This is a genomic window from Vibrio algarum (genome assembly GCF_028204155.1).
Taxonomy (GTDB): domain Bacteria; phylum Pseudomonadota; class Gammaproteobacteria; order Enterobacterales; family Vibrionaceae; genus Vibrio; species Vibrio algarum.
The window spans coordinates 921,767-979,437 of record NZ_JAQLOI010000001.1 but is presented as its reverse complement, the minus strand read 5'-3'; the positions used below and the strand labels follow the sequence as shown (position 1 = coordinate 979,437).

At 41.0% G+C, this 57,671-nt stretch carries 42 protein-coding genes, 8 tRNA genes and 6 pseudogenes (2 of these 56 running past the window's edge); 12 read left to right on the top strand and 44 right to left on the bottom strand.

Annotated elements, in window-relative coordinates; translation table 11 throughout:
- From aceE to ampD, 3 genes and pseudogenes are all read right to left on the bottom strand, one after another.
- Window positions 1-1,703 carry the 5' portion of a pyruvate dehydrogenase (acetyl-transferring), homodimeric type gene (gene aceE, locus PGX00_RS04835; RefSeq protein ID WP_272133372.1) on the bottom strand. It extends 961 nt beyond the left edge of the window, so only the first 1,703 of its 2,664 coding nucleotides appear in the window; the start codon lies at window positions 1,701-1,703; the stop codon falls past the left edge of the window.
- Window positions 1,704-1,758: 55 nt separating this feature from the next.
- Window positions 1,759-2,526, bottom strand: coding sequence for a pyruvate dehydrogenase complex transcriptional repressor PdhR (gene pdhR, locus PGX00_RS04830; protein WP_272137927.1), 768 nt, complete (start codon window positions 2,524-2,526; stop codon window positions 1,759-1,761).
- Window positions 2,527-2,810: 284 nt separating this feature from the next.
- Window positions 2,811-3,361, bottom strand: a pseudogene (ampD, locus tag PGX00_RS04825) (1,6-anhydro-N-acetylmuramyl-L-alanine amidase AmpD).
- Window positions 3,362-3,548: 187 nt separating this feature from the next.
- On the opposite strand from ampD, the gene nadC reads away from it, so the two are divergent.
- The 8 genes and pseudogenes from nadC to yacG all read left to right on the top strand — a co-directional run bounded on the left by nadC (window position 3,549) and on the right by yacG (window position 10,215).
- Window positions 3,549-4,436: a carboxylating nicotinate-nucleotide diphosphorylase gene (gene nadC / locus PGX00_RS04820; protein ID WP_272133370.1), complete on the top strand. Its 888-nt coding sequence runs from the start codon at window positions 3,549-3,551 to the stop codon at window positions 4,434-4,436.
- 231 nt (window positions 4,437-4,667) lie between these two features.
- Window positions 4,668-5,153, top strand: coding sequence for a pilin (locus tag PGX00_RS04815; protein ID WP_272133368.1), 486 nt, complete (start codon window positions 4,668-4,670; stop codon window positions 5,151-5,153).
- Window positions 5,154-5,211: 58 nt separating this feature from the next.
- A pseudogene (locus tag PGX00_RS04805) lies at window positions 5,212-6,446 on the top strand (GspE/PulE family protein).
- Window positions 6,447-6,481: 35 nt separating this feature from the next.
- Window positions 6,482-7,705, top strand: coding sequence for a type II secretion system F family protein (locus tag PGX00_RS04800; RefSeq protein WP_272133361.1), 1,224 nt, complete (start codon window positions 6,482-6,484; stop codon window positions 7,703-7,705).
- Window positions 7,706-7,740: 35 nt separating this feature from the next.
- Entirely contained in the window at window positions 7,741-8,610 is an 870-nt protein-coding gene (locus PGX00_RS04795; protein ID WP_272133359.1) for a prepilin peptidase, read from the top strand.
- Window position 8,611: 1 nt separating this feature from the next.
- Window positions 8,612-9,256, top strand: a complete 645-nt coding sequence (gene coaE, locus PGX00_RS04790; RefSeq protein ID WP_272133357.1) for a dephospho-CoA kinase — start codon at window positions 8,612-8,614, stop codon at window positions 9,254-9,256.
- On the top strand, window positions 9,253-9,993 hold the full coding sequence (zapD, locus tag PGX00_RS04785) for a cell division protein ZapD (RefSeq protein ID WP_272133356.1): 741 nt from the start codon (window positions 9,253-9,255) through the stop codon (window positions 9,991-9,993). The genes coaE and zapD overlap by 4 nt, the downstream gene beginning before the upstream one ends.
- A gap of 24 nt (window positions 9,994-10,017) precedes the next feature.
- Window positions 10,018-10,215 carry a DNA gyrase inhibitor YacG gene (yacG, locus tag PGX00_RS04780; RefSeq protein WP_272137925.1) on the top strand — a complete coding sequence of 66 codons (198 nt, stop codon included), beginning with the start codon at window positions 10,018-10,020 and terminating at the stop codon, window positions 10,213-10,215.
- Between the two features lie 98 nt (window positions 10,216-10,313).
- On the opposite strand, the gene rplS is transcribed toward yacG, so the two are convergent.
- The 5 genes from rplS to ffh form a co-directional block, all read right to left on the bottom strand.
- A complete protein-coding gene (rplS, locus tag PGX00_RS04775) occupies window positions 10,314-10,667 on the bottom strand; it encodes a 50S ribosomal protein L19 (protein ID WP_272133354.1) in 354 nt (117 codons plus the stop codon).
- A gap of 41 nt (window positions 10,668-10,708) precedes the next feature.
- Window positions 10,709-11,464, bottom strand: coding sequence for a tRNA (guanosine(37)-N1)-methyltransferase TrmD (gene trmD, locus PGX00_RS04770; protein ID WP_272133353.1), 756 nt, complete (start codon window positions 11,462-11,464; stop codon window positions 10,709-10,711).
- 24 nt (window positions 11,465-11,488) lie between these two features.
- Entirely contained in the window at window positions 11,489-12,043 is a 555-nt protein-coding gene (gene rimM / locus PGX00_RS04765; RefSeq protein WP_272137924.1) for a ribosome maturation factor RimM, read from the bottom strand.
- 18 nt (window positions 12,044-12,061) lie between these two features.
- Window positions 12,062-12,310, bottom strand: a complete 249-nt coding sequence (gene rpsP, locus PGX00_RS04760) for a 30S ribosomal protein S16 (protein ID WP_272133352.1) — start codon at window positions 12,308-12,310, stop codon at window positions 12,062-12,064.
- A 262-nt stretch (window positions 12,311-12,572) separates the two neighbouring features.
- Window positions 12,573-13,964 (bottom strand): signal recognition particle protein, encoded by a 1,392-nt coding sequence (ffh, locus tag PGX00_RS04755; protein WP_272133349.1) that lies wholly within the window; start codon window positions 13,962-13,964, stop codon window positions 12,573-12,575.
- Window positions 13,965-14,161: 197 nt separating this feature from the next.
- Here ffh and PGX00_RS04750 point away from each other — a divergent pair, with 197 nt between their 5' ends.
- Window positions 14,162-14,959 (top strand): cytochrome C assembly family protein, encoded by a 798-nt coding sequence (locus tag PGX00_RS04750; RefSeq protein ID WP_272133347.1) that lies wholly within the window; start codon window positions 14,162-14,164, stop codon window positions 14,957-14,959.
- Window positions 14,960-15,065: 106 nt separating this feature from the next.
- Window positions 15,066-16,331, top strand: a complete 1,266-nt coding sequence (locus PGX00_RS04745; RefSeq protein WP_272133345.1) for an HlyC/CorC family transporter — start codon at window positions 15,066-15,068, stop codon at window positions 16,329-16,331.
- Between the two features lie 142 nt (window positions 16,332-16,473).
- Here PGX00_RS04745 and luxS read toward each other — a convergent pair whose 3' ends face one another.
- The 19 genes and pseudogenes from luxS to alaS all read right to left on the bottom strand — a co-directional run bounded on the left by luxS (window position 16,474) and on the right by alaS (window position 32,299).
- Window positions 16,474-16,989: an S-ribosylhomocysteine lyase gene (gene luxS / locus PGX00_RS04740; protein ID WP_272133343.1), complete on the bottom strand. Its 516-nt coding sequence runs from the start codon at window positions 16,987-16,989 to the stop codon at window positions 16,474-16,476.
- A 43-nt stretch (window positions 16,990-17,032) separates the two neighbouring features.
- Window positions 17,033-18,597: pseudogene (gshA, locus tag PGX00_RS04735) on the bottom strand (glutamate--cysteine ligase).
- A 128-nt stretch (window positions 18,598-18,725) separates the two neighbouring features.
- Window positions 18,726-21,578, bottom strand: coding sequence for a M16 family metallopeptidase (locus PGX00_RS04730; protein ID WP_272133341.1), 2,853 nt, complete (start codon window positions 21,576-21,578; stop codon window positions 18,726-18,728).
- 10 nt (window positions 21,579-21,588) lie between these two features.
- Complete coding sequence (locus PGX00_RS04725; RefSeq protein ID WP_272133339.1) at window positions 21,589-22,029, bottom strand: YqaA family protein; 441 nt, start codon at window positions 22,027-22,029, stop codon at window positions 21,589-21,591.
- The gene (locus PGX00_RS04720; RefSeq protein WP_272133337.1) at window positions 22,023-22,976 is read right to left on the bottom strand and encodes an NADP-dependent oxidoreductase; all 954 of its coding nucleotides are present in this window, start codon (window positions 22,974-22,976) and stop codon (window positions 22,023-22,025) included. The genes PGX00_RS04725 and PGX00_RS04720 overlap by 7 nt, the downstream gene beginning before the upstream one ends.
- Before the next feature lie 104 nt (window positions 22,977-23,080).
- Window positions 23,081-24,211 carry a sodium ion-translocating decarboxylase subunit beta gene (locus PGX00_RS04715; RefSeq protein ID WP_272133335.1) on the bottom strand — a complete coding sequence of 377 codons (1,131 nt, stop codon included), beginning with the start codon at window positions 24,209-24,211 and terminating at the stop codon, window positions 23,081-23,083.
- A gap of 9 nt (window positions 24,212-24,220) precedes the next feature.
- Window positions 24,221-26,002, bottom strand: coding sequence for a sodium-extruding oxaloacetate decarboxylase subunit alpha (oadA, locus tag PGX00_RS04710; RefSeq protein WP_272133332.1), 1,782 nt, complete (start codon window positions 26,000-26,002; stop codon window positions 24,221-24,223).
- Window positions 26,003-26,035: 33 nt separating this feature from the next.
- Complete coding sequence (locus PGX00_RS04705; RefSeq protein WP_272133330.1) at window positions 26,036-26,293, bottom strand: oxaloacetate decarboxylase subunit gamma; 258 nt, start codon at window positions 26,291-26,293, stop codon at window positions 26,036-26,038.
- Window positions 26,294-26,685: 392 nt separating this feature from the next.
- Window positions 26,686-26,762, bottom strand: a tRNA-Arg gene (locus tag PGX00_RS04700).
- 87 nt (window positions 26,763-26,849) lie between these two features.
- Window positions 26,850-26,926: transfer RNA gene (locus tag PGX00_RS04695), tRNA-Arg, on the bottom strand.
- A gap of 87 nt (window positions 26,927-27,013) precedes the next feature.
- A tRNA-Arg gene (locus tag PGX00_RS04690) sits at window positions 27,014-27,090 on the bottom strand.
- Between the two features lie 87 nt (window positions 27,091-27,177).
- Window positions 27,178-27,254 (bottom strand) — tRNA-Arg (locus tag PGX00_RS04685).
- A gap of 87 nt (window positions 27,255-27,341) precedes the next feature.
- A tRNA-Arg gene (locus tag PGX00_RS04680) sits at window positions 27,342-27,418 on the bottom strand.
- 87 nt (window positions 27,419-27,505) lie between these two features.
- Window positions 27,506-27,598: transfer RNA gene (locus tag PGX00_RS04675), tRNA-Ser, on the bottom strand.
- A gap of 13 nt (window positions 27,599-27,611) precedes the next feature.
- Window positions 27,612-27,688: transfer RNA gene (locus tag PGX00_RS04670), tRNA-Arg, on the bottom strand.
- 23 nt (window positions 27,689-27,711) lie between these two features.
- Window positions 27,712-27,804, bottom strand: a tRNA-Ser gene (locus PGX00_RS04665).
- Window positions 27,805-28,007: 203 nt separating this feature from the next.
- Complete coding sequence (gene csrA, locus PGX00_RS04660) at window positions 28,008-28,205, bottom strand: carbon storage regulator CsrA (RefSeq protein ID WP_272133329.1); 198 nt, start codon at window positions 28,203-28,205, stop codon at window positions 28,008-28,010.
- Between the two features lie 86 nt (window positions 28,206-28,291).
- Entirely contained in the window at window positions 28,292-29,476 is a 1,185-nt protein-coding gene (locus PGX00_RS04655; protein ID WP_272133327.1) for an aspartate kinase, read from the bottom strand.
- Window positions 29,477-29,713: 237 nt separating this feature from the next.
- On the bottom strand, window positions 29,714-32,299 hold the full coding sequence (gene alaS / locus PGX00_RS04650; protein WP_272133326.1) for an alanine--tRNA ligase: 2,586 nt from the start codon (window positions 32,297-32,299) through the stop codon (window positions 29,714-29,716).
- Between the two features lie 192 nt (window positions 32,300-32,491).
- On the opposite strand from alaS, the gene PGX00_RS04645 reads away from it, so the two are divergent.
- Window positions 32,492-33,139, top strand: a complete 648-nt coding sequence (locus PGX00_RS04645; protein ID WP_272133325.1) for a cell wall hydrolase — start codon at window positions 32,492-32,494, stop codon at window positions 33,137-33,139.
- Window positions 33,140-33,175: 36 nt separating this feature from the next.
- Here PGX00_RS04645 and recX read toward each other — a convergent pair.
- Both recX and recA read right to left on the bottom strand, forming a co-directional pair.
- Window positions 33,176-33,607, bottom strand: a pseudogene (recX, locus tag PGX00_RS04640) (recombination regulator RecX); the annotation flags it as partial.
- A 105-nt stretch (window positions 33,608-33,712) separates the two neighbouring features.
- A complete protein-coding gene (recA, locus tag PGX00_RS04635) occupies window positions 33,713-34,747 on the bottom strand; it encodes a recombinase RecA (protein WP_272133323.1) in 1,035 nt (344 codons plus the stop codon).
- Between the two features lie 162 nt (window positions 34,748-34,909).
- On the opposite strand from recA, the gene PGX00_RS04630 reads away from it, so the two are divergent.
- The gene (locus tag PGX00_RS04630) at window positions 34,910-36,364 is read left to right on the top strand and encodes an ATP-binding cassette domain-containing protein (protein ID WP_272133322.1); all 1,455 of its coding nucleotides are present in this window, start codon (window positions 34,910-34,912) and stop codon (window positions 36,362-36,364) included.
- 79 nt (window positions 36,365-36,443) lie between these two features.
- Here the strand turns inward: PGX00_RS04630 and carB are convergent, their stop codons facing one another.
- From carB to PGX00_RS04555, 15 genes and pseudogenes are all read right to left on the bottom strand, one after another.
- Entirely contained in the window at window positions 36,444-39,674 is a 3,231-nt protein-coding gene (carB, locus tag PGX00_RS04625; RefSeq protein WP_272133321.1) for a carbamoyl-phosphate synthase large subunit, read from the bottom strand.
- Between the two features lie 15 nt (window positions 39,675-39,689).
- A complete protein-coding gene (gene carA / locus PGX00_RS04620; protein ID WP_272133320.1) occupies window positions 39,690-40,829 on the bottom strand; it encodes a glutamine-hydrolyzing carbamoyl-phosphate synthase small subunit in 1,140 nt (379 codons plus the stop codon).
- A 481-nt stretch (window positions 40,830-41,310) separates the two neighbouring features.
- Window positions 41,311-42,120 (bottom strand): 4-hydroxy-tetrahydrodipicolinate reductase, encoded by an 810-nt coding sequence (gene dapB / locus PGX00_RS04615; protein ID WP_272133319.1) that lies wholly within the window; start codon window positions 42,118-42,120, stop codon window positions 41,311-41,313.
- A 106-nt stretch (window positions 42,121-42,226) separates the two neighbouring features.
- Window positions 42,227-42,625: an 8-oxo-dGTP diphosphatase MutT gene (gene mutT, locus PGX00_RS04610; RefSeq protein WP_272133318.1), complete on the bottom strand. Its 399-nt coding sequence runs from the start codon at window positions 42,623-42,625 to the stop codon at window positions 42,227-42,229.
- 78 nt (window positions 42,626-42,703) lie between these two features.
- Window positions 42,704-45,430, bottom strand: coding sequence for a preprotein translocase subunit SecA (secA, locus tag PGX00_RS04605; protein ID WP_272133317.1), 2,727 nt, complete (start codon window positions 45,428-45,430; stop codon window positions 42,704-42,706).
- Between the two features lie 616 nt (window positions 45,431-46,046).
- Window positions 46,047-46,964, bottom strand: coding sequence for a UDP-3-O-acyl-N-acetylglucosamine deacetylase (gene lpxC, locus PGX00_RS04600; RefSeq protein ID WP_272133316.1), 918 nt, complete (start codon window positions 46,962-46,964; stop codon window positions 46,047-46,049).
- Between the two features lie 100 nt (window positions 46,965-47,064).
- Window positions 47,065-48,291 (bottom strand): cell division protein FtsZ, encoded by a 1,227-nt coding sequence (gene ftsZ / locus PGX00_RS04595; protein ID WP_272133315.1) that lies wholly within the window; start codon window positions 48,289-48,291, stop codon window positions 47,065-47,067.
- Between the two features lie 29 nt (window positions 48,292-48,320).
- Window positions 48,321-49,586, bottom strand: coding sequence for a cell division protein FtsA (ftsA, locus tag PGX00_RS04590; protein WP_272133313.1), 1,266 nt, complete (start codon window positions 49,584-49,586; stop codon window positions 48,321-48,323).
- Between the two features lie 10 nt (window positions 49,587-49,596).
- Window positions 49,597-50,376 carry a cell division protein FtsQ/DivIB gene (locus PGX00_RS04585; protein WP_272133312.1) on the bottom strand — a complete coding sequence of 260 codons (780 nt, stop codon included), beginning with the start codon at window positions 50,374-50,376 and terminating at the stop codon, window positions 49,597-49,599.
- Between the two features lie 171 nt (window positions 50,377-50,547).
- Window positions 50,548-52,010: pseudogene (gene murC / locus PGX00_RS04580) on the bottom strand (UDP-N-acetylmuramate--L-alanine ligase).
- A gap of 10 nt (window positions 52,011-52,020) precedes the next feature.
- A pseudogene (gene murG, locus PGX00_RS04575) lies at window positions 52,021-53,084 on the bottom strand (undecaprenyldiphospho-muramoylpentapeptide beta-N-acetylglucosaminyltransferase).
- The gene (gene ftsW / locus PGX00_RS04570) at window positions 53,071-54,273 is read right to left on the bottom strand and encodes a cell division protein FtsW (protein ID WP_272133311.1); all 1,203 of its coding nucleotides are present in this window, start codon (window positions 54,271-54,273) and stop codon (window positions 53,071-53,073) included. The pseudogene murG and the gene ftsW overlap by 14 nt, the downstream one beginning before the upstream one ends.
- Window positions 54,274-54,285: 12 nt before the next feature.
- Complete coding sequence (gene murD / locus PGX00_RS04565) at window positions 54,286-55,608, bottom strand: UDP-N-acetylmuramoyl-L-alanine--D-glutamate ligase (RefSeq protein WP_272133310.1); 1,323 nt, start codon at window positions 55,606-55,608, stop codon at window positions 54,286-54,288.
- Between the two features lie 3 nt (window positions 55,609-55,611).
- On the bottom strand, window positions 55,612-56,694 hold the full coding sequence (gene mraY / locus PGX00_RS04560) for a phospho-N-acetylmuramoyl-pentapeptide-transferase (RefSeq protein WP_272133308.1): 1,083 nt from the start codon (window positions 56,692-56,694) through the stop codon (window positions 55,612-55,614).
- Window positions 56,691-57,671: the 3' portion of a UDP-N-acetylmuramoyl-tripeptide--D-alanyl-D-alanine ligase gene (locus PGX00_RS04555; protein ID WP_272133306.1), read on the bottom strand. Its footprint extends 381 nt past the window's final position; only the last 981 of its 1,362 coding nucleotides appear in the window; the start codon falls outside the window, past its right edge; the stop codon is at window positions 56,691-56,693. The genes mraY and PGX00_RS04555 overlap by 4 nt, the downstream gene beginning before the upstream one ends.

Sequence of the window (57,671 nt, the reverse complement as noted above, 5' to 3'; positions counted from 1 at the left end):
TGTAGCACCTGACCCGACGTCGCTTCTTTATAATAAGAAACGATATCACGATCTTGAGGAGTATAGTTTTGGCCATTTGGATTGTAGATACCGATTTGTCGGAACAGTCCTTCCATACCAAACGTACGCGCTTCATCAGCGATGATAGGAACGATGTTCTTACCAATGCCTTTGTTTTTAAGTAAAACGTTTAGTGTACGTACAAATGCCATTGTTGACGAAATGTCACGCTTTTGCTCTTCAAGTAGCGGTTTAAACTCATCCAATTTAGGAATATCTAACGCTTGAGTAAAATTAGGCAAACGAACCGGAGTATAACCATGTAAGGCTTTACGACGAGCATGTAAATATTCGTATTCTGCACTACCTTCTTCTAGCTGTAGATAAGGTAGAGATTTCATTTCTTCATCTGAAACGAGATCTTTTAAACCTAAACGGTCACGAAGATGTTGAACATGTGTCATGTCCATTTTCTTAACTTGGTGAGCGATGTTCATACCTTCTGCCGCTGCACCCATGCCATAACCTTTTACAGTCTTAGCCAAGATAACCGTTGGACGATCTTTTGTTTCTGCCGCATTTTTATAAGCCGCATACAGTTTAGATGAATCATGACCACCACGTTTTAGTGCGAAGATTTCATCATCTGTCATGTCAGAAACGAGTGCTGCTGTTTCAGGGTAACGACCAAAGAAGTTCTCACGGACGAAAGCACCATCTTTAGATTTAAATGTTTGGTAATCGCCATCAACAACTTCGTTCATTAACTGCAGTAACTTGCCAGAAGTATCTTTAGCAAGCAATGCATCCCAACCACTGCCCCAAACAACCTTAACGACGTTCCAACCAGCGCCTCTAAATAAGCCTTCTAGTTCTTGGATTATCTTGCCGTTACCCATTACTGGGCCGTCGAGACGTTGTAAGTTACAGTTTATCAGGAAGCAAAGGTTGTCTAGTTTCTCACGAGCGGCAAATGAAATTGCACCACGAGATTCCGGCTCATCCATTTCACCATCACCTAAGAATGCGTACACGCGCTGTTCTTTAGTGTCTTTCATGCCGCGACCGTCTAAATACTTAAGGAATCGAGCTTGATAGATAGAAGAAATTGGACCAAGGCCCATTGAAACCGTTGGGAACTGCCAAAACTCAGGCATTAATTTCGGGTGAGGGTACGAAGGTATACCTTTGCCATCCACTTCCTGACGGAAGTTATCGAGTTGATCTGCTGTCAATCGGCCTTCAACGAATGCTCGAGAGTAGATTCCTGGAGAGATGTGACCTTGATAATAAACTAGGTCTCCGCCATCTTTAGCATTAGGAGCACGGAAGAAATGGTTAAAGCATGTTTCATAAAATGCAGCTGAAGATTGAAAAGACGCCATATGACCGCCCAACTCTAAGTCTTTCTTAGAGGCGCGCAGTACAATCATAATTGCATTCCAACGAATTATAGAGCGGATACGACGCTCTAACGTTGTATCACCGGGGTAAGCGGGTTCTTGTTCGGGAGAAATAGTATTGATGTAGTTGGTAGTTACGCCAGTAGGCATATCTACACCATCAAGGCGTGCTTTATCTAAAACTGTTTCTAGTAAGAACTGTGCACGCTCTACACCTTCTTCACGTACTACTGACTCTAGTGCGGCAAGCCACTCTTGAGTTTCCAGTGCATCAACGTCATTATTAATGACTTCAGACATGGCGGTCTATCCTTTTGTTAGTTGGATCTTGTTAACATGCAATGAATCTAATTAGTTATGATTCATCACTCTGTTGGATTCGACGCAAAGAGCGTTTTCTTCTACTCTCTTCACGATTAATATCCAACAATGTTTCCTCGATATAAGCTAAATGTGAATGAGAAAGTTCACGAGCCTGCTCAGGCTGTCCAGAAACTATCGCATCTACTATATTAGCTCTGTGTCTACTTACTTTTTCCGCCACATCACTACGGCGGTTCAATAGTTTTAAATTCTGTAATACGTTCTGCTCAAGAAGAGGAGCGAGACTGCGAACGATATGTAGCAGCACAACATTATGGGCAGCATCGGTGATCGCAATGAGTGATTTCATTACTTCTGCTGCTTCTTGTTCTACATTTTTCTCTTCTTCTGCTTTTTGAATTCGCTCTTGAATAGTGCGAATCCTTGTATAATCTTCTTCGGTCCCACGCAAAGCAGCAAAATATGCAGATATGCCTTCTAACGCGTGGCGAGACTCCAGCAAGTCTAATTGAGTTTCATGATGAGTCGACAAAAGCTCTAGTAAAGGATCTGAAAAACCCTTCCACAAACTTTCGCTTACGAAGGTTCCACCGCCTTGACGGCGTGTTAACAAGCGCTTAGCTTCTAATCGCTGGATCGCTTCACGGATAGAAGGGCGTGAGACATCAAATTGTGTCGCCAGTTCTCTTTCCGGCGGCAGTTGTTGCCCTGGTGAGAATGTCCCTTCCACAATCAACCTTTCAAGCTCTTTCTCTATTACATCAGAGAGCTTAGGCTGACGTATCCTTTGATATGCCATATCGTTATTTTTACTCAATTCATCAAGCTTGCGAGTCGTGTAAATTGGTATTACCAATTTTAAAGTTCACGAAAGTTAACATAAAAATAACGTTAATGTCTAGGTCAAAATTGATTTAAATCATAAAATCCTGAGCATTTAACAGGAAGACAACAATTATTTGTCATGGATATACATTAATCTTTTGATGCAGTTACATAAAACACCAAAAAATTTCTAGTTGTTAATAGATGGTTTCTTTAGTGGTTTTGTTTAAAACGATGTATTTATAGCCACTAAAAAAATTAATCGGCATTGATTACACTACGAAAATAGCGCCAATTGAAGACCAAACCTGGGTCAGTTTTTCGTAGGGGCGCGATATACTGATGTCCTGTAATTCTATCTGGTGAAATACTAGGATAATGAACCATCAATAGTGATGTCACTGTTGCTAATGACTGATATTGCTTTTCGGTATACGAATCAAAATCGGTACCTTCTAATTCAATGCCAATAGAATAATCATTGCACTTATCTACACCTGCAAAACTTGACTTACCAGCATGCCAAGCTCTCATATTGAATGGCACAAACTGTACAACTTCACCATCCCTTCGAATTAAGCAGTGTGCAGAGACCTTCATTTGGTGAATAACATAAAAAAAGGATGCTCTTTTGGATCGAGATTACCTGTAAAAAAACGCTCTATCTCATCTCCACCATATTGACCTGGTGGCAAACTGATATTATGAAAAACGAGTAGGCTCACCTCCACTTCCTTCGGCCTTACGTCACAATAAGGAGAAGGGACATGTCTTGCACCTTCTAACCAATCATCGGCAGTAATTTTCATTCATATCCCTCTAAGCCACTGTTCATATTACTCTAGCGTAACAATCGGAACGACAACAAGGCTCCGGTGAGTATATCTAAATTATTTTTTAACGTTATAGACACAAATAACTCGTTTTCCTACTGAAATAATTTACAAGCCGGAGTATCATTCTTACCTTCTTAACCACTAGCGCTAGATTTCCATAATGAAAAACACACACGACAGCGATGCACGCCTTAATTACTTAAAAAAACAACTGCCTTTAGAAATATCACGCGCGGTTACAGAAACATTGCGTGAAGACCTAGGTGGAACGTTGGATGTAACGACAGACATTACGGCAACGCTTATCCCATCAGATCGACAGAGCATCGCAACCATTATTACTCGTGAACAAGGTGTTTTTTGTGGTCAAGCATGGGCCGATGAAGTTTTTAAGCAGCTCGGTGGCGAAGTGACTATCGATTGGCACGTGCAAGATGGTGACAAAGTAGAACCTAATCAAACGTTGTGCACTCTCTCTGGCCCCGCTAGGATTTTGCTCACCGGTGAGCGAAACGCCATGAACTTTATTCAAACGTTATCTGGCTGTGCTACTGTTACTGCAAAATATGCCGAACAATTAGTTGGTACAAATTGCAAACTGTTAGACACTCGAAAAACGATTCCAGGTTTACGCAGCGCACTTAAATATGCGGTGGTATGTGGTGGTGGCTTCAACCACCGTATTGGCGTATTCGATGCCTATCTAATCAAAGAAAATCACATCATTGCTTGTGGTGGTATCTCTAAGGCAATTTCAGCAGCAAAAGAATTGAACCCTGGAAAACCCGTCGAAATTGAAACGGAATCGCTAGAAGAACTTAATGAAGCGATTACAGCTGGCGCAGATATTATCATGTTAGACAATTTCACTACTGAAATGATGAAAGAAGCGGTCAAAATTAACGCAGGTAGAGCTGACTTAGAAAACTCTGGGAATGTCACGTTAGAAACGATTCGAGAGTTTGCAGAAACTGGTGTGGATTACATATCAGTTGGAGCACTCACCAAACACCTTAAAGCGATGGATCTCTCTATGCGTTTTAAGTAACGCTATTAGTAATATCGAAACAAAAAAGAGGCACAGCCTCTTTTTTTGTTTTTGGATGTAAGTATGCCATTAAGCATGTTTTTTTATTCTTTCCGCTGAATCCTTTCTAGCAAGACTTGAAACAAGTCATTATTTTTATTAACTCACACGTGTTCTATGATTAAGAGCATTTCAGTTTATCCGCCCTCTTTTTACGCTTGCTTTTCAACTTCATTTAAAGTGGAAAGCATTATGGTTTTAAGTACAAACCACCATCTCATCACAACACATACTCTCAATCTACGCTCAAACGGCTTTACACTAATAGAATTAATGATCGTAGTCGCTGTTATAGGTGTATTGTCCTCTATCGCGATTCCTCAGTATCAAAATTACGTAAAGAAATCTCAGTTGGGTGCCGCTATGGCAACGCTTTCCGCGCTAAAAATAAATGTCGAAGATTACATCGTGACAGAAGGTAAGTTCCCAACTCTCTCCACCAGCGAGGTAAAACCAATTCTTGGCGCTACGACTTCACCGCTCGGTACCATTGAAACAAAAGCTATAACCAGCAACCCTCTATCTGGACAGCTAATACTAACAATGGACACTAATACTCTTTTTAATATGAAAAAAATCGCACTTAACCGAGATAGCGCTGGCGCTTGGACCTGCTTAACAGATATTGCTACTAATACAATCATCCCAAAATATTGCTCAACAAAAACAATATTGTAATCACACGCTATTGAATTGGAAATTTTATCATTTCTCGTTTTGCAAATAGAGGTTGCTTATGGATATAGAACACAAGATCAGTAATAACCAATTATCAGAATTGGTCCCTATCTCAAATGACGAATTAAACTCCGCTAGTATTGGTTCTCAGAATAACGATCCAATCAGTCGATATATTAACCAAGTTCTGTTTGAAGCCATTCAGAAAAGAGCATCAGATATTCATTTCGAACCCTATGAACATGAATATCGAATACGCTTACGGTGTGATGGAGTCCTAGTAGAAATTGACTCACCGGAAATACAATTAGCACAGCGGCTCTCTTCTAGAATCAAGGTATTAGCCAACTTAGATATTTCTGAAAAACGACTTCCTCAAGACGGACGCATAAAACACACTCTAACTTCCTCACAAAGTGTTGATATTCGTGTTTCCACTCTCCCCACTTTATGGGGGAAAAAGTTGTCCTTCGATTACTAAAAACACAATCCGTACCTCTAGATATCATGGCGTTAGGTTTATCACCTACACAACTCGACCACTATTTAACTACGATTAAAAAGCCTCAAGGATTGGTTTTGGTTACGGGACCGACGGGAAGCGGAAAAACCGTTTCGCTATATGCAGCGTTGAATTATCTAAACACGCCCGAAAAGAACATATCAACAGCGGAAGACCCGATTGAAATTAACTTGTTCGGTATCAATCAAGTTCAAGTAAATAACAAAACCAACCTAAACTTCATCGCAACTCTAAAGGCACTATTAAGGCAAGATCCAGATGTGATCATGATTGGAGAAATTCGAGACATTGAAAGCGCTGAAATCGTTATAAAAGCGGCACAAACAGGCCACCTTGTCCTTTCAACACTGCATACTAATTCTGCTAGCGAAGCCATTACAAGGTTGATCAATATGGGAGTGGATAAATATAGCCTAGCTTCATGTTTATCGTTAGTCATTGCACAACGCTTAGCTAGGGCGTTATGTCCGTTCTGCAAGAAAATAGATTTAGATAATTCCTCACAGTCTGAACCTAATCAAAAGATTTACAAAGCAAACTCTGAGGGCTGCTCAGAATGTATTAACGGTTATTTTGGAAGGGTTGGCATTTTTGAAGTACTTAAAATAAACAAAACGTTAGTGAAAAAAATTGAGCATAAAAGCAGCGCTTCGGTAATCAATGAAACAGCACAACAAACTGGGTTTACTTCTCTGTATGAGTCAGGAAAAAATACGTTATTTTTAGGTTTAACAAGCATTGAAGAATTAAAGAGAACCTTAGTTTTTTAAAACTAACTAATTGCAAAGCCAAGTAGAGATACGTAATGAACCAAACTCCGCATCCTTATCGCTGCTACCGTTGGCATGGGAAAAACCTGTCAGGTCAAAGTATCACAGACACCATATTTGCGAAAAATAGATATGAAGTAATCTCAATACTAGCCCAGAAGCAGATTAAAATTCGCTGTATAAAACAAGTCAAAACGCCATTTCTGTCATTGAGAAACCAACGCATGACTGGCGCGGATATCAATCTATTTACTCGACAGTTAACCACAATGCTTAATGCTGGGCTTTCTTTAGTATCATCTTTAGAATTAATCGAAAGAAATCACCCAAAATTAAGCGGACAACTGACCATTACGACCATTAAACATGCAATTGAAGAGGGGGACTCACTCTCCGAAGCCCTAAAAAAGGCGACACCCTTATTTGATGATACTTACATCAATCTGATCTCTAACGCTGAACTCTCTGGACAACTGGCTGAAACGTTCGAGAGAATCTCTAAATATAGAGAGAACGCTGAACAACAGAGATCCAAAATAGCAAAAGCGATGATCTATCCAATATTTGTTTTAATACTGGCACTTTCTATCACTTACTTAATGTTAGTAAGTGTTATTCCCGAGTTCGAAAACATGTTCCATAACTTTGATGCTCAATTACCCTGGTTTACTCAAAAAATTATTTTTTTGTCCCACTGGTTAAGCAACAATTCCGTCAAATTATTACTCAGTATTGTAGCTATTCTTGGGCTATATAGAGCACTGACTTTCCATTCTCATCGTTTCCACCTGTTTATTGACAAAAAAGTACTCCAACTTCCAGTGATTGGTCCTCTACTTGCAAAATCTGTCACTGCTAAATTTAATCGCTCTTTAGCTGTGACTGTACGTTCTGGTATTCCTATCATTAGTGCAATTCGCAACAGCATCAATTTAACCAGCAACCTTTATTATAAAGCGGCAATACAGCACTTATTCCATGAAGTATCAACTGGAGTACCCATTTATATTGCAATGAAAACTAGCGACTGTTTTCCAAACCTCATGGTACAAATGATTATGGTGGGTGAACAATCTGGCACACTAGAACATATGCTGGATAAAGTAGCTGACACCTTAGACTCAGAGCTTGATGCCAGCATAGAAAAACTGAACACCTTGATAGAACCATTACTGATTCTATTTTTAGGTCTCGTTGTGGGAAGTTTAGTTGTGGCTATCTACCTACCTATCTTTAACATGATGAACATATTAGGATAGAATGCGTATCGCACCTACGCTATTTGGGCCTATAAATGGAATTATTTGAGTATTACCCTTGGCTTTATCCCTTTCTTGCTGGGATATTTGGACTCATTGTCGGCAGTTTTCTAAATGTTGTGATATACCGTTTACCTATCATGATGGAACGAGAATGGAAGCAAGATTGTGCTGAAACGTTTCCTGAATTAAATATCCCATTAAATAACGATAAATTTAACTTAAGCGTTCCTCGTTCGACATGCCCTAAGTGCAAGTCACCTTTGCGCCTTATCGACAATATCCCCGTGCTTAGCTGGGTGTTGCTTCGAGGAAAATGCCATCAGTGCCAAAACCCTATTAGTGTTCGTTACCCATTGATTGAGCTATTAACTGCCAGCATGAGTGCTATTATTGCCTATTACTTCGAACCTAGTTATTACTCGATTGCACTTATCTTTTTCTCTTTTGCATTAATCGCAGCGACATTTATAGATCTCGACACTATGCTTTTACCCGACCAAATTACTCTTCCTTTAACTTGGATTGGTCTGTTTTTAGCTTTAATAGGGTTGAGCCCTGTGTCCCTTCAAGATGCAGTAATAGGAACCATTGCAGGATATCTTTGTCTATGGAGTGTCTATTGGATTTTTAAAATAGTCACAGGTAAAGAAGGGATGGGATATGGCGATTTTAAACTTCTTGCGGCACTCGGCGCTTGGTTAGGTTGGCAACACCTACCAATGATAATTTTGCTGTCCTCATTTGTTGGTTTAATATTCGGACTGATTCAACTTCGCATGCAAAAACAAGGTTTAGAGAAACAGTTTCCCTTTGGACCCTATCTTGCGATTGCTGGATGGGTAAGTTTGATATGGGGAGACCAGATAATGGTTTGGTACTACTCCTCGGTATTGGGGATTTAGTATGCCTTACACCATTGGATTAACTGGTGGTATCGCTAGCGGTAAAACGACCGTCGCAAACCTATTTCAACAGCACTACAATATTGATATTGTGGATGCTGATGTTGTAGCGCGCGAAGTTGTTCAACCTGGCACCATAGGCTTAGAGAAAATTGTTAAACACTTTGGTAAAAGTGTGCTGAAAGCAAATGGCGAACTTAATAGAGAGGCGCTAAGGTCGCTTATATTTACAGACAAAAATGAGAAAGCATGGCTAAATAATCTGCTTCACCCTATAATTCGCCACAAGATGAAGCAAGATCTCGACAAGATAACAACGCCTTATGCACTATTAGTAGTTCCCTTATTGGTTGAAAATCAACTACAATCAATGACTGATCGAATCTTGGTTGTTGATGTTAGTACAGAAGTACAAATAGAAAGGACGATGAAACGAGATAACGTTTCGAAGGGTCAAGTTGAATCGATACTTTCAGCTCAAGCAGACAGAGTTGAGAGATTACAATTTGCCGATGATATCATTCAAAATGATAACGGCAGCATTGAACTTCTTGCTCAAATTTCGAAGCTGCATCAACACTATATGACTCTTTGTCAAGACAGAAAAAAGAATCCATCCAAAGGAGACGATAAGGTCGCGGAATGACAAAACACAAATTTGAACACCCATTGAATGAAAAAACCCGCATTTATCTTAGAGTCGAAGCACTCATGAGACAAATGCATCACTCCGCAAACTTCTCCGATAATCAACAGTATCATCAATTTTTCCGCTCTATTTTTGATTTGCTTGAGATATTTGAGCAGATCCAATTAAAAGCAGAATTGGCTAAAGACCTTGAAAAACAGCGATTAAATTACAAACATTGGCTAAACGTCGATGGGGTTGACCAAGAGAAGTTACTCACTGTCCTTGAAGAAATAGATACCACTCATAAATATCTCATGGCAGCAGAACGCTTTGGTCGGTCATTAAAAGAAGATCGGTTTTTAAGCTCAATTCGTCAACGATTTAACCTGCCTGGTGGCACCTGTTGTTTTGACCTACCGGCTTTGCATTATTGGAATCACCTTCCTATAGAGCAAAGACAAAGAAACGCTGAAGGTTGGATGAATACTCTCGCACCATTATCTAAATCACTTAACCTTTGGCTAAAGCTTTGTCGTGAAACAGGATATTTTAATCCACAAATTGCTCGAAATGGCTTTTATCAAAGTGACGCGGAAGAAGCCAACATTTTACGGCTGAACATTCCTTTAGCTGATGGTGTTTTCCCTGTGATTTCTGGGCACAAAAAACGATTTTCGATTAAGTTTATGTCTTTTGAAAACGGTCAAGCATACAGCCAAGATGTCGAGTTTGATCTCGCTATTTGTAATTAAGGAAACTAACTCGTGTCGACACCTATTGAACCGAAATTAACGGTTGTCCCTTGCCCACAATGTAAGAAAGACGTTGTTTGGAGCCCTGAAAGTCAATATCGTCCATTCTGCAGTAAGCAGTGCCAAATGATAGATTTTGGTGAATGGGCCGATGAAGAAAACACCATACCAGGCGCACCAGATATGTCAGACTCAGACGGCTGGTCTGAAGATCCTTATTAATAACTGATCAAACACTTTTGTTGTAAACGATCATTTTTCAAGCATAAAAAAACGGGTTCCATATGGAACCCGTTTCTATTTGAGAATGCTGGTTAGCATTACTTCTTAGCAAGCTTCTCTTTAATACGAGCTGACTTACCAGAACGCTCACGTAGGTAGTACAACTTGGCACGACGTACTGCACCACGGCGTTTAACTTCAATGCTATCAACCATTGGAGAGTGAGTTTGGAACGTACGCTCAACACCTTCACCGTTCGAAATTTTACGAACAGTAAATGCTGAATGTAGACCACGATTACGAATACCGATTACAACGCCTTCAAAAGCCTGTAAACGCTCGCGATCGCCTTCTTTTACCTTAACTTGAACAACAACAGTGTCACCTGGGCTGAACTTTGGAAGGTCTTGTTTCATTTGCTCTTCTTCAAGAGCCTTGATGATGTTACTCATTTTTAAAATTCCTAGAATAAACTGATACTAAATAAAATAGGTTACTTAACTGCATTTTTAGACCGATGGTCTTTTACAAACTCAGCTAGTAATTGTTCCTGTTCGTCAGTCAGAGCTAGGTTTTCCAGGAGCTCTGGTCTTCTTAGCCAAGTACGGCCTAACGATTGCTTTAATCGCCAGCGACGAATGTCCTTATGATTTCCAGATTTAAGCACCAAAGGTACTTCTAATCCATCCAAAACATCAGGACGAGTATAGTGAGGACAATCTAACAGACCATTTGCGAAAGAATCTTCCTCCGCTGACGAAAAATCACCCAACACCCCAGGAATAAACCTAGAAACTGAATCAATTAACGTCATAGCTGGTAGTTCACCACCCGTCATCACAAAATCTCCAATTGACCATTCTTCATCAACTTCAGATTGTATGATGCGTTCATCTATCCCTTCGTAACGGCCACAAATAAGAATCATATTCTTGTTAGTAGCTAACTCTTCTACTCCTTTTTGGTCGAGCTTCCGACCTTGAGGAGAGAGATAGATCACCTTCGTCTTTCCCGGTGCTGCTTTCTTGGCAGTTTGTATGGCTTCGCGCAAAGGCTGCACCATCATTAACATGCCAGGACCACCACCGTAAGGTCTATCATCGACTGTTCGATGTTTGTCATGAGTGAAATCTCTAGGATTCCATAACTCTACCGACAAAAGACCTTTTTTAACCGCTTGACCTGTAACTCCAAATTCAGTAATTGAACGGAACATATCAGGAAATAGGCTAATTATGCCAACCCACATCTGTTCTCTCGCTCTACTGTGGAATTAAAACCCAGGATCCCAGTCAACTTCGATCCGTTGAGCATCGCGATCAATATTCTTAATCACTTGCTCTTCAAGAAACGGAATTAATCGTTCCTTTTGGCCAAAAGCATCTTTCAAATTTGCTTTCACTACTAAAACATCATTTGAACCAGTTTCTAACATATCGGAGACAGTACCTAAGTCATATCCCTTCGTTGTTAAAACCTGCATTCCAAACAATTCGCGCCAGTAGAATTCATCTTCTGACAGTTCAGGTAGTGACTCTGGATTAATTACAATTTCAAAGTTAGTTAGAAGATGAGCATCCTCTCGGACCTCTAAACCTTCAATTTTAGCAACCATACCTTTGTTATGACGCTTCCAACTTTCAACCTTATATTCAACCCATTTGCCCTTTTGGTTTATATACCAAGGACTATAGTCAAAAATGCTTTCAGCATCGTCCGTATAGGAAATAACTTTAAGCCAACCTTTGATACCGTAAGTAGCACCAAATTTGCCAACTACGATTCTTTCAGCTTGCTCTTTCATTAGTTCGTTTCCTTTAACCGACATTGCTTTGTTGCCTACCAATTAAGCCGCTTTTTGAACGTCTTTAACTAGTTTTGCAACACGGTCAGATAGAGAAGCACCTTCGCTAACCCAATGGTTAACGCGGTCTAGGTCTATACGTAGACCTTCTTCTTGACCTTGAGCTGTTGGGTTAAAGAAACCAACGTTCTCAATGTAGCGGCCAGTAGCTGCATTGCGGCTATCTGCTACTACGATTTGGTAAAATGGACGCTTCTTAGCGCCGTGACGTGCCAAACGAATGGTAACCATATCGTCCTCTTTGCTTTCTCAAAAAAATTAACCCCAAAAACCGTTCATTATTTAAACAGTTTGGGGTCTCGTGCCAATTTAAAGCCTCGGAATTTTACTCTTATTTGGGTCTTTTGCAAGGATTTTTGTGATGTCTAAAAGGTTTAGATTCGAAGGATAAAAGTGAAAGGTATAACTCATTGAATTAAAGGGGCTCGAGCACTCACTCAGTTCCTATCTAAAATATAGAGAGGAAGACCATGAGTACTCGAAAATTTTATTGCTATCTACCGAATGGGCCACCCATACCGCCCATTCCACCGCCGCCCATGCCGCCCATCATACCTTGCATATTTCTCATCATGCCTTTCATGCCACCTTTTTGCATTTTTTTCATCATTTTCTGCATTTGAGTGAACTGTTTCAGCATACGGTTTACATCTTGCACTTGTGTACCAGATCCTGCGGCAATACGCTTTTTACGTGAACCTTTAATGAGTTCTGGACGTAAACGCTCTTTCATTGTCATGGAGTTAATCATCGCCTCCATTTGGTTAAACATTTTATCGTCTACTTTATCTTTAACGTTAGCAGGTAGGTTGCTCATTCCAGGAAGTTTATCCATCATCCCCATCATTCCGCCCATGTTCTGCATCTGCCCTAACTGTTCACGGAAGTCTTCAAGATCAAAACCTTTTTTCTCTTTGAACTTCTTCGCCATCTTAGCGGCTTTATTTTTATCGACATTGCGCTCTAAGTCTTCAATCAAAGAGAGAACATCACCCATTCCCAAAATACGTGAAGCAACACGATCTGGATGGAAAGGTTCAAGTGCGTCGGTCTTTTCCCCCACACCTAAAAACTTAATTGGTTTTCCTGTGATATGGCGAACGGAAAGAGCCGCACCACCACGAGCATCACCATCCACTTTTGTCAGGATAACCCCTGTCAAAGGCAATGCATCACCAAACGCTTTCGCTGTATTAGCCGCATCTTGACCAGTCATCGCATCAACGACAAATAAGGTTTCTACTGGCGCTATCGCAGTATGAAGGTCTTTAATTTCCCCCATCATCTGCTCATCGATGGCTAGACGACCCGCGGTATCAACTAAAAGAACGTCATAGAATTTCTTCTTAGCATGATCAACGGCTGCATTCGCAATATCTATTGGCTTTTGGTCGGCTGATGAAGGGAAAAAGTCCACACCTACGTCAGTAGCAAGTGTCTCCAACTGTTTAATCGCCGCAGGGCGATAAACATCAGCAGAAACAACCAGTACTTTTTTCTTATCAACTTCTTTTAAGTGCTTAGAGAGTTTACCAACACTGGTTGTTTTACCCGCACCTTGCAAACCAGCCATCAAAACGACAGCTGGAGGTTGAGCCGCAAGATTTAACGCCTCATTTGATTCACCCATTACTCCTTCTAGCTCTTTTTGAACTATTTTTATGAATTCTTGGCCAGGAGATAATGATTTCGAAACTTCTACACCAACCGCACTCTCTTTTACGCGTTTGATAAACTCGCGTATTACGGGAAGTGCCACGTCAGCTTCCAAAAGAGCCATACGAACTTCACGTAACGTCTCTTTTATGTTGTCTTCTGTTAAACGGCCTTTGCCGCTAATATTTTTAAGTGTTCTGGATAGTCTATCCGTTAAATTTTCAAACATGTCTGTCTCTTTAGCTGGATTCTTCGCAAAACCTTTTCGCAAAACCTTTTCGCAAAGCAAAGGCGATTAATCTCGGCAGTATACCTTAGGTATTAGATCTTCCAAAATCTAAACGAGGATTTATTCAACCCTTAGATAGCTCATCGAGTTTAATCGCGTTATAATCTGTTCATTAAACAAGAATTTATTAGGAAACTATGGACAGCTTAATCGCGATTGCCTCTGCTATTTTATATGCGCTTGCTACAGCGACTATAGTACCTGGGCTATCCCAGCAGACCAAAATAAAAGCGAAAACGGTGTTCATTAGCGCTGCTTTAGCTATTGTTTTCCACGCATGGTTGCTACACGGCCAAATACACAGCAATGCGGGCGGGCAAAATTTAAGTATTCTTAATGTTGCCTCTGTCGTCAGTTTTATAACCTCATTAGTAATGAGTTTTGCGATGTTCAAAGCGCGTTTGTGGTTTTTGCTACCCGTGGTCTACGGTTTCTCTATTATAAGTATCCTTGCTTCTAGCTTTTTACCGGGCACTTTTATTACCCACTTTGAAGGTAAGATGGGGTTGTTAATCCACATTACAATCGCACTGTTTGCCTATGTAACATTAACTATCGCGGCTCTGTATGCTATTCAACTAGCATGGTTAGACTATAAACTGAAAAACAAGAAAGCGATGGCAATTAATCCTAACTTACCTCCACTAATGAAGGTTGAAAGACAACTTTTCAATATTATTCTTCTTGGTAATGGGTTATTGACCTTAACCCTCTTATCTGGATTTGTATTTTTAGACGATATGTTTGCTCGAGGTTCGGCTCACAAGTCCATTTTATCATTTGTCGCTTGGGTAATTTATTCGATATTACTCTGGGGACATTATCAAAAAGGCTGGCGTGGTAAAAAAGTAACTTGGTTTGCTATCGCGGGAGCTACTTTGTTAACACTTGCCTATTTTGGCAGCCGCTTCGTCCGAGAAATCATATTAAACTAATCCAATTATCCGTCACTAAAACCATAGTTTTACCGATATTATAATTGACAGCCCAAATGATTTAGGTCATTAATTGAGCGATAATTGAAAAAAGGAACTCTACACATTGAATGACATATCAACGGGTATACTGTTTGCCATTCTCGCATGTCTAATCGTCATTTCTGGTTATTTTTCAGGTTCAGAAACCGGAATGATGTCATTAAATCGATATCGACTAAAGCACCTTGCAGGAGAAGGACATAAGGGAGCTAAGCGTGTCGAAAAGCTATTAAGCCGCCCTGACCGCCTTATAGGGCTTATCCTTATTGGAAACAACTTAGTTAATATCCTTGCTTCTGCTATCGCGACAATTCTTGGTATGCGCCTTTTTGGCGATGTAGGGGTTGCCATCTCAACCGGATTGCTAACACTTGTTGTGCTTGTCTTCGCTGAAGTCACACCTAAAACTTTGGCTTCACTCTATCCAGAAAAAGTTGCTTATACCAGTAGTCTCATTCTAAATGTGCTAATGAAGATACTTGCTCCATTAGTTCTCTTAGTAAACTTAATTACCAACGGTGTTTTGAGACTATTAGGCATTAGAGCAACTCACGCAACAGAAGACCCTTTAAGTTCAGATGAGCTCCGTACGGTTGTAAACGAGGCTGGAGGCTTAATTCCTCGTCGCCACCAAGACATGTTGGTGTCTATTCTTGATTTAGAAAATGTAGCCGTCAACGATATTATGGTACCAAGAAATGAGATCACCGGTATCGATATTAATGATGATTGGAAATCTATTGTACGGCAACTTACCCATTCACCTCATGGGCGAATCGTACTTTATCGAGATCAGATAGATGAAGTTGTTGGAATGCTGCGTCTCCGTGAAGCCTACCGTCTGATGCTAGAAAAAAATGAGTTCACAAAAGAAACGCTTTTACGCGCTGCAGATGAGGTCTATTTCATACCAGAAGCAACACCGTTAAACGTTCAACTGCTCAAATTCCAACGAAACAAAGAAAGGATTGGACTCATCGTTGATGAATATGGCGATATTATCGGCCTCGTTACTTTAGAAGATATTTTGGAGGAGATTGTGGGGGAATTTACTACCTCTATTGCCCCTAGCCTATCCGAAGAAATAACACCACAAGGTGACGGTAGCTTTCTTATTGAAGGTAGTGCCAATATTCGAGATATTAATAAAGGTTTAAAATGGAAGCTTCCAACCGATGGGCCTAGGACACTAAATGGTCTTATTTTAGAGCATTTAGAAGACATTCCTGAGAGCCAAGTCAGTATTGAGGTTGAAAGGCACCCAATGGAAATTATGAAATTTACTGAGAATAAGATAAGTCTTGTTAAGGTTTTTCCCGCTAGGAAGTAGCTGCATCTGATAAATATTTAATAAAAAAGGAGTATAACCATACCGTTATACTCCTTTTTTGATCATTTCAGAAAATTTTGAGTGATTTACAGAGTTATCTCCACATTACTCACCAACTCTCCTAGTTCCGTATAAATATCATCTACTTATTTAGCTCTTCCAACATAGAAGCAGGCAAAGCTAATTCATCATTTTTATTCACTAGAACACCAGCTTCAATTACATTCTTAGCAATACTTTTTGCGTCGGAAAGTGAATGCATACCATACGTACCACACTGATATTCATTAAGCTCGGGAATATTATTTTGGTTCTCTACTTTTAAAACGTCTTCCATAGCTGCCAACCAAGCCTCAGCAACGCGCTCTTCTGAAGGAGTACCAATCAAGCTCATATAGAAACCTGTACGGCAACCCATTGGAGAGATATCGATAATTTCAATATCACCTCCATTCAAATGTGCACGCATAAAGCCCGCATAAAGATGTTCTAAAGTATGAATTCCTTGTTCAGAGAGTATCTCTTTATTCGGCACACAAAAACGTAAATCGAATACAGTTATCGTATCCCCTTTCGGTGTTTGCATTGTCTTTGCTACGCGTACAGCAGGCGCATTCATTCTTGTATGATCAACGGTAAAGCTATCTAGTAACGGCATTCTTCTGTCTCCATTAGCTCGACTCTGTATTCGAGCCAGTTCATTATTTTAAGTAAGAGAAGTAATCTTCGAGAAATTCATCAAAATTCATTTCATCTGATTGTTCAATAAGTTTTTGGCTTTGAACAGAAGCATTAACTTCGTTTAACATCGCTTGCTGGTTATAAACCTTATAGCTATTAGCTAAATGAAAATCTCTATATTCTGAGCCATAAGTGGTTCCTACTTGCCCAATACCACCTAACTCTTTTGTTTTTTCTAACAGTCGTCCTGAAATCGTCAACTCAGGGTTTTCGATCCACGTCATCAGCTCTTGGCATGTCTGTTGATATTCATTTCCACCGTTTGCGGCGTCCATCTCTACAGCTATCAACTGTAGATCAGCAAATATCTGTTTTGTGTAATCATGCAATGTTCTTTCTTTACCATTGCAACCTTCTGCTAGCATTAAATCAGGTTTTCGACCTTCTTGAATAACTCGATTCCAGTTATCTTTCCAACAACAAAGCTCTTTGTTATCAATTGGTCCAGTATCCTTAATTAAACACCATGTTAAAAATAGATCTAAAAATCGAATCTGTTCCTTAGTGACACCAATAGGACTAAACGGATTTACATCAAGCGATCGAACTTCTATATATTCTACACCACCACGTTTCAAAGCCTCTGACGGCTTTTCGCCAGGTTCACTGACACGTTTTGCTCGAATCGGCGCGTACAATTCGTTTTCAATCTGAAGTACGTTGCTATTGAGTTGTTGGTATTCACCGTTAACCTTAATACCTATTTGAGCAAAATCATCGGAAGGCGTATGAATGGCTTTCTCTAACCCTTCTAGATACTCTTCCAGATTGTTGTAGCTAATTTTCAGTTCACTTTGAGCACTATTAGTATAACCTAAGTCACTCAACCTTAACGAAGTACCGTAAGGAAGATAAAGCGTATGACCGACATTTTCAAAAGGTAGTTGTGTCTCTCTGCCTTGCAAAAACGAAGAACAGATTGCAGGAGATGCACCAAAAAATAAGGGATAAGCCAACCAAAATGGTAATAATTCCGAATAACATTGAAGTATTCATCAGACTTTGTATTGGCTCTTTCATCCTCAGATTGATCCCCGTAAAGAGAATCCCATAAGCTATCTGGAAACGAAAAATTAAAATGAACGCCAGAAATAATTTGCATCAAACTACCATAACGATTTTTCAATCCTTTACGGTATAACGTCTTCATTTTGCCTACATTCGACGAGCCATATTGAGCAAAGGCAATATCATCTTCATTTTCTACATAACAAGGCATAGAAAGCGGCCACAGTTTCTCGTCTCCCATCTCTTTCATTGTAAAGTGGTGGATATCAGATAACTGCCCGACTAACTCTTCTACGTTAGAAGAAACAGGAGTTATAAATTCTAGTAGGGACTCGGAAAAATCGGTAGTCACCCACTTATTTGTTAAAGCTGACCCCAGGCCGGCAGGATGTGGAGTTAAAGCTAAATGCCCATCTAAAGTATATCTCAGAGTTTCACGCTCAACACCACGACCAATATTTTTAAAATTGTCAGGGTTTTTCGCTACTTTTTTAAGCCTAGAGGAAAAATTTGTCAAAACAGTGGTCACTTTTTCATGTTTTTGCGTAGATTACGCTTTTTTATATAAATTACTAGCTCTGCATTTTGTTATACAAAGAGAAAAAAGAGAGGCATTCAATCACCTCTCTCTCCTATATGCGTTCTCTATTTTGATATTTCAAGCTCTATAAGCGGTATATCTAATTTTTCTAATTGAGGCTTAAGCGTATTCGCATCCCCAACAACGATAATTTGATAATCTTTTGGGTTAAACCATTTGCTTGCTACATCATTCAACTTGGAGCGACTCACGTTACTTAATACCGTATTACGCTGCTCAACATAATCTTCATCCAACGAATAATTAATTATGTTAGATAACAGCCTAGCCTTCTGGCTTGGTGTTTCGTATTTCAACGCGTCTTGTTGACCAACCGCTAAGCGCATAAATGAAAGCTCTTTTGATGTCATTCCACCTTCACTATATTGCTTCATCTCTTTGATTAACTCTTGAATCGACGGGATAGTAGAGTCCGCTCGAACTTGAGCATCAAAGACAATGATACCGATTTCCCGATTACTCGCATGATAGCCACTGGCACCATAGGTATAGCCTTTATCTTCACGCAAGTTCTGGTTAATACGGCTATTGAAATTACCTGCAAGATTAAAATTCGCCAACTGGCTTAGATACTGCTCACCCACCGTGTCATACGGTAATCCTTGTCTCACCAATCTAACCACACTTTGAGGAGCTTTTGGCTTATCGATAAGATAGATATGCTGTGTATCTTTTGCTTTTACTATTTGTGGGCGAAGAATTGGCGCATCAGATCCTTGCCAATCACTCATGAAGCTAAGATTTTGAATCAATGTTTCTTTCGATACATCTCCTACAACGACGACCTGTGCACCTAATGGTGTATAGTTGCTGTCATAAAATGCTTTCACATCGTCAAGTTGAATGCTCTCTATAGACTGTAAAGTGCCATCGTTCGAACGCCCAAATGTTGATCGGCCAAACAATATTTGTCGTGTTGCTTGAGAGGCTAACCAAGCTGGTTTCTGATGTTCATAGATAAGCCCCTCAACAGATTGTTTCTTTATCCGGTCGAAGTCCTCTTGCTTAAACGCAGGTTTAAACAGCATTTCTTCCACAATGTCTAACGTCTGGGAAAGATTTTTCTCCAATGAGGATACACTAATCGTTGTTGTATAGTTTCCCGAACCAAAACTGATAGAACTGCCTAATTTATCGAGTTCAGCTTGTATCGTTTCAATGCTTCTCTCTGTCGTTCCTTCTTGCATCATTTCAGAAGTAAAGTTTGCCAGTCCCTCTTTGCCTTTAGAAACATATCTATGACCTGCAGGTAACATAATTTGTAGTTCCACAGTAGGCGTTTCTCTTGATTCGCTGCCTAATATTTCAATGCCATTGTCTAAATATACATTGTAAAGCTCAGGCATAATGCCTTTGACTGCACCGCCTACAGGTGGCATTTGTGTACGGTCAAAGCTGTCTTTCGCTTTGGTGTATTCCAAATCGCTGTTTTTTACTTTTTTATATGTCGGCAATGTTCTTTCTGGCGTTACAAAATTTGCTGGTTTGACAACAAGGTCGAGCTGCCCTTTTGGTACAACGCTGAGAGTGACTTTGTTTTTTCCATCGACAAATGAGTTATAAGCACTCATTACTGCTTCAGGAGTCACGCTTTTGAGTTGTTCAAGCTGTATTTCTATCCTGTCTGGCTGACCATAAAAGGTTTCATTGGATGCTAACTGTGTCACTTTTCCTCTAACGCTTTGCAAAGCAAATACAGCGCTAGACTCTGCCTGACCGATAATTTGCTCTAGCTTATCTTCCTCTACTCCTGTGTCTTTGAAATCGACCAGAGCTGACATTAAATCCCCATAGATTTTGCTTAAATCACCTTGTTCACCTGAGTCTCCCATTGCATAAACATAGAAACTACAAGAGAGTTCTGCACATTGGTGGAATGCGCCAGCATCGATAACCTTTTCACTTTTCACAAGCTCTTGATAGAGAACACTATTTTTACCACTACCTAAGACTGAAGCAAGCGTATCTAATGCGGCTTGGCTCTCTTCTCCACGATAAGTGGTTGGCCATCCAATCATCACCATCGGCTGCTTAATGCGGTCTTCAAGCGTAATGTATCTATCTTTCGTTAATTCAACTGGCTGTTTATCTGCTTTTTCAACTTCAGGGCCTGTAGGTATCGAGCCAAAATATTTATTAACCCAATTTAATGTTTGTTCTACATCGATATCGCCACCGATAGTTAATGTCGCATTATTCGGACCGTACCAACGAAGGAAGAATGCTTTCAAATCATTAACATCGACCCTATCTAAATCTTCTACATACCCAATGGTCTGCCAAGAATAAGGATGCCCTTCGGGATAAAGTGCCTCTCCTAACCGCTCCCACATCAGTCCATAAGGACGATTATCATAATTTTGCGCTCGTTCATTCTTAACAGTATCTCGCTGAATTTCGAATTTTTTCTGTGAAACGGCATCAATTAGAAAGCCCATACGATCGGACTCTAACCAAAGGACTTTCTCTAACTGGTTCGATGGAACCGTTTCAAAATAGTTCGTTCTATCTCGGTTTGTTGTTCCGTTAAGCGTCCCACCAGCTTCTGTGATTATTTTGAAATGCTCTTGATCTCCAACATGCTCCGACCCTTGGAACATCATGTGCTCAAAAAAGTGGGCAAAGCCAGATTTTCCAACTTGCTCTCTCGCTGAACCAACATGATAGGTCACATCAACGTGCACTAAAGGGTCTGAATCATCAGGTGACAAAATCAACGTTAATCCGTTATCCAACACAAACTTCGAATAAGGAATCGAAACCTTGTTAGGTTGAGCTATAGATTGCTCAACAAAAGTGATATTTTCTGGTATTTGAACGTCACTATCGAAAGATGCAGTTTGAGAACAGCCATATAAGGCAACTAAAGACACTGCACCGAACCATATTTTACTCATTAATATTTCCTTAAATAAATCCATAAAACAACGCTGCTAAAGCGCTATACCTCAATGCCTTTCCGAGGGCTATCAAAACAACAGTTGGCAGAAACTTCATCCTTAACCAACCCGCTGCAAGACAAAGAGGATCACCGATAACGGGTAGCCAGCTAAATAAAAGGGCAAAATAGCCATACTGTTTAAGCCATGCTATCGCTTTATGACCATGTTTTTCTTTTTGAGTTCGATTGGGTATCCACAAACCTATCCAGTAATTGGTAAGCCCACCTAACGTATTCCCCGCAGTCGCGACTAATATGACAGAAAATGCCGTATGTTGCTGTGTATTTAAGGTAGCGATCAATGTAGCTTCAGATGCACCTGGCAATAACGTAGCACTTAAGAAGCCTGATATACCTAACACCCAAAGTGCTGACTCGTTAAAGTAGAGATAAATCTGTTCTAACACCGCATATCCAGTACGAGTTTGCCTCTTGTGTGTCCAGTTTCCAATCTACGGTGCGCTTCTATCACGTCCTTATAAGAGATGGCAGGTTGAACATCTACTTTCAACAAGCCAACACCGACCATGTACAGCATAGCTTCCAATTGTTCTGGGCTAGGTTCTACAAGGATGCCTGATGCATTGAAACCAAGCATCTCTGCCTTTTCACAAATAAGATCTCTTGTGATTGTAGGAATGGTAATTACTCGCGCCTCGTCTTTTAGACATTTAAGGGCATCAAGTGCCACATCCCCACCAATAAGATCGATGAGAACATCTACATCCGAAAGTCGCTCAGACACTGCTGCAAACTGGTAATTAATAGCATGGGCACCAAGATTCGCAAGGTAATCTAAATTTGCTTCACTACACGTGGTATATACTTCCGCTTGCGCTGCAATGGCTATTTGAACGGCAATATGTCCAACGCCTCCAGCTCCAGCAAGGATTAAAACTCTGTCGCCCGCTTTGACTTCGGCTTTACTTAAGGCTTGTGCGGCTGTTTGTGCTGCGACAGGCAGGGCGGCTGCAGCTTCTAGTGTTACAGCATCAGGTACTAAGCTCAGGTCGTCCTCTGCCACACAAATATATTGACTGTATCCACCAGCGGTTAATGGAAAGCCTATAAGGCCAGCTACCGTATCTCCCTCAACAAAACGCTGTGCGTCTTCACCGGTTGATACTATTTTACCTGAAATATCGTAACCAGGAGTCCAAGGTAAATTATTTTTATTTTGAGCGGCTGCCCATCCTAGTCCGGCTCTAGTTTTTACGTCTATCGGGTTTAAACCGGCAAAATAAACCTTTACCAACACTTCACCCTTTTGGGGTTCAGGTATTTTCTCACTCACAAAATCCAACACTTCCGGCTTTCCGAATTCAGGTATTACTATTTTGATGTTCTCACTCATGTAGGCTCCCTAAAACAAACAAAAAAGGGATGCGTTAGCATCCCTTTGACTATAAACCATTTTGTTCTATTTGGTTAACCCAATTGTAGAGATTATGACCAGAACTATCCAACAAGCGCTAGCAAGATACCCGCAGCTACTGCAGAACCAAGAACACCCGCTACATTAGGACCCATAGCATGCATTAGAAGGAAATTGTGCGGGTTAGCCTCAAGACCAACCTTATTCACAACACGAGCTGCCATAGGAACAGCAGAAACACCTGCAGCACCAATAAGTGGATTGATGTCTTCTTTTGACAGCTTATTCAGAAGCTTCGCCATGAGAACACCAGCAGCCGTACCAATACTAAATGCAACGGCACCCAGTGCCAAAATACCTAGAGTTTCAAGATTTAAGAACTTGTCAGCTTGCAACTTCGAACCGACACCAAGGCCTAAGAAAATGGTCACTATATTGATGAGCTCATTTTGGGCCGTTTTAGATAAACGTTCAACGACTCCAGCTTCACGCATCAGGTTACCTAGACAGAACATACCTACCAAAGGTGTAGCTGATGGCAAGAACAGTATGGTCATCAAGAGTACAGCAAGAGGGAAAAGTATTTTCTCGATCTTACCAACGTGACGTAACTGAGCCATTTTGATCTTGCGCTCTTCCGGCGTAGTAAGAGCTTTCATTATTGGCGGTTGGATGATTGGCACTAAAGCCATATAGCTATATGCTGCAACCGCGATAGCCCCTAACAAATCCGGTGATAATCGACTGGATAAGAATATGGCTGTCGGTCCATCTGCACCACCTATGATAGCGATTGATGACGCGTCTGCTAGAGTAAACTCCATACCAGGTATGTAATTTAACAGAATAGCCCCAAACAGCGTCACAAAGATCCCGAATTGAGCCGCAGCACCTAACCATAATGTTTTAGGGTTAGCTATCAAGGCACCAAAATCGGTCATAGCCCCTACACCCATAAAAATGAGTAGTGGGAACACACCCGTTTCAATACCTACGTGATATACGTAATACAGCATACCGCCAGGTTCAGTAAAACCAGCATTAGGTATATTTGCTAGTACTGCACCGAAACCAATTGGCAATAGTAGTAAGGGCTCAAAGCCCTTACGAATAGCCAAAAATAGTAACAGGCATCCGACTGCGATCATACAGATCTGGCCAAATTCAAAATTGGCTACCCCTGTATCATTCCAAAGACGCATTAAACCTTCCATGACTCTCCCTTACGCCAAGCTTAGCAGTGGAGAACCAACTGCTACGGCATCGCCATCTTTAACGTTGATTTCTGCAACAGTTCCAGATTTTGCTGCGCGAACTTCCGTTTCCATTTTCATTGCTTCTAAAATAAGAAGGACTTCACCTTCAGCAACCTGTGCACCTGGCGCTACCATTACTTTAAAAATAGTGCCCGCTAATGGGGCAGTAACAACTTCAGCATTACTAGCTGAAGGTGCAGGTGCTGCGGCAGGTGTTGGAGCTGCAGTAGGGGTAACTGAAGTTAATTGACCTTGTGGGCCAACTTCAACATCATATACCTGTCCATCAACCTTAACGCTATATGATTCAACACCGCTAGCAACTGGAGCTACGACTGGAGCAACAGGAGCAGGTTTTTCTTTGCCCGGAGCTGGTTCAAACGCATCTGGATTATGACGATTTTTAAGGAACTTAAGTCCAACTTGAGGGAAAAGTGCATAAGTTAACACATCATCTACAGTATCTTCTGCAAGAGAAATGCCTTCAGCTTTCGCTTTTTCTAATAGTTCAGTTGTTAATGCTTCCAACTCATCTTCTATTAGATCCGCAGGGCGACAAGTAATTGGCTCTGCTCCATCTAATACTCGAGCTTGAAGTTCTTTATTCAATTCAGCAGGAGCAGTACCATATTCACCTTTAAGTATTCCCGCTGTTTCTTTCGTTATACTCTTGTAACGTTCGCCGGTTAATACATTAATTACTGCTTGAGAACCCACAATTTGAGATGTCGGTGTAACTAATGGAATATAACCGAGATCTTTACGAACACGAGGTATCTCTTCCAAAACTTCATCAATACGGTCTGCTGCACCTTGCTCTTTAAGCTGGCCTTCCATATTGGTTAACATACCACCAGGTACTTGAGCAATAAGAATACGGGAGTCCACACCCTTCATTGCACCTTCCCACTTCGCGTATTTCTTACGAACTTCACGGAAGTAAGCAGCAATAGGTTCTATTTGTTCTAATTTAAGGCCAGTATCGCGCTCTGTATCTTGGAGCATAGCAACAACTGTTTCAGTCGGAGTATGACCATAGGTTTGACTCATTGAAGAGATAGAGGTATCGAGGATATCAAGGCCAGCTTCAACCGCCTTTACAGCCGTTGCTGTAGACAAGCCTGTAGTTGCATGACAGTGAAGGGCCAACGGGACGTCACACGATGCCTTGATGCGAGTGATTAACTCTTCAGCTTCATAAGGTTTAAGTAACCCAGACATATCTTTAATACAGATAGAGTGACAACCTAAATCTTCAAGACGTTTAGCCAGATCAACCCATGTATCTGAATTATGTACAGGGCTAGTGGTGTAAGAAAGTGTACCCTGAGCGTGGGCACCAACATCAACCACGGATTTCACTGCTTTTTGGAAGTTACGAACATCATTCATCGCATCAAAAATACGGAATACATCCATACCATTTTTATGCGCACGTTCAACAAATTTTTCAACAACATCATCACCGTAGTGACGATAACCTAGCAAGTTCTGTCCACGTAATAACATTTGCATAGGTGTTTTAGGCATCGCCTTTTTAAGTTCACGCAGACGTTCCCACGGATCTTCACCTAAGAAACGGATGCATGAATCAAAAGTCGCACCGCCCCATGTTTCTAGCGACCAGTAACCGATATTATCGAGTTCTTCGGCAATAGGTAACATATCTTCGATACGCATCCGCGTAGCAAACAACGATTGATGGGCATCGCGTAGCACAACATCAGTAATAGCAAGTGGTTTAGACATGCTCAGTAACTCCTTTTAATCTTATTAAAACTACTATTTAGTGTTAGAAGTTCGGTACTGATGTACCGCAGCAGAAACTGCTGCTACAACTTGCGGACTAACAGTAGATGATGATTGTTGAACTTTAGAATTTTGGATAGGGGCAGCTATCGGTTGTGGTAACTCTTCCGGTACAAGAGAAGACATCAACCGAACTAGGTATACAAGAATGGTAAGAAACACGAACACAACAGCCATCCCAGTTAACATGAGTGTCGCGGCTTGTTCCAATAAACTTCCAATATCTGTCATTATGCTTCCTTTCGCTGTCTTAACGACAATTAATGCCAAGTTTGAGATCCATTCACAAACTTGCGACTAAGGATTATCTCGATTGGTGACTAATTGTCAATTTCGAATCGTGTTCAAATAAGCTAACAGAGTTTTCTATGGTTTAAACCATTAAAACTTTACGAATTGCTAAAAATTAGCCTCTTTGTAAGTAATTTAGCGGAGCGCTTATAATAAATTAAGCGAATAGAACCAGAAATACTGAGAGATAGGTATTAAAACTAAAATTTCTTTTTACAAAACAGAAGGATGTAAAAATTCGGTGTAGCATATGATAAGAGAATGTTAACGCTAGGTTTTTGATTTGTATGAAATATAGTAAGAAGTAAGCTTGAAAGGATATATATGAAATATGGCGCGCTCGGAAGGATTCGAACCTTCGACCGCCTGGTTCGTAGCCAGGTACTCTATCCAGCTGAGCTACGAGCGCGCAATTTGGTGCTAAAACACGGTACTTATATTCATCATTGGAAAACCAACTGGATGAACACTTGAAAACCACGTTTCTTTTGATGTATGGCGCGCTCGGAAGGATTCGAACCTTCGACCGCCTGGTTCGTAGCCAGGTACTCTATCCAGCTGAGCTACGAGCGCGCAATTTGGTGTTAAAACACGGTACTTATATTCATCATTGGAAAACCAACTGGATGAACACTTGAAAACCACGTTTCTTTTGATGTATGGCGCGCTCGGAAGGATTCGAACCTTCGACCGCCTGGTTCGTAGCCAGGTACTCTATCCAGCTGAGCTACGAGCGCGCAATTTGGTGTTAAAACACGGTGCTAATATTCATCATTGAAAATCCATCTTGATGAACGCTTAAAAACCACGTTTCCTTTAATGTATGGCGCGCTCGGAAGGATTCGAACCTTCGACCGCCTGGTTCGTAGCCAGGTACTCTATCCAGCTGAGCTACGAGCGCGCAATTTGGTGCTAAAACACGGTGCTAATATTCTCCATTGGGAACCCAATTAGGTGAACACTTAGAAACCACATTTCCTTTAATGTATGGCGCGCTTGGAAGGATTCGAACCTTCGACCGCCTGGTTCGTAGCCAGGTACTCTATCCAGCTGAGCTACAAGCGCGCAGGTTGTGAAATATATCACACTTCTGTTTCTGAGAAACAAAAAAATGGTCATTTGAGACCATCGTATTACCAACTAAGTTAGTAATGGCGGTGAGGGAGGGATTCGAACCCTCGATACGGTATTAAGCCGTATACTCCCTTAGCAGGGGAGCGCCTTCAGCCTCTCGGCCACCTCACCACATATTCAGAAATGGCGCGCTCGGAAGGATTCGAACCTTCGACCGCCTGGTTCGTAGCCAGGTACTCTATCCAGCTGAGCTACGAGCGCGTATTTCTACTAATACTCAAGAATGGCGGTGAGGGAGGGATTCGAACCCTCGATACGGTATTAAGCCGTATACTCCCTTAGCAGGGGAGCGCCTTCAGCCTCTCGGCCACCTCACCATCTTGAGGACGCACATATTACGATTTACCAAAAATATGTCAAATACTTTCTTAGGTAAATCGGGTAAAAAAATGTGTGATAGAACACTAATCAACCAACCAGCTAGAAAAACACAGTTTTAACTGATATTTATTCCAACTTTTTCATTATTTCATCACTAAAAAAGCTAGCAAGTTGCTAGCTTTTTTAGTGATTTATACACTTAGTAATTTCCTGTCGTAGGAGTACCTGTGCCTTTTTCCGCTTGAATGCGCATATAAATTTCTTCACGATGCACGGATACTTCTTTTGGAGCATTAACACCAATTCGAACTTGGTTACCTTTAACACCAAGTACCGTTACTGTTACTTCATCACCTATCATTAAGGTTTCGCCAACTCGGCGAGTCAAAATCAGCATTTTTCTACTCCTTGAGTAATCTCTAAACTTTCTCTGCAATAAGGCTTATTATCCAACAAAAAGGTTCTTTTCGTAAACTATACTAGTCAAGAAATAGCGACTTTTCGTTGTTCTTCAAGCTCTTCCTTTAAATTTATCTGTTTTTCGTGAATAAGATTAGCTGTTTTCTCTAATAACTCAGGCCTAAGAACAAACATTAAGTAGTTTCTCTCTGCCACACGGCTCAGAATTTCGATATCATGTTGTGCGAATAGTTCACAAGACTGCTGCAACATCCCTTTCGCTTTGCTACCGACAATAGTTAATGCACTCACCGCTTCACTATTACGGATTTTTTCGACAAAAACCAGACTTAACTTGGCATAACCCTCTTGATGGATGACTACACCGCTCTGATCTGTTTCCTGGATCACGTTCCAGACAGAAATCCCAAGTAACTGACACTGTTTTTTAACCGCATTAAGGTCGCTGTCAGCGACTTGAACAAGTATGAGTGATCGTTGTAGCGCGATTCCACAGACACCATATTCACAGTGCTCTCCTTTCACTAAGGTACCTTGATCATCAGAAAAAGAAGATCGTACTCTTAACGGCACGTTTTGAGCCCATGCAAATTGAACGCTTGGTAAGTGAAGAATTTTCGCTCCCTTTCTCGCCATTTCTTCCATATTTGGAAAATCGATTCTATCTAATTTTCGGGCCCCTTTTATTACTCTAGGATCACAGGTGAACACGCCATCGACATCAGTAAATATTTGACATTCATCAGCTTGGAGAGCACCAGCCAACGCCACAGCAGTGGTATCTGAGCCTCCACGCCCTAGTGTTGTTATGTCACCCTGCTCACAACGGCCTTGGAACCCAGCAACGATGACAATTTTTTCTTCTTTTAAAAGTTGTTTTATCGGTTCAGGGTTTATATGTTTAATCGCTGCATCATTGTGACGGCCATCGGTCAGTATCTGAGCCTGACTACCGGTTAGCGATACGCTATCAAAACCAAGCTTATTGATGGCAATCGAAAGTAAAGACATCGACACCTGCTCACCAGCAGATAACAGAACGTCAAGCTCTCTTGCATTTGGTACGTCATCAATTTCTTGAGCCAAATTCATCAACCTATTCGTCTCACCAGACATGGCTGAAACAACAGCGATGACATTCGCGCCTGACTCTTTTTCGGCAATAATTCGTTTAGCAACCGATTGAATTCTTTCAACTGTTCCAACCGAAGTGCCACCAAACTTTAATACATATAACGGTTTATTCACCGGCTATTACCCTTCCCATAAATCTAATCTTACATGCTGTTTTTCTTGTCCAGTCTTACTAAACAGCTAATCATATGAGATCTATTCGAACATAAACGTTAATCTCAAATGTCTAAATCGTGTGCATTCTTTACCAGAATTCGTTCTATTTCATTGCGGTCAATCAGAAAAATCGGCTTAAAAACAAAAAAACCAACTAATCATAATTAGTTGGTTTTTCTTAATTGATTTTTCTAATTATTTCAGGCGTTCTTCTAGCCATCCGTGTACGGTACCAAGCGCTTCAGGTAATGCCGCTAGATCTGTACCTCCAGCTTGAGCCATATCGGGTCGCCCCCCACCTTTACCACCGATTTGCTGCGCTACCATATTAACCAGTTCTCCGGCTTTTACTTTTCCGATAAGGTCTTTGGTCACACCTGCTATTAGGCTAATTTTTCCGTCTTTGGTATTTGCAAGAAAGACAATACAGCTACCAAGTTGGTTTTTAATATCATCGACCATCACTCGTAAGTTTTTATTGTCGGCTCCATCTAATGCAGCAACTAAAACTCGATGGCCTGCTATATCTTCCACCTTCCCCATGACGTTAGAACTCTCTACAGCAGCCAACTTATCACTTAGCTGTTGCATCTCTTTTTCTAGCGATTTTGACTTAACAGCCGCCTCTCGAAGCTTCGCTTCATATTGAGCTTGTTGAGACTCAATCGCATCAAGAGCCGCTTCACCCGTTACGGCCTCAATACGTCGAATACCAGCCGCGATACCACCTTCAGATAGAATCTTGAATAGACCAATATCACCCGTATTCTTAGCATGAATACCACCGCAAAGCTCAGTAGAAAAATCGCCCATACTCAAAACACGTACTTCATCATCATATTTCTCACCAAACAAGGCCATTGCGCCCTTTTGTTTCGCTGATTCAATATCAGTAACATTGGTTTCAATCACATGATTAACACGAACTTGGCTGTTAACCAAGCGCTCGACTTCACGTAGCTCTTGTGGCTTAACCGCTTCAAGATGCGAAAAATCAAAGCGTAGATTTTCCGCCTTAACTAATGATCCTTTCTGCGTTACATGGTCGCCCAAAACTTGACGTAATGCGGCATGCAATAGGTGTGTGGCTGAATGGTTAAGCGAAATTGCAGCACGTCGTTCATCATTAACTAACGCCGACACGGTGTCGTCTTTAGCAAACACGCCTTCAACAAGCTCTCCATGGTGTGCAATTGCACTACCTAACTTCTGGGTATCTTCTACTCTGAATAGCCCTGAGGTGACTTTTAAAGTACCCGCATCACCGCATTGACCGCCAGATTCAGCATAAAATGGTGTTTGGTCTAAAACTATTATTGCCTTATCACCGGCAGAAAGAGAGTCAACCTCTACACCTCCTACAAATATCGCAACCACGTTTGACTGCGCATTAGTACCTTCATAACCAAGAAACTCAGTTGTCGCATCGACTTTAATCGCTTCGTTGTAATCGGTTTTAAATTGACCCGCTTCACGCGCACGTTTACGTTGCGCTTCCATCGCTTTTTCAAAACCTTTTTCGTCAATTGAAAAATTACGTTCTCGAGCTACATCATTGGTCAAATCCGCTGGAAATCCATAGGTATCATAGAGTTTGAATACCGTTTCTCCGTCGAGTTCTTTTCCTTCTAACGCGTTTAAGGCATCGTTCAATATCGCCATACCACGCTCTAGAGTCCGACTGAAGTTTTCCTCTTCGATTCGAAGTACTTTTTCTACCAACGCTTGCTGCTTGCTAAGTTCGGTTCCTGCCGTTCCCATCACATCAGCCAATACACCCACAAGCTTATAGAAAAACACGCCTTTTGCGCCAAGTTTATTACCGTGGCGAACCGCACGACGAATAATACGGCGAAGTACGTATCCACGTCCTTCGTTAGATGGCATAACACCATCTACGATAAGAAATGCACAAGAACGAATATGGTCGGCAACTACACGTAAGGATTGATTAGACAAGTCTTCATGACCTATTACTTCCGCTGAAGCTTTAATTAGAGTCTGGAATATGTCAATTTCATAATTTGAATGTACGCCCTGCATAATGGCAGCAATACGCTCAATCCCCATACCTGTGTCAACAGAAGGTTTTGGCAAAGGTTCCATTGTACCGTCAGCGTGACGGTTAAACTGCATGAATACGTTGTTCCAAATTTCGATAAAACGATCACCATCTTCTTCTGGCGTGCCTGGACGACCGCCCCAGATATGCTCACCATGATCATAAAAAATTTCTGTACACGGACCACAAGGTCCCGTATCACCCATCTGCCAGAAATTATCAGATTCGTAAGGTTTACCACCTTCTTTATCGCCAATTCTAACAATACGATCAGCTGGAATGCCTACATCTTTATTCCAAATTTCGAATGCTTCATCATCCGTTTCATAAACAGTGACAAGTAATTTATCTTGAGGAAGCTTAAGTACTACGGTTAAGAATTCCCACGCGTAGCCAATGGCATCGTTTTTAAAATAATCACCGAAACTGAAATTTCCAAGCATCTCAAAAAAGGTATGGTGACGAGCGGTAAAACCAACGTTTTCGAGGTCATTATGTTTCCCCCCAGCACGAACACATCGTTGTGCGCTGGTCGCTCGCGTATAGGCTCGTTTATCGATACCCAAAAAACAATCTTTAAATTGATTCATCCCTGCATTGTTAAACAGCAACGTTGGATCATTTGCTGGTACCAATGATGAACTTTCTACAATCTGGTGTCCTTTGCTTTCAAAGAACTCTAGAAACGCACGGCGTATCTCGTCGGTGCTCATAAACATGCGACTCTTCCTGAAACTTTCTGTATGAATTTAGGGCAACTATCGCCCACTGGCAGATATTTGGCGAGTATTGTAAATCAAGGTTAAGGTTTCGCCTAGTTTTCTTCAAGAAAAGAATAGTACCAAACTCAACAAGTTTATGATTAATATAGGCATGAATTTAAAAACTCGAATATTTATGGGCATACTATTATGAACTGGTTTTCAATGCTGGCTCTTTGCGCATCAGCAAATTCACCTGCGTCAATTGATTGCGATACTGTTAACAATACCTATAAAAAAGAAATTGCGAGTATCCAGTTGACAGCTATAGATGTAGACGCAATAGCAAGGACAGCGTATGCAGAGGCATCTAACCAAGGTTTAATTGGCGTTAGCGCCGTGGTTTTTGTCATTCTTAATCGTAAGATAAGTGGTCGATTTTCTGATTCTATTGAAGCCATTGTTAACGCAAAAAATCAATTTGAACCGGTAACTAAAGTAGGAAAATGGCAACATCTACCTGAAATGACACCTCGTCAGCTCATCCAAGTAGAAACTATTTTAGAGCTAGCCCAAAGTGGTCATTTACCGGATCCAACTAACGGAGCACTCTATTTTCAAAACGCTAAAATCGTAGCAGAAAGAGCTCAAAAAGGATTGGTCTCAGAAGAGTTAATCCATTTCGGTGACTCTCCAATTTCTGCCACTATAGATGATCACACGTTTTATTCGTTGATGTGTCAAACAACAAAAGCGCCTGCTAATTCAGATGCAAAAGCGACAAAAGTCAACAAATGGGAAAATCCAGTTCCAGATACAGTAAAACAACTGCGTGGAGGAGCCAAAGGCACGGACTAAGCAAATAATGACGTTAACGATTAATCAAAGCAATGGCTATTCATCATGGGTTAATGCATAGTTTATTTGTTCAAAATCGAAACCTCGATATTGTAGAAACCTCATCTGTTTTGCTTGTTCTTTTCTATCTTCAGCTATCTTTCCTTTGTATTTTTTTTCGTAAGCTTGTTTCGCTAATTCGAACCAATCTACTTTTTCTATCTCGAGAGCAGACTCAATTATCTCTTCCGCAACTCTATTTTTTGCGAGCTCTTGTCTAATCCTAATTTTCCCGTGTTTCTTAGTAATATGCTGCCTTACTTGGCTTTTAGCATACCGAAGATCATCCAGATAATTATTTTCAACACAATAGAGAACCGCCTGTTCGACATCTTCTTGTTCATAACCTTTAAGTAATAATTTTCTCGTTAACTCAAATTCGCCATGATCTCTCCTGCTTAAGAGATAAATCGCACTTTCTTTGGCTGAGTAGCTAAGTGGTTTTTTTTATACATAACGTTGACTTGCTAATCTCACTTATAAAAAAACCCCGCATTGGCGAGGCTTTTGTAATGATGATCATGTTCGTTGAATTTACAACTCTTCTTGAGGGATTTCTTTTTCTTCTGCTTCTTCAGTTACTGGAGCCAAAAGAAGTTCGCGAAGCTTAGTATCAATCTCTAATGCTGTTTCAGGATTTTCGCGCATGTACTTAGCTGCATTTGCCTTACCTTGGCCAATTTTATCACCCTTGTAGCTGTACCAAGCACCAGCTTTTTCAACAAGCTTGTTTTTAACACCTAGGTCAATCAGCTCGCCTTCACGATTAAAGCCTTTACCGTAAAGAATCTGTGTTTCTGCTTGTTTGAATGGAGCGGCAATCTTATTTTTAACAACCTTGATACGTGTTTCATTACCAACAACTTCGTCGCCATCTTTAATCGCGCCAGTACGACGAATATCTAAGCGGACAGAAGCATAGAATTTAAGTGCATTACCACCCGTTGTCGTTTCAGGTGAGCCAAACATGACACCAATTTTCATACGAATTTGGTTAATAAAAATACACATGCAGTTAGATTGCTTAAGGTTACCTGTCAGCTTACGCATGGCTTGAGAAAGCATACGAGCTTGCAAGCCCATATGGCTATCACCCATCTCGCCTTCAATTTCAGCTTTAGGCGTCAAAGCAGCAACGGAGTCGACAACAAGAACATCAACGGCACCTGAGCGAGCTAATGCATCACATATTTCAAGTGCTTGCTCACCGGTATCCGGTTGAGAAACAAGCAGTTCATCAATGTTAACGCCTAGCTTTTTAGCATAAATTGGGTCCAGAGCATGTTCTGCATCAACGAATGCACATGTCTTCCCTACACGTTGAGCAGCAGCAATTAGCTCTAAAGTCAGTGTGGTTTTACCTGAACTCTCTGGTCCATAAACCTCAACAATGCGGCCCATAGGAAGACCACCAGCACCTAGAGCGATATCTAACGCTAGAGAACCTGTTGAAATAGTTTCGACATCCATAGTGCGGTTGTCACCAAGACGCATAATCGAGCCTTTACCGAATTGCTTTTCAATTTGACCTAAAGCCGCTGCAAGCGCCTTTTGCTTATTCTCGTCCATTACTTTCTCCGCACTATTTTTTATTTGCGTGTTGCTTAATTGAAATTAATTATACTGTAGATTCATACAGTGTCTATAGCTGTATGTAAATTTTTTACTAATTCTGCTGAAACTCATGTTTTAATAAAGAGGCTCAATAAAATATTAGGAAAATCGAACAATATGGATATTACCTTTGACCACATTACACTTCAAACTACTAGCTCCTATTTGGAAATCGAAGATTGGCATATTTCGTTAAATCAATCTTGGGGAATATTCAGTACTGAAGGTGATATAGGTTCAATACTTGGCGACTTACTCTGCCAAGAGTGCAAAGTTGATAGTGGAAAGATCGAAGGGCTGTCCGGCAAGATTGCCCAAGTATCTCTTGCTGAGCAACAGCGTTTACTTGAATCAGAGCTTGCCAATGACGATACCGATTTTATAGATAAAATAGATACGGGCACCTCGGTTTATACTCTTATCTACCAGCAATGCCAAGACGAAGAACAAACCCTTAACCTAATTGATGACCTAGATTTGACTCATTTAAAGGACAGCGGCTTTCGAGTTTTATCTACTGGAGAAACCCGGAGACTAATGCTCGCTCGTGTTCTCGCTTCAAAACCTAGCCTTTTGTTACTCGATGAGCCTTATGCCGGTTTAGATGCACAACATAGAAGTCAGCTTACCCTGTACTTAGAAACACTTCGCACAACAACTCAATTAATAATTGTTGTGTCACGTGAAGATGAAATGCCTTCATGGGTAGACAACATCGCCTTATTTTCGAAAGGTAAACTTACCGAAACCATGAGTAAATCACGCTGGGATACACACCCTATCATTGCTCAAATAACGGCTCAATCTAAAAAACAGAGCGATGAAGTTTTGGCTCTGATACATAAGCACCAACACACGACTCATTTTGAAAATCCGCTGTTTGAACTTGAAGATGGTCGGGTTGCGTATAGTGACTCTATTATTTTTTCTCACGTAAATTGGCGCATAAATAATGGAGAACACTGGCAGATAAGAGGTCCAAATGGATGTGGCAAGAGCACATTATTGGGTCTAATTTTTGGTGACCACCCTCAATGCTATAGTAATAAAATTCATATTTTTGGTAAAAAACGAGGTTCTGGTGAAACTATCTGGGATTTAAAACAGAATATGGGAATGGTTTCATCCGCACTTCACCTGCAATATCGTGTAAGTTGCACAGCGTTAGACGTTGTCTTATCCGGATTTTATGACTCGATAGGCCTTTATAGCCAGCCATCAAAAAAAGAGATAGACATCGCTAAAGAATGGTTAGAAATACTGCATATGGGAAAGTTTATCAAAACACCATTTAAGCAATTAGAATATGGTCAGCAAAGACTACTTTTGGTTGCTAGAGCTTTGGTAAAACAACCCGCAATCTTAATTTTAGACGAACCCTATCAGGGTTTAGATAATTTGGGACGTAGATTAGTCATGAATACATTGGAGATGATAGCAAAAGAAAACCTGAGTCAACTTTTGTATGTCACACATTATCAACAAGACGCATTAGACAACATCCATAACTTCGTCGACTTTGTTCCAGACGAACTAGACGGTGGATACAAGGTAGTCATTACGCAGAATTAAAAAAACCGCCGTAACCATTGTTACGGCGGTTTTAATTTTAGTTAAGTCTACTCTTTTTCAAACAAATTCAAAAAATCGATTACGCCAGACTCTCTTTGATTTTTGCATGCAACTCTTGCACGGAAGTAACGATTTTACGGTCATCTTCTGTGTGCGCCATACATGTTGCAAAAGCAGCATTAAGCGTAGTTGTGTAGTTTACTTTTTCTTGTAAAGCGCCACGACGTAAAACTTTTGAGTCTTCAATTGCTTGACGACCTGCTGCCGTATTTATAATGTAGGTGTATTCATTGTTCTTGATTCTATCAAGAATATGAGGGCGACCTTCATGCACTTTATTAACCAAGCGAGGATTAATTCCTGCTTCACCAAGAATAACAGCAGTACCATGAGTTGCATCTAATTGATAACCCAATTTAGTCAACTTAGAAGCCAGATCAACGACACGTTGTTTATCATCATTACGCACAGATAGTAAAGCACGCCCACCTTCAGGGTATTCTTTACCACAACCGAGCTCTGCTTTTGCAAAAGCTTCAGCAAAAGAGGCACCAACACCCATCACTTCACCGGTAGAGCGCATCTCAGGACCAAGTAGAGGATCAACGCCTGGGAACTTATCAAACGGTAATACCACTTCTTTAACGGAATAATATGGTGGGATAATTTCTTTAGTAAACCCTTGAGACTCAAGCGATTGACCAGCCATAACGCGAGCGGCAATTTTTGCAAGCGGAGCTCCTGTCGCTTTCGATACAAATGGAACAGTACGCGCTGCTCGAGGGTTAACCTCAATAAGATAAACTTCGTTATCTTTCACAGCGAATTGAGTATTCATTAAGCCACGAACACCTAATTCAAACGCCAGTTTTTCAACTTGCTCGCGCATTACGTCTTGGATTTCTTGGCTAAGTGTGTACGCTGGCAGTGAACATGCAGAGTCACCGGAGTGAACCCCAGCTTGTTCGATATGTTCCATAATACCGCCAATTACAACGCGCTCACCATCACAGATAGCATCAACATCAACTTCAACAGCATCATCTAAGAAACGGTCTAACAGAACTGGAGATTCATTAGAAACACTAACAGCTTCGTTAAAGTAACGTCTTAAGTCTGCTTCGTCATAAACGATTTCCATTGCACGACCACCTAATACATACGATGGACGAACAACGAGTGGAAAACCAATTTCTTTCGATTTTTCAACAGCATGTTCCATTGCTGTCACTGTTGCGTTTTCTGGCTGCTTAAGCCCTAGACGGTCAACAGCCGCTTGGAAACGCTCACGGTCTTCTGCTCGGTCAATTGCATCAGGGCTTGTACCAATAATCGGCACACCTGCTGCTTCTAGTGCGCGTGCTAGTTTAAGTGGTGTTTGACCACCATATTGAACAATAACACCCTTCGGCTTTTCAACACGAACAATAGAAAGTACATCTTCTAACGTGATTGGCTCGAAATAAAGCCTATCCGATGTATCGTAGTCTGTTGAAACTGTTTCAGGGTTACAGTTGACCATAATGGTCTCATAACCATCTTCTCTCAGAGCAAGTGACGCGTGTACACAACAGTAGTCAAACTCGATACCTTGACCGATACGGTTGGGTCCGCCACCAATGACCATGATTTTTTCATTATCCGTTGGCTGAGCTTCACACTCTTCATCATAAGAAGAGTACATATACGCGGTATCTGACGAGAATTCTGCTGCACAGGTATCTACACGCTTATAGACCGGATGGATATCGAATTGATCTCGTAGGCGACGAATTTCGCTTTCCGCTACACCCAATAGAGAAGATAAACGCGCATCAGCAAAGCCTTTACGTTTCACTGCTCGTAGTAGATCTTTATTCAGCCCTGCAAACCCGCCAGCTTTAATCTTCTCTTCAATTTTAACTAATTCTTCAATCTGAACTAAGAACCAACGGTCAATCGCGGTTAGGTTGTGTACGCCATCAACAGACAGACCAGCACGGAATGCATCTGCGATATACCAAATGCGGTCGCAACCAGCTTCTTTTAATTCATGACGAATAGTTGTCAATGCATCAGGAGCATCAAGGTCAACCATTTCATCTAGGCCATTAACACCAACTTCCAGTCCACGAAGTGCTTTTTGCAAAGACTCTTGTTGGTTACGGCCTATTGCCATTACCTCACCAACCGACTTCATTTGAGTCGTTAGACGGTCATTTGCACCAGCAAATTTCTCAAAGTTAAATCGAGGAATCTTAGTAACTACATAGTCGATCGTTGGTTCAAAGGAGGCAGGAGTTGCACCACCAGTGATGTCATTCATCAATTCGTCAAGCGTATAGCCGATAGCAAGCTTAGCGGCTACTTTTGCAATAGGGAAACCTGTTGCTTTAGAGGCAAGGGCCGAAGAACGAGATACACGAGGATTCATCTCGATGATAACCATACGGCCATCTTTAGGATTGATACCAAACTGAACGTTTGAACCACCTGTTTCCACGCCAATTTCACGCAAAACCGCTAAAGAGGCGTTTCGCATTAACTGATACTCTTTATCCGTTAATGTTTGAGCTGGCGCTACCGTAATGGAATCACCAGTATGAATACCGAGTGGATCGAAGTTTTCAATCGTACAAACAATAATACAGTTGTCATTTTTATCTCTAACAACTTCAGTCTCGTACTCTTTCCAACCAATCAATGATTCATCAATTAAAAGCTCGTTCGTTGGGGATAAATCTAAGCCTCGGCGACAAATATCTTCAAATTCTTCTTTGTTATAAGCAATACCACCACCGCTTCCACCCATAGTAAATGAAGGGCGAATAATACACGGAAAGCCAACCATATCGAGTACTCGATAGGCTTCTTCCATCGTCTTAGCTGTATCGGCTTTGGGACATTCTAGCCCAATAGATTTCATCGCCTTATCAAAACGAGAACGGTCTTCAGCTTTGTCTATAGCGTCTGCGGTTGCACCAATCATCTCAACGCCGAATTCTGCTAGAACTCCGTATTTCTCTAAATCTAATGCACAATTAAGTGCTGTCTGACCACCCATCGTAGGCAACACAGCATCTGGACGTTCTTTCTCAATAATGTTGCGAACAACTTCCCAATGAATCGGCTCTATATAGGTAGCATCAGCCATATCTGGGTCTGTCATTATTGTTGCTGGGTTCGAGTTCACCAGAATAACTCGATAGCCCTCTTCTCTTAGTGCTTTACATGCTTGAGCACCAGAGTAATCAAATTCGCACGCCTGACCGATAACTATCGGGCCAGCACCCAGGATTAGAACACTTTTAATGTCATTACGTTTTGGCATTCTTTTCGACTCCGATTATGCGCTGTGCTTTTTAATAAGTTCAATAAAGTGGTCAAACAATGGTGCGGCATCAGTTGGACCGGGGCTTGCTTCTGGGTGACCTTGGAAGCTAAATGCAGGCTTATCCGTACGATGTATTCCCTGTAGAGAACCGTCAAAAAGCGAAACATGTGTTGCTCTTAAGTTTTCAGGTAGAGTCGCCTCATCAGCCGCAAAACCATGGTTTTGAGAAGTAATCATAACTACATCTCTTTGCAAATCTTTAACGGGATGGTTAGCACCATGGTGACCAAACTTCATTTTCTTGGTCTGTGCACCCGATGCTAATGCAAGTATTTGATGCCCTAAACAGATACCAAAAATAGGTAAGCCTTTATCGAGAAAAACCTTCGTTGCTTCTATCGCGTAAGTACAAGGCTCTGGATCACCTGGTCCATTGGATAAGAACACACCATCTGGATTCATTGCTAACACATCTTCCGCAGGAGTCTGTGCAGGTACAACTGTTAAACGACAGCCTCTATCTACTAGCATTCTTAATATATTTCTTTTCGCGCCAAAATCGTATGCCACAACATGATATGGGAGCTCACTGTCTTTTTTTGCTTCAGGTAAACCCCCTACCAATTCCCAAGAACCTTGTTTCCAAGAAAAAGACTCTTTGGTCGTTACTTTTTTGGCAAGGTCCATACCTTTAAGGCCTGGAAACTCTTTTGCTTTTGCCAATGCGAGTGATTCATCAAGGTTATTTCCGGCGACGATACAGCCATTTTGTGCACCTTTTTCTCGCAAAATCCGGGTTAACTTTCTCGTATCTATGTCCGCAATGCCTACAATGTTCTGTGATTTCAAATAGTCAGACAAAGTCTGCTCACTACGAAAATTAGAAGCAATAAGAGGGAGGTCACGAATAACAAGGCCTTGCGCATGAATTGAAGAAGATTCTTCATCTTCGGAATTTGTACCAGTGTTGCCAATGTGCGGATAAGTTAAAGTAACGATTTGTTGAGAATAGGAAGGATCAGTGAGGATTTCTTGATACCCCGTCATCGAGGTATTAAAAACGACTTCTCCGACTGCAGAACCTTCTGCCCCAATGGAAACCCCGTTAAAAACTGTCCCATCTTCTAGGACGAGCATTGCTGACTTACTCAAGACAACCTCCAGAATAAAAATGCATAAATTATGTATTAATTTGCAATTCTACCTTCCTTTACGCTGATTACAACAGCATTATGGAATTTAGACAAATTGGCGGTATTCTAGAGATCAGCGTGATATGTGTCAACAAAAGACCCTAATAGATTCTGCCTTTTTTTAAGCTCATAAGACAAAAACAGCTTATAAGCCTTAAAAAAACAACTTAAGTGTATGTTTGAATGCAAATATATACATACTACCGTCTAAACAGGCTAAATCAGCTCTAATTTCACAAGAAAAACACTTAACTTAATGAGCAAACGTTAACGTCATCAACTTAAGTGTCATTTTTAGTTGCAGATAGCATTAATTACGACAAAGAGGCAATAAAGGAAACAAAAGATAGGAAAAGTGGCGATAAACTCGCCACCCTTAAACTAGGTGATAATAAGGTCATTCAAGTTGCGCCTACAATTACTAGCGCATAAATATGTTATTAAAGCTCATTCAGGCCGAGCACATCGGTCATTGTATAAAAGCCAGGTTGCTTTTCATTCAACCAAATAGCCGCTTTTACAGCACCGTTAGCAAAAGTCATTCGGTCAGTCGCTTTATGCGTAATTTCAACTCGCTCACCCATATCCGCAAACATCGCTGTGTGTTCACCAATAATATCGCCAGCTCGAATAGTCGCAAAACCAATTTCATCTTTGGTTCTCTCGCCAGTTATTCCCTCACGAGCATAAACTGCGACATCGTTTAGTTCATTCCCCATCGCCCCTGCAATCGCTTCACCCATACCAATTGCGGTACCAGATGGCGCATCAACCTTAAAACGATGATGTGCTTCTACAATTTCCACATCACAATAGTCACCCATTACTTTGGCCGCTTTTTCTAATAGCTTGAATACTAAATTTACGCCAACACTGTAATTCGGAGCCATTATAATTGGTATATGTTTAGCGGCTTCAGCAATAATCTCTTTTTCTTGTTCAGTAAAACCAGTCGTACCAATAACTATCTTTTTACCATGCTGCTTACAAAGCTCTATGTTAAGCAATGTACTTTTAGGTACGGTAAAGTCGACAATTACATCAAAATTAGATATGGATTTTTCAAGATTATCTACAAGGGAAATATCTAAATGTCCTTCACCACATAGCTCACCTACATCAACACCGACAAGTGATGACTCTGGTCTCTCGGATGCAGCTCCGACTAATGAGTTTGAGTTATGTTGGGTAGCTTTCACTAAGTTGCGGCCCATTCGACCCGCTGCTCCTGCAATCGCAATTCGAACCATTGCGTATATCTCCGTACATTTGAGGGAAAACCAATTTAACTGAAATGGCTAATTGCTTCAAGGTATCTTAAATATAGATTTTTAAGGCCGAAACTCACTCCCCTATTTAGACGTATAAACTCATTACTTTTTCTAAAATAGGTATATTAGCCTCAGGAAAAGTATAATCCTTTAATGACTTGATACTTACCCACTCACCTTTCTGTCCTTCTTTACCATAGGGGGCGTTTCTAAATGCTGTAACCGCAAAGAAATCAAACTTTAACGACTTTTCGGGATAATCGTATTCAAGATGTTCAAAATGGAACAAATCCGTCACTTCAATCCCTATCTCTTCAAACAACTCCCTGATCATTGCCTGTTCTGTAGTTTCATTTAACTCAACTTTACCTCCGGGAAACTCCCAGTAACCACCTTTATGGGCATCTTTATGACGTTTAGTAATAAAAATTTCTTTTTTATTTGGGCTTAAGATAATTGCGGCGACTATGTGTAGTCGATTCATCGTTAACTCTTATATTTAATTAAGCTATTTTAAACATAAAAAAGGCCGCTCATAGCGACCTTTTTACACTCAATAAACTTAGCCTATTTTACCATGGCATTGTTTATATTTCTTACCAGAACCGCACGGACAAGGCTCATTTCGACCAACTTTACGTTCTTCACGTACCATTGGTTGTTGTCCGTTATCAGAACTTTCTGATTCATCAGCTAATTGATTTTCTGCTGATTGATGTTCGAACTGTTGGCGACGAGCCGCTTCTTCAGCTTGGGCTTGACGCTGTTCTTCCATACGCTCAACTTCTTCTTGCTGTTGTACCCGTACTTTGCTTAATATCATGATCACATCAACTTTAAGCATATCGAGTAAGTTTTCAAATAATTCAAAAGACTCGCGCTTGTATTCTTGCTTAGGGTTTTTCTGAGCATAGCCACGTAAGTGAATACCTTGTCGAAGATGATCCATCGCTGCAAGATGTTCTTTCCAGAGGTTATCAAGAGTCTGCAACATAACAGACTTCTCAAAATTACGGAGAACTTGGGCACCAACGGTCTCTTCTTTCGATTTATATACTTCTACCGCGGTATCTAAAATACGCTCACGAAGCGCTTCTTCGTATAGTTTGTCATCTTCATCTAACCAAGTTTGAATAGGTAGATCCAGATCAAAATCATTTTTAAGTCGTTCTTGTAGCCCTTCGATATTCCACATATCTTCGAGAGATTGATGTGGTATATATTCGTTCATTACTGATTCAAATACGTCTTGACGATTGTGATCAATCATCTCACTAATGTCGTCTACTTCCATGAGCTCATCACGTAATTCGTAAACAACTTTACGTTGGTCGTTCGCTACATCATCATAGTCTAGTAGCTGTTTACGTATATCAAAGTTACGACCTTCAACTTTACGCTGAGCTTTTTCGATGGAACGAGAAAGCATGCGACTTTCGATCGCTTCACCTTCGTCCATACCACTTTGTATCAAGCCTGCCATACGATCAGACGTAAATATACGAAGCAATGAATCTTCCATTGAAAGATAAAAGCGTGAAGAACCTGCATCACCTTGACGACCAGAACGACCACGTAACTGGTTATCGATACGGCGAGACTCATGCCGCTCGGTACCAATTATGTGTAGACCACCAGAGGCAAGCACTTTGTCATGCTCTAGCTTCCAGTTTTCTTTGATTTTTTGAATTTCCTCTTCGCTCGGGTTTTCTAATTTATTTATTTCCGCTTGCCAGCTACCACCCAATACGATATCAGTACCACGACCAGCCATATTGGTCGCAATAGTAACCGCTTCAGGAGCCCCCGCAAACGCAACAATATCGGCCTCTTGCTCGTGGAACTTAGCGTTTAAAACGTTATGTTTAATTTTGGATTTTTTAAGCGCGTTAGATAGTAGCTCTGATTTCTCAATTGAAACCGTACCAACAAGTATAGGTTGCCCTTTCTTGACTCGTTCTTTGATATCTTCAATGATAGCAGCAAATTTTTCTACTTCTGTACGGTATACCACATCAGGCATATCATCACGAACCATTGGCTGATTGGTTGGGATAACAACTGTTTCAAGATTATATATGGACTGGAATTCAAACGCTTCTGTATCCGCAGTACCTGTCATCCCTGACAATTTTTCGTATAAACGGAAAAAGTTCTGGAATGTAATAGAAGCTAACGTTTGGTTTTCATTCTGAATCTTAACGCCTTCTTTAGCTTCAACTGCTTGATGTAAGCCTTCTGACCAACGACGACCAGGCATTGTACGACCAGTATGTTCATCAACAATGATAACTTCATCGTCCTTCACAATGTAGTCAACGTCTCTTTCAAATAGAACGTGAGCACGAAGAGCGGCATTGACATGGTGAAGTAAGCTAATGTTTGTAGGAGAATAAAGGGTATCCCCCTCTTCCATCATTTCATTTTTTACAAGTAGCTCTTCAACAAACTCTTGACCGGTTTCGGTCAGATGGACCTGCTTAGATTTTTCGTCCAGCGTATAGTGGCCGTCCCCTCGGTACTCTTCTGTATCTTCTTGATCTTGCAATTGAAGAGAAGGAATTAGGGTGTTAATTTTGGTATAAAGCTCGGAGCTATCTTCAGCAGGACCAGAAATGATTAACGGAGTACGGGCTTCATCAATAAGGATGGAGTCAACTTCATCCACAACCGCAAAGTAACGTTCTCTTTGTACGCGGTCTTCCTTACGAAACGCCATATTATCTCGAAGATAATCAAAACCGAATTCATTGTTTGTGCCATAAAGAATATCGCACTGATAAGCTTGTTGTTTTTCTGGTGGAGCCATATTCGGGATGTTGACACCAACGGTCATCCCTAAAAATTCAAATAGCGCTCTATTTGTTTCTGCATCGCGACTTGCAAGGTAATCGTTCACTGTTACGATATGAACGCCTTTTCCAGGTAACGCATTCAAATAGGCAGATAGGGTTGCAGTAAGAGTCTTACCTTCACCAGTACGCATTTCAGCAATCTGCCCTGCGTTTAGAACCATACCACCAATAAGCTGAACATCGAAATGACGCATACCAAAAACACGTTTCGAAGCTTCGCGAACGGTTGCAAAAGCTTCTGGTAATAGCTGATCTAGTGATTCACCTTTTTCTAAGCGCTCACGGAATTCAACGGTTTTTGCTTGTAGCTCTTCATCTGAATACGCTTCAAATTCTGGTTCAAAATTATTTATTTGTTTTACAATCTTTCGTAATCGACGCAGAGTCCGATCATTACGACTGCCAACAACTTTCGTCAGTAGCTTACTTATCATTTTTTGCTTATCTCATGTTGTTTGGCTTTAAGCCTTTTCTATGCTTTTAGTCTCGTTTAAACCGATGAGTCTTATTTAAAACAAGAAAACTGAAACAATATCGTATGAAAAGATATTGTGGCAACCCGAATGAAATTCAAGTTTTGTTTTAAAAGATCCTAACATTCTAAGGGATAAATTTTATTATTCCATTAGCATTCAAATTAATTTGACCAAGGTTGACTTTTTAACGCCTTGATGGTTATTAAGCGAACAAGTGTACTTAAACTTTCATATCAACGCGAATGCGATAGATCATCAAATATGAAAATTAAGATAACCAACGATTGCCACCCGGCAATTATTGTCTCGTTAAAGAGTCTTTGCCTTAATTTTTATTGCCCATCACAGGTATACCCAAGTACATTAATTCTGTGTTAAAAATGAATTCAATTCTGTAAATCGGTCAAAAAAATTTGTACGCTTAGCGCTGGGAGGTCTTGAGCAGTCTGGGGGATTATTTTATATTGAAAGCAATCTTACTTAGGTTTCTATTACATAAAATCACTCAGTAAATTCGAGACATAAAAAAACCAGACTTAACATCTGGTTTTTTCGAAACAAATAAATGCGTTTTCTATGCGAGTACCATACTTGGCTCTACAAATGCGACAGGAGAGCCGACTTCTTCTTCAAACGTAGCCCATTCCCACGCTTCTTGATCAGCGAGTACTGCGCGAAGCAATTGGTTGTTTAAAGCGTGACCAGATTTATAAGCACGAAGTTCGCCAACAATACTATGGCCACACATGTAGAGATCACCAATAGCATCAAGAACTTTATGAGTTACAAACTCATTCTCAAAACGAAGGCCTTCTTCATTCAGAATTCGGTATTCATCCAACACTATTGCACAGTCAAAGCTACCACCTAAACACAAATTTTGCGACTGCAAATACTCGATATCACGCATAAAGCCGAAAGTACGAGCACGCGAAATATCTTTAATAAATGCACTAGTAGAAAAATCAAACAATAGGCGCTGCTCATCAGCATCAATGGCTGGATGTTCAAACTCAATTTCGAAATCCATACGGAAACCGTCATAAGGAACAAGCTCTGCCCATTTGTCACCATCGGTAAAACGCACTGGTTTTTTAATGCGTATGAACCTTTTTGGTGCATTTAATGTTTCAATACCAGCGGATTGCAACAGATAAACAAAAGGACTTGCACTGCCATCCATAATAGGAATTTCAGGTGCATCGACTTCAATAATAACATTATCGATGCCCATACCAGCTAATGCAGCATTTAAATGCTCTACAGTGGAGATGCGCACTCCTTCATCGTTAACAAGAGCAGTACAGAGCATAGTGTCACGAACTGAAGCAGGGTCGGCAGGAAAATCAACTGCCGGGTTTAGATCGGTACGGCGATAGATAACACCAGTATTCGCAGCAGCTGGACGCAAGGTAAGCGTAACTTTACGCCCAGAGTGTAAACCAACTCCGGTCGTTTTTACGATCTCTTTAAGAGTACGTTGTCTGATCATCTACCTTGCCTCTAAATTAGTGTTATTTATCACGGTCAGTAATGAAACTGACCGCGGATATTATCATAAATAAGACTTCTGTCAAATTCATGCCTATTTCTTAGTCAGCTTGGCGACGAAGAAATGCTGGTATATCCAAATAGCCACTTTCTTTTTCCGCCTTTGGCGCGGTACTTTGGCTTGAACTGCCTTGCACCTGACCATTATTTGACGGTACTGTTGACTGCGGCTTTACCTCTTCTTTTTTATGCAAAGGCTGTGCCGTTTTTTCTTCCACTTTCGCTGCGACCGGTTGTGAAACCGGCGTTGCTGCTACAGCTGGTTTCGGTTTTGCAGCAGATCCTGCAACCAAAGTAATTTCAGGTTTCTTCTCTGCACCAATACCAGTTGCAACAACGGTAACTCTGAACTCTTCCGTCATATCAGGATCAAGAGAAGTACCAATCACTACCGTTGCATTATCAGATGCGAATGCTTTAACTGTGTTACCCACAGTTTCAAACTCATCCAAGCGCATGTCTAACCCAGCAGTAATATTAACGAGCACGCCACGAGCGCCAGCCAAATCAATATCTTCTAGAAGAGGAGAAGATATTGCGGCTTCTGCCGCTTCTTCTGCTCGTTCTTCACCACTCGCTACGCCACTACCCATCATAGCGTGACCCATTTCAGACATAACCGTTCTTACATCTGCGAAATCCACGTTAATCATACCAGGGCGTGTGATTAGTTCTGCAATACCTTGTACTGCATTTTTTAGTACATCGTTAGCGTAACCAAACGCTTCTAATAACGTTACACTTCTACCATATACTTTAAGTAATTTTTCATTCGGTATTGTTATTAAAGAGTCAACATGTTTAGAAAGCTCTTCAATACCTTGCTCAGCGAAAGCAAGACGCTTTTTACCTTCGAAACCAAATGGCTTAGTTACTACGGCAACAGTTAGGATGTTTAGTTCCTTTGCAACTTCAGCAATAACTGGAGCTGCACCTGTACCCGTACCACCACCCATACCAGCAGCGATAAATACCATATCGGCACCGCTAAGCACTTCTTTAAGTTTTTCTTTATCTTCGATGGCTGAATCGCGACCAACCTGAGGGTTAGCCCCCGCTCCTAGTCCTTTAGTAATATCACCACCAATTTGGATAACACTACTCACACTAGCTTTGCGTAAGGCTTGGGCATCAGTATTTACACTAATAAACTCCACACCTTCGATGGATTCTCGAACCATATGTTCTAATGCGTTACCGCCACCACCACCAACACCAACGACCTTTATTACTGCATCGTCAGACATTTCCATCATCGGCTCAAACATGTGTTATCTCCGTTTTTCCTGCTCTCAGGTTAAAACTCTTTTTGTATCCAATTACGCATTCTACTAAAAATAGAGGTAAATGAGGAACGTTTTGGTTCACTATATTCACCATCGTCATTTAGTTGACTATCTTTTGCATAATGAAGTAATCCCACAGCCGTAGAATGATACGGCTCTTTAACATAGTCTGTAAGCCCGCTAACTTCTAAGGGCTTACCTACTCTAACTCGGTTTGCGCCAAATATTCGTTCAGCACATTCAACCAGACCTTCCATTTGAGAAGCACCGCCAGTTAATACAACACCAGCCGCAAGGTGGTGCTTAATTCCATCCTCTCGCAACTGAGCCTGGACGGTATTGACAGACTGGTTGATGAAGCCCATTAACTCTGCATAACGGGCTTCGATTACGCCAGATAGTTCCTGACGTTTCAATATTCTTGACGGTCTACCACCAACACTTGGAACATTGACCGTATCATCTTTACTGACTAATTCGCTTAATGCGCAGCCATATTTTACTTTGATCTCTTCTGCATCTCCAACTGGCGTACCAAAAGCAAACGCTATATCACTCGTTACCGAATTTCCCGCATAAGAAAAAACTTCAGTGTGTCTTAGTGCACCACCAGTCCATATGGAAACATCCATAGTACCAGCTCCAATATCAACCACACAGACGCCTAGCTCTCTTTCGTCTTCAGTAATGACCGCATTACTTGATGCCAAGCCAGAAAAAACCAGCTGATCAACTTTCAAGTTACATCTTTCAACTGCCTTTATGATATTTCTTGCCATATCATTGTGGCAAGTAATTAAATGAACGCTGACTTCCATGCGAACACCGGACAAACCCAGTGGATTTTTTATCCCTTCTTGATAGTCAATCGTAAACTCTTGAGGAATAACATGCAAAATTCGCTGTTCTTCTCCAATTTTTATCGACTTTGCTGTATGGATTGCTCTATCCATATCATCTTGAGAGACCTCTTCATCTGCAATGGTCCCCATGCCTTTTTCGATTCGACTGGCAATATGTTTGCCAGAAAGAGAAATAAACACACTGCTGATCTTACATTCAGCCATCAACTCAGCTTGATCGACTGCTCGTTGTACTGATTTGACAACGGACTCAAGATCATTGACACCGCCTTTATCCATTCCACGAGAAGGACTATTCCCAGCGCCTATGATATTAACCTGACCGTCAGGTAGCAATTCACCAACCAATGCAGATACGCTTGCAGTGCCAATATCAAGACCAACAATAATGTTATCGTCTGCATTTTTAGTCATTTAATTTCTCTTACTCTTCTAATTCGTTTTCTGAGAACCACCCAACTGCGGCCCCCGTGTCATATCGAAGATCGATATAGCTAACTCTTTGTGCCTCGTTACCTAACCGGTAATAAAGTGACGTAAAGCGCTCAATTCGTTCAATCAATGACTCTTTGCCTAATTCAAGACGAATACCATTATCCAATATAATTTGCCAAGCGTAACGGTCATTAAGTACTAGTGACGATATACTAAGACCTAAATGAGCAAACATGGGAGAAACTTCCTGCCACGTCTTCAACACATTCTGACTACTGCCTTTTGGGCCATAGAGCTTTACTTTATCTTCATTCAGCTCTGCAATGTCTGCATTAAATACATCACCAGACATATTTAATAATGCATTACCATTCCAAATAGCAGACGCCTTATGTTCTACTAAATATATTTTAACCAAATCGGGCCATTGCTTGCGAATGGAAGCCTGAGCAACCCAGGGTAAACCAATAATTACCTGTTGCAACTCATTCACGTCTTGCGACATAAACGTGCCAATACTTTCCACTTGCCGTAACGCTAGCTGTATATCTTTACCAGAAACGTATTCAAGATCACCTTGCAACACTAACTTCGATAAAGGTAGACGCTGTTCATCAAGCATCCAGCTAACTGTTGAATACAATAAGAATCCTAACGAAAAAAGGACTAGCAGCAAGAACACGCCACCTACAGCATGTTTTTTTGTTTTACTTATTTGACCTTTGGAGTTTATCTCCTCATAGTCAACTTCACCTGCCGCTTTATTCATTCACTCAATTTCACTCGCTTTAATAAGTGATATCTATGTCAATAGAATTAACTTAATAATGCGTTTAATATAACTGACAAATTATACTTAGCCTACTCAAACTATCTACCCTTAGCTGAATAATATTCGATCTAACCACTTTTAAATATGGCATTTAAATCAAATACGAGACTACTGCTTGATTTGCATAGCCGCTACATTTAGCTTTAGTGATGCTAGATTCTTAGCAACCTTACCTACATCACCAGCCCCTTGCGTTAAAATTAAATCTCCATCCTGCATTAAATTTGCAAGCACAGATGGCAATGCCTCTTGATTAGCAACAAAAACAGGGTCAATTTTCCCACGGGAGCGAATAGTTCTACACAAGGCTCTACTATCTGCACCGTTAATCGGCTTTTCGCCAGCAGAATAAACATCCAGCATGATTAGCACATCAACGTTTTCTAGTACATTTGCAAAGTCATCATATAGATCTCGAGTTCTACTGTAACGATGAGGTTGGAAGATCATTACCAGTCGTTTTTCTTTCCATCCAGCGCGAGCGGCTTGGATGGTTACGTCAACTTCACTTGGGTGATGTCCGTAATCATCAACCAGCATGACACTTCCATTACCAGTGTCGAATTCACCTAAATGTTCAAATCGACGCCCTGTTCCTTGCGTGCCCACCATTGCATTCATAATAGCTTGATCAGAAATGTCATCTTCTGTTGCTACCGCAATTGCGGCAGACGCGTTTAATGCATTGTGTCGACCTGGTATATTTAAAGTTATATGTAAAGGGTTTTTCCCCTCACGTATAACTGTGAATTTTCCTTGTTGACCCTCTTGGGTATAATTTTTTATGCGTACATCCGCATCTTCAGAAAAACCGTATGTGATAACTTGTCGACTTATTTGTGGAACAAGTTCTCTAACGACAGGATCATCAATGCAGACAATCGCCTGTCCATAGAAAGGTAAATTATGTAAAAAATCGATAAATGTACGCTTTAAAACCTCAAAATCACCGCCATAAGTATCCATATGGTCAGCTTCTATATTGGTAACTATGCTGACCATCGGTTGAAGGTGTAAAAACGAAGCATCACTTTCATCTGCTTCTGCAATTAAAATTCGACTTGAACCAAGACGAGCGTTAACACCAGCACTTTTTACTAACCCACCGTTCACAAAAGTCGGATCCATTCCTGCTTCGAAATATATCTGGGTGACCAGCGCTGTCGTTGTCGTTTTCCCATGTGTTCCTGCAACCGCAATCCCATGTCTAAATCGCATAAGTTCAGCAAGCATTTCTGCTCGTTGTACAACTGGAATACGCATTTTCTTAGCAGCAATAAGCTCAGGGTTGTCTTTTTTAATTGCTGTTGAAACAACGACAACACTTGCTTTTTCAACATTGGTTTCACAATGACCAAAAAAATATCTGCACCTTTACTGCTTAAGCTTTCGGTGACTGGGTTAGCTGCCAAATCAGAGCCAGATATTTGGTAGCCTTCATTAAGTAAAACTTCTGCAATACCACTCATTCCAGCGCCTCCAATGCCAACGAAATGAATACATTTCACTCTGCGCATTTCAGGAACAACGGCTCTAATTTTCGATAAGTCTTGAGTATGATCTAAGGTCATTAAGTTATTCTCATTTTTCAGTTAAGGCTATTATTGCCTTGGCAACGACTATGTCGGCATCAATCTTTGCTACTTGCCTTGCGTTTTTCGCCATTGCTACCAGGTCGTTTCTATCTAATGATGAGATCAACTGAGTTAGGCTATCTACACTTAAATCCGGTTGCTCTATCATTTTTGCCGCACCGCATTCAATTAGATGGTCAGCATTTAAAGCTTGCTGTCTATCTTTATGCATAAAAGGGACAAACACGGCACCAATACCCGCTGCAGAAACTTCAGAAACAGTTAAAGCACCAGAACGGCAAACAATAATATCAGCCCAAGCGTAAGCACTAGCAACATCACCAATGAACTCCGTTACTTCCGCTGCCGTAACACCCATATCATGATATGCCTGTAAAACTTCTTTTTCGTGGTTTTTACCAACTTGGTGGCGAATTGTATATTCACCACCAAGCTTTTTCATTACTTTTGGCAGGGTAGTATTGAGAATTTGAGCCCCTTGACTCCCCCCATAACTAAAACTCTTACAGGTCCCGAGCGTTCAAAGAACCTCTCTTCCGGGCTTGCGATCTGCGTTACATCCTCTCTAACTGGATTACCCACAACTTCAGCATGTTCGAATGCTCCTGGAAAAGCTTGGAAAACTTTTTTAGCAATCTTAGATAACCATTGATTCGTTAACCCTGCGACTGCATTTTGTTCATGAAGAACAACTGGTATACCAGAAAGCCAAGCAGCGACTCCGCCTGGGCCACTAACGTATCCACCCATACCTAATACAACGTCAGGCTGCCAATTTTTTATATGGCGCTTAGCTTGCATTATCGCATTGAATATTTGAAATGGTGCTTTAACTAATTTGCTTAGTCCTTGCCCACGCAGACCTTTCACCTTTATGAAATCTATCTCAATACCATGCTGAGGGACTAAATCGGCTTCCATTCGATCGGCTGTACCTAGCCAACGAATCTCCCAACCTTGTTGTTGCAACCTTTTTGCTACCGCCAACCCAGGAAATACATGACCTCCAGTGCCTCCGGCCATAACAAGTAATCGTTTATTCTTCTTCATTGTCAGTATGTTCTTTATTTTGTATGCCTAGTTCAGCTAGTCGACACTCATGATCAATGCGTAATAATATAGATACCGCTGTAGACATGATGATTAAACTTGAGCCACCGTAACTAATTAGCGGCAACGTTAATCCCTTAGTTGGGACAATTCCAGAGGCCGCTCCCACATTAACCATGGATTGAAATGCGAACCAAACACCGATACCAAAAGCAAGGTAACCACCAAACTGTTCGTTAGCTTCTAATGCTTTTTTACCAATTAAAATGGCTTTGACCACCAAAGCAAAAATTAATATAAGGATTAAGCTAACCCCTATAAAACCCAATTCTTCCGCGATAACAGCAAATACAAAATCGGTATGAGCTTCAGGAAGATATTCAAGTTTTTGAACAGAGTTACCTAAACCTTGGCCAAACCAGTTACCACGACCAAATGCCATTAAAGATTGAGTTAATTGGTAACCGCTCCCAAACGGATCCTCCCATGGGTCCCAGAAGGAAGTCACACGACGCATTCGATATGGTTCGATAAATATCAGTAAGACTACCCCAGCAATGCCTACCATCATTAAAGCGATAAACTGCCACAACTTCGCTCCAGCAATAAACAACATTGCGAATAAGGTAACGAGCATTACAACAACGGTTCCAAGGTCAGGTTGACCAAGTAATAAAACGGCCAGTACACCAAAAATGATAAGAGGCTTCATAAACCCACTAAAAAAAGTGCGCCTAACCTCATCTCCCTTTCTAACGAAGTATCCCGCCATAAAAATAAATAGTGAAAGTTTCGCTACTTCAGCGGGTTGTAAATTAAAAAGACCAAGTGGTATCCACCGCGATGCCCCATTAACGGACTTGCCTGCAACTAAAACGATAACTAAAAGTACAATCGAAGCAGAAAGCAACAAGGTGCTGTATCGAAGCCATTTAGCTAAAGGGATTTGTAATACGATGGTCGAAACGATCAAGGCTAAGCATAGAAATGCGCCGTGACGAAACATAAAATGGAAAGGTTGATCCGTTAAGCGCGTGCTGATCGGAAATGACGCAGATGTCACCATGACCAGGCCAATAAGCATTAAACAAAGCGAAATCCAAACTAATTGGCGATCAAACAAAACTTCGGGCGCTTTGGAACTACCCAAACTTTCTAATTTTCCTTTGATCTGCCCTAGTCTCGACACTAATCACTCATCCTAAGCGTATTGTTTAGCTAATTGGGTAAACGCATCCCCTCTAGCCATAAAGTTTTTATATTGATCCAGACTTGCACAAGCAGGGGAAAGCATCACCATATCGCCTTCTTCTAAACTCGGAGCAATAGCTTCAATGATCTCATCAATATTATTCCAACGAGTAGCGGATGCATGTAAAGGCATCAGTTGGTCTCCATCCTTACCGTAACAGTAAAGTTTAACCTTCAATTTGGCTAATTCAGGAGCAAGCTCAGAAAAATCGGCTCCTTTTCCAACACCACCGACTAAAAGATAAAGAGTACCGCAAATATCTAATCCGGAAAGCGCAGCTAATGTACTCGCAACGTTTGTTGCTTTTGAATCATTAACCCATTGAATGTTCCGATTATCCGCTACAACCTGACACCGATGTGTCAACCCGTTGTAAGTTTTAAGAGTTGGTAACGCTTTTTTATAATCAATACCGGCACACTCAAGCAAAGCAAGAACGGTCAATACATTCGCTACATTGTGTTTTCCAACCAGGCACAAATCACTGACAGGTAAAATAGTATGAGCGCCATTCGATAACCAATCCACACCGTCAATAGATACTATTGTAAATTGACCAGATTCTAAACCAAAACTAATCAAGCTCTGATTAGACCCTATATTATCTGGGTAGGTATCTCTATCGTCTTTATTAACGACCAGATACTTTGCATTAGCGAATATTCTCAGTTTTGCATCTCTGTAAGAAGCCATTCCATCATAGCGATCCATATGATCTTCAGAAAGGTTGAGAAATGCAGCAGCAATAAGATTTAAATTAGATGTTGTTTCAAGTTGAAAGCTGGATAATTCTAAAACGTATAAATCACAAGGCTCTATTAAAAGATCAAGTGCTGGCACACCAATATTGCCTCCAACACCGACTTTAACACCGCTATCCTGAGCAAGTGCCCCAGCAAGATCTGTGACCGTGCTTTTACCGTTAGAGCCAGTTATAGCGATAACTGGGGCTGTTGCAGCCCAAGCAAACAGCTCGATGTCTCCAACAACTGGTATTCCTTTTTTAATGACTTGCTGCACTTCTGGTGTCGCTAATGCCACTCCAGGATTTATTACAACTAAGTCAGCTGCAAATAACCAGTCTGTATTCCAACTTGCAGTATGTAGCTCAACATCACTATCAAGTTGTTCTTTTCCCGGTGGGTTGTTTCTAGTGTCAATCACCCTGACTTCTATATCTTTGTCGAGTGTCAAAAGATGCTTGACGACAGAGAGCCCGGTAATACCGAGCCCTACAACAACGACATTTTCGATCCCTTTCCAACGATCCATTATTTATCGAACCTTCAGTGTAGCCAAACCGATTAAGACAAGGACAATAGAAATTATCCAGAAACGAACGATCACTCTTGGCTCAGGCCAACCTTTGAGTTCGTAATGATGATGGATTGGTGCCATTCTGAATACCCTTTGGCCACGTAATTTATATGAACCTACCTGCAGAATTACAGATAATGTCTCCATAACAAATACACCACCCATGATAACCAAAATAAACTCTTGGCGAACCAAAACAGCAATCGTACCTAAAGCACCACCCAACGCTAACGAACCGACATCCCCCATAAACACTTGAGCAGGATAAGTATTGAACCAGAGGAAACCTAAACCCGCACCAACCATCGCTGTACAGACAATAACTAACTCACTAGCCAAAGGAATATGCGGAATGTGCAAATACTGTGAAAAATTCACATTACCCGTTGCCCACGCTATGGCAGCAAAACCAGCTGATACAAGGACAGTTGGCATAATGGCTAAACCATCAAGGCCGTCAGTGAGGTTCACCGCGTTACTGGTACCTACAATAACAAAGTAGGTAAGCACAATATAAAGCAAACCTAATTGAGGCATGATGTCTTTAAAAAACGGCACAACGAGTTGAGTGGCCGAAGTATCCTTGCCGTGAGCATACAATGCAAAGGCAACAACCAAAGCAATAGCTGACTGCCAGAAGTATTTCCATCTGGCGATCAAGCCCGCAGGATCTTTCCGGACGACCTTTCTATAATCATCGACAAACCCAACGGCACCATAACCCAAGAGTACGGAAATAACAGCCCAAACATAAATGTTAGTGAGATCAGCCCATAAAAGAACAGTAATAAGGATGGAGGCTAAAATCATCACGCCCCCCATTGTTGGCGTGCCACGTTTACTGAAATGAGATTCAGGTCCATCGTTTCTAACTACTTGACCTATCTGTAATAGCTGCAAACGCTCTATCAATTTAGGCCCCATCCATAATGAGAGACTAAGTGCGGTAATCACACTCAAGATAGATCTAAACGATAGATATTCAAATAATCGAAAAAACGAGAAATATGGCTGAAGTAATTCTGCTAGCCAGATGATCATTTATGCTTCTCCTTTAAAGCTTCAACCACGACACTCATACGAGCGCCGTTCGCTCCTTTAACCAACACAGTATGAGCTTGCCTTGGTGTTGTTTGCAACTGCTGCAACATATAGTCAATCAATTCATCGTGTGTTGAGAAATGCAGACCATGGCACATGTCACTAATTACTTTTGCTTCTACGCCAAAGGTCAGTACATTCTCAAAATTAAATTGAGCTGCATATTCTCCGAGTTGACGATGAAGTTCAAGGCTTTCTTGGCCTAATTCAGCCATATAACCAAGAACAAGCCACCGAGTACCTGAAAATGTTGATAATAGGTCCACCGCAGACTTCATAGCCGGCACGCTAGCGTTATAGCTATCATCAATTAGTATTATTTCGTCGGTTAGTTGGTTTATTTCTACCCGTCCCTTTACATTTACTACTGTTGCCAACCCTTTTGCTACATCCGCGAGAGAACAGCCAAACTCCATCGCCAGCGCTGTGGCTGCAAGAGCGTTAGGCACATTATGCTCACCAACAACAGATAGCTTCACGTCAATCTCTCCCACTGGAGTTTTTATCGTAAAACTAGCGTATCCAAGATTATCCAATTGACAATTTTTTGCGTAATACTGAGCAGCAGCATTCGAACTGGAGAAAGAAACTACTTTTTTATTTGTAAGTATTTGATCCCATAGCTCTTCACCATGACTATCTAAATTAATAACGGCAGTATCACCGACAGAAAGTCCACTATATATCTCACCTTTCGCTTTCTTAACACCCTCAATAGAACCGAAACCTTCAAGGTGTGCCGCCGCTACATTGTTTACTAGTGCCACACTTGGTTTTACCAAATCAGTCGTATAGGCAATTTCACCACTATGATTAGCTCCTAACTCGATAACCGCATAATCTATTTCTGGCTGAGAGCGTAAAAGAGTTAACGGTACACCAATATCATTATTAAAGTTTCCAGCTGTCGCTAGAAC

Excerpts from the sequence above, each read along its gene's own strand:
- pdhR (WP_272137927.1), bottom strand. The coding sequence starts at position 2,526 with ATGGCATATCAAAGGATACGTCAGCCTAAGCTCTCTGATGTAATAGAG.
- luxS (WP_272133343.1), bottom strand. The coding sequence starts at position 16,989 with ATGCCGTTACTAGATAGCTTTACCGTTGATCATACAAGAATGAATGCG.
- murD (WP_272133310.1), bottom strand. The coding sequence starts at position 55,608 with ATGGATCGTTGGAAAGGGATCGAAAATGTCGTTGTTGTAGGGCTCGGT.
- nadC (WP_272133370.1), top strand. The coding sequence starts at position 3,549 with ATGAAAAACACACACGACAGCGATGCACGCCTTAATTACTTAAAAAAA.
- PGX00_RS04705 (WP_272133330.1), bottom strand. The coding sequence starts at position 26,293 with ATGACAGATATTGGAAGTTTATTGGAACAAGCCGCGACACTCATGTTA.
- mraY (WP_272133308.1), bottom strand. The coding sequence starts at position 56,694 with ATGATCATCTGGCTAGCAGAATTACTTCAGCCATATTTCTCGTTTTTT.
- recA (WP_272133323.1), bottom strand. The coding sequence starts at position 34,747 with ATGGACGAGAATAAGCAAAAGGCGCTTGCAGCGGCTTTAGGTCAAATT.
- rpsP (WP_272133352.1), bottom strand. The coding sequence starts at position 12,310 with ATGGTTACCATTCGTTTGGCACGTCACGGCGCTAAGAAGCGTCCATTT.
- alaS (WP_272133326.1), bottom strand. The coding sequence starts at position 32,299 with ATGTTTATGAGCACCGACGAGATACGCCGTGCGTTTCTAGAGTTCTTT.
- csrA (WP_272133329.1), bottom strand. The coding sequence starts at position 28,205 with ATGCTGATTTTGACTCGCCGAGTTGGCGAAACCTTAATGATAGGTGAT.
- dapB (WP_272133319.1), bottom strand. The coding sequence starts at position 42,120 with ATGGTTCGAATTGCGATTGCAGGAGCAGCGGGTCGAATGGGCCGCAAC.
- PGX00_RS04750 (WP_272133347.1), top strand. The coding sequence starts at position 14,162 with ATGGACAGCTTAATCGCGATTGCCTCTGCTATTTTATATGCGCTTGCT.
- PGX00_RS04815 (WP_272133368.1), top strand. The coding sequence starts at position 4,668 with ATGGTTTTAAGTACAAACCACCATCTCATCACAACACATACTCTCAAT.
- PGX00_RS04795 (WP_272133359.1), top strand. The coding sequence starts at position 7,741 with ATGGAATTATTTGAGTATTACCCTTGGCTTTATCCCTTTCTTGCTGGG.
- PGX00_RS04730 (WP_272133341.1), bottom strand. The coding sequence starts at position 21,578 with ATGAGTAAAATATGGTTCGGTGCAGTGTCTTTAGTTGCCTTATATGGC.
- PGX00_RS04630 (WP_272133322.1), top strand. The coding sequence starts at position 34,910 with ATGGATATTACCTTTGACCACATTACACTTCAAACTACTAGCTCCTAT.
- PGX00_RS04720 (WP_272133337.1), bottom strand. The coding sequence starts at position 22,976 with ATGAGTGAGAACATCAAAATAGTAATACCTGAATTCGGAAAGCCGGAA.
- secA (WP_272133317.1), bottom strand. The coding sequence starts at position 45,430 with ATGATAAGTAAGCTACTGACGAAAGTTGTTGGCAGTCGTAATGATCGG.
- PGX00_RS04585 (WP_272133312.1), bottom strand. The coding sequence starts at position 50,376 with ATGAATAAAGCGGCAGGTGAAGTTGACTATGAGGAGATAAACTCCAAA.
- coaE (WP_272133357.1), top strand. The coding sequence starts at position 8,612 with ATGCCTTACACCATTGGATTAACTGGTGGTATCGCTAGCGGTAAAACG.
- ffh (WP_272133349.1), bottom strand. The coding sequence starts at position 13,964 with ATGTTTGAAAATTTAACGGATAGACTATCCAGAACACTTAAAAATATT.
- trmD (WP_272133353.1), bottom strand. The coding sequence starts at position 11,464 with ATGTGGGTTGGCATAATTAGCCTATTTCCTGATATGTTCCGTTCAATT.
- mutT (WP_272133318.1), bottom strand. The coding sequence starts at position 42,625 with ATGAATCGACTACACATAGTCGCCGCAATTATCTTAAGCCCAAATAAA.
- lpxC (WP_272133316.1), bottom strand. The coding sequence starts at position 46,964 with ATGATCAGACAACGTACTCTTAAAGAGATCGTAAAAACGACCGGAGTT.
- zapD (WP_272133356.1), top strand. The coding sequence starts at position 9,253 with ATGACAAAACACAAATTTGAACACCCATTGAATGAAAAAACCCGCATT.
- rimM (WP_272137924.1), bottom strand. The coding sequence starts at position 12,043 with ATGTCGGTTAAAGGAAACGAACTAATGAAAGAGCAAGCTGAAAGAATC.
- ftsA (WP_272133313.1), bottom strand. The coding sequence starts at position 49,586 with ATGACTAAAAATGCAGACGATAACATTATTGTTGGTCTTGATATTGGC.
- rplS (WP_272133354.1), bottom strand. The coding sequence starts at position 10,667 with ATGAGTAACATCATCAAGGCTCTTGAAGAAGAGCAAATGAAACAAGAC.
- PGX00_RS04715 (WP_272133335.1), bottom strand. The coding sequence starts at position 24,211 with ATGGAAGGTTTAATGCGTCTTTGGAATGATACAGGGGTAGCCAATTTT.
- PGX00_RS04800 (WP_272133361.1), top strand. The coding sequence starts at position 6,482 with ATGAACCAAACTCCGCATCCTTATCGCTGCTACCGTTGGCATGGGAAA.
- ftsZ (WP_272133315.1), bottom strand. The coding sequence starts at position 48,291 with ATGTTTGAGCCGATGATGGAAATGTCTGACGATGCAGTAATAAAGGTC.
- carB (WP_272133321.1), bottom strand. The coding sequence starts at position 39,674 with ATGCCAAAACGTAATGACATTAAAAGTGTTCTAATCCTGGGTGCTGGC.
- oadA (WP_272133332.1), bottom strand. The coding sequence starts at position 26,002 with ATGTCTAAACCACTTGCTATTACTGATGTTGTGCTACGCGATGCCCAT.
- PGX00_RS04645 (WP_272133325.1), top strand. The coding sequence starts at position 32,492 with ATGAACTGGTTTTCAATGCTGGCTCTTTGCGCATCAGCAAATTCACCT.